Annotated in this window: 43 protein-coding genes (2 of these 43 only partly in view); 13 read left to right on the top strand and 30 right to left on the bottom strand. The window is 64.0% G+C overall.

The genetic code is table 11. From position 1 onward, the window contains the following. The 6 genes from K369_RS04115 to K369_RS04090 all read right to left on the bottom strand — a co-directional run. On the bottom strand, positions 1-4,398 hold the 5' portion of the coding sequence (locus K369_RS04115) for a non-ribosomal peptide synthetase (RefSeq protein ID WP_036288139.1). Its footprint begins 4,215 nt before the window's first position; only the first 4,398 of its 8,613 coding nucleotides appear in the window; the start codon lies at positions 4,396-4,398; its stop codon lies off the left edge, out of view. A 52-nt stretch (positions 4,399-4,450) separates the two neighbouring features. Beyond that, positions 4,451-5,344 carry a cupin-like domain-containing protein gene (locus tag K369_RS04110; RefSeq protein ID WP_051948981.1) on the bottom strand — a complete coding sequence of 298 codons (894 nt, stop codon included), beginning with the start codon at positions 5,342-5,344 and terminating at the stop codon, positions 4,451-4,453. A 120-nt stretch (positions 5,345-5,464) separates the two neighbouring features. Beyond that, positions 5,465-5,689 carry an MbtH family protein gene (locus K369_RS04105; protein WP_036288136.1) on the bottom strand — a complete coding sequence of 75 codons (225 nt, stop codon included), beginning with the start codon at positions 5,687-5,689 and terminating at the stop codon, positions 5,465-5,467. 388 nt (positions 5,690-6,077) lie between these two features. Continuing rightward, the gene (locus K369_RS04100) at positions 6,078-7,319 is read right to left on the bottom strand and encodes a PepSY domain-containing protein (RefSeq protein ID WP_036288133.1); all 1,242 of its coding nucleotides are present in this window, start codon (positions 7,317-7,319) and stop codon (positions 6,078-6,080) included. 34 nt (positions 7,320-7,353) lie between these two features. Next, complete coding sequence (locus tag K369_RS04095) at positions 7,354-9,594, bottom strand: TonB-dependent siderophore receptor (protein ID WP_036288130.1); 2,241 nt, start codon at positions 9,592-9,594, stop codon at positions 7,354-7,356. Between the two features lie 81 nt (positions 9,595-9,675). Continuing rightward, entirely contained in the window at positions 9,676-10,101 is a 426-nt protein-coding gene (locus K369_RS04090) for a hypothetical protein (protein WP_156967682.1), read from the bottom strand. A 371-nt stretch (positions 10,102-10,472) separates the two neighbouring features. Here K369_RS04090 and K369_RS04085 point away from each other — a divergent pair, with 371 nt between their 5' ends. Then, complete coding sequence (locus K369_RS04085; protein ID WP_036288229.1) at positions 10,473-11,150, top strand: response regulator transcription factor; 678 nt, start codon at positions 10,473-10,475, stop codon at positions 11,148-11,150. Further along, positions 11,147-12,520, top strand: coding sequence for a HAMP domain-containing sensor histidine kinase (locus tag K369_RS04080; protein ID WP_036288124.1), 1,374 nt, complete (start codon positions 11,147-11,149; stop codon positions 12,518-12,520). The genes K369_RS04085 and K369_RS04080 overlap by 4 nt, the downstream gene beginning before the upstream one ends. Before the next feature lie 141 nt (positions 12,521-12,661). Here K369_RS04080 and K369_RS04075 read toward each other — a convergent pair whose 3' ends face one another. Beyond that, on the bottom strand, positions 12,662-13,738 hold the full coding sequence (locus K369_RS04075; RefSeq protein WP_036288121.1) for an aminotransferase class III-fold pyridoxal phosphate-dependent enzyme: 1,077 nt from the start codon (positions 13,736-13,738) through the stop codon (positions 12,662-12,664). Positions 13,739-14,052: 314 nt separating this feature from the next. On the opposite strand from K369_RS04075, the gene K369_RS04070 reads away from it, so the two are divergent. Next, complete coding sequence (locus K369_RS04070; protein WP_051948979.1) at positions 14,053-14,682, top strand: FecR domain-containing protein; 630 nt, start codon at positions 14,053-14,055, stop codon at positions 14,680-14,682. Between the two features lie 9 nt (positions 14,683-14,691). On the opposite strand, the gene K369_RS04065 is transcribed toward K369_RS04070, so the two are convergent. Next, the gene (locus K369_RS04065; protein ID WP_036288115.1) at positions 14,692-16,629 is read right to left on the bottom strand and encodes a CHASE2 domain-containing protein; all 1,938 of its coding nucleotides are present in this window, start codon (positions 16,627-16,629) and stop codon (positions 14,692-14,694) included. A gap of 97 nt (positions 16,630-16,726) precedes the next feature. After that, positions 16,727-17,242 carry a YchJ family protein gene (locus tag K369_RS04060; protein ID WP_036288224.1) on the bottom strand — a complete coding sequence of 172 codons (516 nt, stop codon included), beginning with the start codon at positions 17,240-17,242 and terminating at the stop codon, positions 16,727-16,729. A gap of 406 nt (positions 17,243-17,648) precedes the next feature. Between K369_RS04060 and K369_RS04055 the strand changes: the two genes are divergently transcribed. The 4 genes from K369_RS04055 to K369_RS04040 all read left to right on the top strand — a co-directional run bounded on the left by K369_RS04055 (position 17,649) and on the right by K369_RS04040 (position 21,971). Continuing rightward, positions 17,649-17,858 carry a cold-shock protein gene (locus K369_RS04055; RefSeq protein WP_036288113.1) on the top strand — a complete coding sequence of 70 codons (210 nt, stop codon included), beginning with the start codon at positions 17,649-17,651 and terminating at the stop codon, positions 17,856-17,858. A gap of 31 nt (positions 17,859-17,889) precedes the next feature. Next, on the top strand, positions 17,890-18,231 hold the full coding sequence (locus K369_RS04050; RefSeq protein WP_036288111.1) for a TIGR02300 family protein: 342 nt from the start codon (positions 17,890-17,892) through the stop codon (positions 18,229-18,231). 205 nt (positions 18,232-18,436) lie between these two features. Next, positions 18,437-20,197 carry a DEAD/DEAH box helicase gene (locus tag K369_RS04045; RefSeq protein ID WP_036288108.1) on the top strand — a complete coding sequence of 587 codons (1,761 nt, stop codon included), beginning with the start codon at positions 18,437-18,439 and terminating at the stop codon, positions 20,195-20,197. Between the two features lie 262 nt (positions 20,198-20,459). Continuing rightward, entirely contained in the window at positions 20,460-21,971 is a 1,512-nt protein-coding gene (locus K369_RS04040; protein WP_036288105.1) for a diaminobutyrate--2-oxoglutarate transaminase, read from the top strand. A 58-nt stretch (positions 21,972-22,029) separates the two neighbouring features. Here K369_RS04040 and K369_RS04035 read toward each other — a convergent pair whose 3' ends face one another. From K369_RS04035 to K369_RS04025, 3 genes are read right to left on the bottom strand one after another with little or no spacing between them, the layout of a single operon-like run. Further along, positions 22,030-22,914 carry an HlyD family secretion protein gene (locus K369_RS04035; RefSeq protein WP_036288102.1) on the bottom strand — a complete coding sequence of 295 codons (885 nt, stop codon included), beginning with the start codon at positions 22,912-22,914 and terminating at the stop codon, positions 22,030-22,032. Beyond that, positions 22,911-23,120, bottom strand: coding sequence for a DUF1656 domain-containing protein (locus K369_RS04030; RefSeq protein ID WP_036288100.1), 210 nt, complete (start codon positions 23,118-23,120; stop codon positions 22,911-22,913). Before K369_RS04030 ends, K369_RS04035 begins: the two co-directional genes overlap by 4 nt. Beyond that, complete coding sequence (locus K369_RS04025; protein WP_036288098.1) at positions 23,117-25,120, bottom strand: FUSC family protein; 2,004 nt, start codon at positions 25,118-25,120, stop codon at positions 23,117-23,119. Before K369_RS04025 ends, K369_RS04030 begins: the two co-directional genes overlap by 4 nt. Positions 25,121-25,242: 122 nt before the next feature. Here K369_RS04025 and K369_RS04020 point away from each other — a divergent pair, with 122 nt between their 5' ends. After that, positions 25,243-25,893, top strand: a complete 651-nt coding sequence (locus K369_RS04020; protein WP_051948977.1) for a TetR/AcrR family transcriptional regulator — start codon at positions 25,243-25,245, stop codon at positions 25,891-25,893. Between the two features lie 319 nt (positions 25,894-26,212). Then, entirely contained in the window at positions 26,213-28,111 is a 1,899-nt protein-coding gene (locus K369_RS04010) for a methanol/ethanol family PQQ-dependent dehydrogenase (protein WP_036288218.1), read from the top strand. Positions 28,112-28,286: 175 nt separating this feature from the next. Here K369_RS04010 and K369_RS04005 read toward each other — a convergent pair whose 3' ends face one another. Further along, positions 28,287-31,550 carry an efflux RND transporter permease subunit gene (locus tag K369_RS04005; protein WP_036288094.1) on the bottom strand — a complete coding sequence of 1,088 codons (3,264 nt, stop codon included), beginning with the start codon at positions 31,548-31,550 and terminating at the stop codon, positions 28,287-28,289. Positions 31,551-32,182: 632 nt separating this feature from the next. Between K369_RS04005 and K369_RS04000 the strand changes: the two genes are divergently transcribed. Next, positions 32,183-34,504 carry an arylsulfatase gene (locus tag K369_RS04000; RefSeq protein ID WP_036288092.1) on the top strand — a complete coding sequence of 774 codons (2,322 nt, stop codon included), beginning with the start codon at positions 32,183-32,185 and terminating at the stop codon, positions 34,502-34,504. Between the two features lie 10 nt (positions 34,505-34,514). Here K369_RS04000 and K369_RS03995 read toward each other — a convergent pair whose 3' ends face one another. From K369_RS03995 to K369_RS03985, 3 genes are all read right to left on the bottom strand, one after another. Then, positions 34,515-36,446, bottom strand: coding sequence for a tetratricopeptide repeat protein (locus K369_RS03995; RefSeq protein ID WP_036288089.1), 1,932 nt, complete (start codon positions 36,444-36,446; stop codon positions 34,515-34,517). A gap of 44 nt (positions 36,447-36,490) precedes the next feature. Then, positions 36,491-38,788: an arylsulfatase gene (locus K369_RS03990; RefSeq protein ID WP_245278086.1), complete on the bottom strand. Its 2,298-nt coding sequence runs from the start codon at positions 38,786-38,788 to the stop codon at positions 36,491-36,493. 371 nt (positions 38,789-39,159) lie between these two features. After that, complete coding sequence (locus K369_RS03985; protein WP_036288084.1) at positions 39,160-40,137, bottom strand: aliphatic sulfonate ABC transporter substrate-binding protein; 978 nt, start codon at positions 40,135-40,137, stop codon at positions 39,160-39,162. Between the two features lie 550 nt (positions 40,138-40,687). Between K369_RS03985 and K369_RS03980 the strand changes: the two genes are divergently transcribed. Beyond that, positions 40,688-42,253 (top strand): rhodanese-like domain-containing protein, encoded by a 1,566-nt coding sequence (locus K369_RS03980; protein WP_036288081.1) that lies wholly within the window; start codon positions 40,688-40,690, stop codon positions 42,251-42,253. Positions 42,254-42,757: 504 nt separating this feature from the next. Here K369_RS03980 and K369_RS03970 read toward each other — a convergent pair. The 13 genes from K369_RS03970 to K369_RS03910 all read right to left on the bottom strand — a co-directional run bounded on the left by K369_RS03970 (position 42,758) and on the right by K369_RS03910 (position 52,655). Further along, the gene (locus K369_RS03970; protein ID WP_084570462.1) at positions 42,758-43,492 is read right to left on the bottom strand and encodes an energy transducer TonB; all 735 of its coding nucleotides are present in this window, start codon (positions 43,490-43,492) and stop codon (positions 42,758-42,760) included. Between the two features lie 9 nt (positions 43,493-43,501). Continuing rightward, positions 43,502-43,885, bottom strand: a complete 384-nt coding sequence (locus tag K369_RS03965; protein ID WP_036288071.1) for a biopolymer transporter ExbD — start codon at positions 43,883-43,885, stop codon at positions 43,502-43,504. Further along, positions 43,878-44,306 (bottom strand): TonB-system energizer ExbB, encoded by a 429-nt coding sequence (gene exbB / locus K369_RS03960; RefSeq protein ID WP_036288216.1) that lies wholly within the window; start codon positions 44,304-44,306, stop codon positions 43,878-43,880. Before exbB ends, K369_RS03965 begins: the two co-directional genes overlap by 8 nt. 299 nt (positions 44,307-44,605) lie before the next feature. Beyond that, on the bottom strand, positions 44,606-45,070 hold the full coding sequence (locus K369_RS26965) for a hypothetical protein (RefSeq protein ID WP_051948975.1): 465 nt from the start codon (positions 45,068-45,070) through the stop codon (positions 44,606-44,608). Continuing rightward, complete coding sequence (gspM, locus tag K369_RS03950; RefSeq protein ID WP_036288068.1) at positions 45,067-45,621, bottom strand: type II secretion system protein GspM; 555 nt, start codon at positions 45,619-45,621, stop codon at positions 45,067-45,069. The genes K369_RS26965 and gspM overlap by 4 nt, the downstream gene beginning before the upstream one ends. A 2-nt stretch (positions 45,622-45,623) precedes the next feature. Beyond that, positions 45,624-46,673, bottom strand: a complete 1,050-nt coding sequence (locus K369_RS03945; protein WP_036288065.1) for a PilN domain-containing protein — start codon at positions 46,671-46,673, stop codon at positions 45,624-45,626. Continuing rightward, positions 46,674-47,633 carry a type II secretion system protein GspK gene (locus K369_RS03940; RefSeq protein WP_036288062.1) on the bottom strand — a complete coding sequence of 320 codons (960 nt, stop codon included), beginning with the start codon at positions 47,631-47,633 and terminating at the stop codon, positions 46,674-46,676. Next, positions 47,576-48,349, bottom strand: coding sequence for a hypothetical protein (locus K369_RS03935; RefSeq protein WP_036288059.1), 774 nt, complete (start codon positions 48,347-48,349; stop codon positions 47,576-47,578). Before K369_RS03935 ends, K369_RS03940 begins: the two co-directional genes overlap by 58 nt. A 20-nt stretch (positions 48,350-48,369) precedes the next feature. Continuing rightward, a complete protein-coding gene (locus K369_RS03930) occupies positions 48,370-48,789 on the bottom strand; it encodes a prepilin-type N-terminal cleavage/methylation domain-containing protein (RefSeq protein ID WP_036288055.1) in 420 nt (139 codons plus the stop codon). Next, positions 48,779-49,210: a prepilin-type N-terminal cleavage/methylation domain-containing protein gene (locus K369_RS03925; RefSeq protein ID WP_036288211.1), complete on the bottom strand. Its 432-nt coding sequence runs from the start codon at positions 49,208-49,210 to the stop codon at positions 48,779-48,781. The genes K369_RS03930 and K369_RS03925 overlap by 11 nt, the downstream gene beginning before the upstream one ends. A 106-nt stretch (positions 49,211-49,316) precedes the next feature. Further along, complete coding sequence (gene gspG / locus K369_RS03920; protein ID WP_036288052.1) at positions 49,317-49,781, bottom strand: type II secretion system major pseudopilin GspG; 465 nt, start codon at positions 49,779-49,781, stop codon at positions 49,317-49,319. Beyond that, on the bottom strand, positions 49,778-50,980 hold the full coding sequence (locus tag K369_RS03915) for a type II secretion system F family protein (protein WP_036288049.1): 1,203 nt from the start codon (positions 50,978-50,980) through the stop codon (positions 49,778-49,780). The genes gspG and K369_RS03915 overlap by 4 nt, the downstream gene beginning before the upstream one ends. Before the next feature lie 4 nt (positions 50,981-50,984). After that, the gene (locus K369_RS03910) at positions 50,985-52,655 is read right to left on the bottom strand and encodes a GspE/PulE family protein (RefSeq protein WP_036288046.1); all 1,671 of its coding nucleotides are present in this window, start codon (positions 52,653-52,655) and stop codon (positions 50,985-50,987) included. Positions 52,656-52,915: 260 nt separating this feature from the next. On the opposite strand from K369_RS03910, the gene gspD reads away from it, so the two are divergent. Together gspD and K369_RS28135 are read left to right on the top strand one after the other, a co-directional pair. Further along, positions 52,916-55,201, top strand: a complete 2,286-nt coding sequence (gene gspD / locus K369_RS03905) for a type II secretion system secretin GspD (RefSeq protein ID WP_245278085.1) — start codon at positions 52,916-52,918, stop codon at positions 55,199-55,201. Positions 55,202-55,227: 26 nt separating this feature from the next. Further along, complete coding sequence (locus K369_RS28135; protein WP_371033287.1) at positions 55,228-55,404, top strand: integrase core domain-containing protein; 177 nt, start codon at positions 55,228-55,230, stop codon at positions 55,402-55,404. A gap of 70 nt (positions 55,405-55,474) precedes the next feature. Here K369_RS28135 and K369_RS03900 read toward each other — a convergent pair whose 3' ends face one another. Next, positions 55,475-57,671, bottom strand: the 3' portion of a protein-coding gene (locus K369_RS03900) for a glycosyltransferase family 41 protein (protein WP_084570459.1). The gene runs 56 nt beyond the window's last position; the window shows 2,197 of its 2,253 coding nt (coding positions 57-2,253); the start codon falls outside the window, past its right edge; it ends in the stop codon at positions 55,475-55,477.

The raw sequence follows: 57,671 nt of genomic DNA, 5'->3' as shown, positions 1-57,671 counted from the left end.
GTGAAGCTCCGCCGTCGTGGCGGCATGAAAGCGCTGCGCCGACGCAGCGGGAAGCTCCTCGCCGCTGCATATCACCCGCCGCAGCGAGCCGAGCGTCGCCATGTCGACGACGCTCGAGAAGGCCCGCAGCATCGACGGCACGAAATGCAGCGTCGTGACGCTATGGCGTTGGATGAGCTCCGCCAAGCGCGCAGGCTCGCGATGATCGTCCGGCGCCGCCAGCGCGAGGCGCGCGCCGGCCTGCAGCGGCCAGAAAAGCTCCCATGCCGAGACGTCGAAGCCGAACGGCGTCTTCTGCAGGACCGTATCCTCTGCCGTCAGGCCATAGCGCTTCTGCATCCAATCGATGCGATTGACCACGCCGCGATGCGGCGCGGCGACGCCCTTGGGCTTTCCTGTGGAGCCAGAGGTGTAGATGACATAGGCGAGATTCTGCGGCGTGGCGCGGCGGCCGAGCGCTTCGGCGTTCTCGTCCGCGAGCTGCTCCTGTTCCGCGTCCAGCTGCAGAAGCGGCGTCCCCGCCGGAAGACGCTCCGCCAGACGCTCCTGCGTCAGCACGAGGCGCGGAGAGGCGTCGGCGATCATGTAGGCGAGACGCTCGGATGGATAGTCCGGATCGAGCGGCAGATAGGCGCCGCCCGCTTTCAAAACGCCGAGCAGTCCCACCACCATCTCCAGCGAACGCTCGACGCACAGACCCACGATCGTCTCCGGCCCGACGCCGAGTCCGACGAGATGGCGCGCCAGCCGGTTGGCCCGCGCGTTCAATTCGGCATAGGTGAGAGCATCGTCGCCGAAGATCGCCGCCACAGCGTCCGGCGTGCGCTGCGCCTGCGCCTCGAACAGCTCGTGAACGCACAAGTCGCGCGGAAATTCCGCCGAGGTGTCGTTCCAATCGAATATCAGCTCACCGCGTTCCGTCTCTTCCAAAATGGGAAGATCGCCGATGGGCGCGTGCGGATTGTCCAGAACGCCGTCGAGCAGCAATCGGTAGCGGCGCGCCAGGCGCTCGATGGTGGACGCGGAGAACAGCTGCGTCTTGAACTGAAACGACAGCAGCAGCTCTTCATCGACCTCGGCCGCCATCACCGCGAGGTCGAACATCTCCACGCGCTCACGCAGCCTCGACGATCTCGCTGTGCGCTCACAGAAAGAAAACGCAGGGCCATCCTCGCCGAGCGCGAGAGCGGCGAATTCCGCCGGCGCCTCCGATTGCGCCTGTTGCAGAACGAACCAGCTCTGATAGATCGGCCATTGGTTGTCACGGCGTTGGGGCTGAAGGCGCTCGACAATCAGCGGAAATGGGAATTGCTGATGCTCGAGCGCGCCCCTCACCGTTGCGTGCGTCGCGCGCAACAGGCTTTCGAAGCTGTCTTGCGGCGGCGCCCGCACGCGCAGCGCGACGGGATTGACGCAATTTCCGACGAGACCGATCGTCTCCAGGCCCAACCGGCCGCTCGTGGGCGCTCCGACGACGAGATCGGACTGCCCGGTCACGCGTTGAAGAAGCGCAAAATAGACGGCGAGCAGCAGCGAAAAAAGACTCACGCCCTCGCGCTTGGCCAGCTCTTTCAGCCTATGGGTCGTCTCGCGATCGAGCCGCAGCGGCGCCGATCCTCCGGCATAATCGGGAACGGAGGGGCGCGGAAAATCCGTCGGCAGTTCGAGCGCGGGCAGTGGGCCGGCGAGCTGATCGCTCCAATAGCTCCAATCTCGCTCCGCGGCAGGGGAAGCGAGATAATTTGCTTCACGCCGAGTGAATTCGGCGTAGTCCCCGCTCGCGGGCGGCGCAAAGCCGTCTCCCGCCTCCGGCGCGAGATAGGCCCCGTCGAGCTGCGAGACCAGAAGCAGCAATGACCACAAATCGACAGCGATGTGATGTGCGACGAATAAGAGGGTCGAGCGGCCATCGCCTCGGCTGTGGAGGACGATCCGAAACGGAGCTTGCGCTTCGAGATCGAACGGACGCCGGGCTTCCTGCGACAGCGCGCCTTCCAGCTCCGCCGCCGTCCAGTCCGTCGCATCCTCGCGGCGCAACCAATCCGTCAACTCTTCGAGGGGAAGCGCTTGCTGCGTGACGCCGTCCGAGTCGGAGCGATAGACGGTGCGAAGCTGAGCATGACGCTCGACGACCGACGACAGCGCCCGATGGAAGCGAGCAAAATCCAACGGCCCATCGATTTCGAGCGCGAGATGCAGATTATAGACATTGCTCGCAGCGTCGAGCCGATGAACGGTCCAGATCGCGTGCTGGCTGTGCGACAGAGCGCGCGGGTCCTGCGCCGGAGCGACCTCGCGTGCGGATGGAGCGTCGTCGTCGGTGAGCCGAGCGAGCGCTTCAGCGGTCTCCGCAAAGCTCGCATCCGAGAGCAGAACGCCAATCGGCGTTTCGATCCCGAGCACGGAATCGAGCGAATGCTTGACTTCGATCGCCCGCAGCGACGAGAGCCCGCTTCGCGAAAGCAAGGTCGAGGGGCTGAAATCGCTTTCCGGCGCCCGCAGCGATCGCGCCACTCTGGAGATGAGAAAACGTGTGAGAAGCGCAGCTTTTTGCGCCGGCGCCAGATAGGAGAGCGCCTCGCGCAGGAAGGCGTCGGCCCGCTCCGCTCGCTCTGTTTCGGCGGCGGGCGACGGCGCGGCGGAATGCGCGCGCGCCAAGGTCCGCAGTTCTCCGGACAGATAGCGTTGTCGGCACTCCGCTCGCCGAAGCTTGCCGCTCGACGTTTTCGGAACCGAGCCGGGCTGCACGAGAACGATATCCGTCGGCTCGACATCGATCTCATTGACGACGCAAGCGCGAATTTTCCGAAACAGCGCCTCGCCGGCGCTAGTTTCCAATGAGCCTAGGTATGAGCGATCCGGCTCCGCCACGACAATGAGAGCTTCTCGATCGTCGATGGTCACGGAGAAGGCCGCGGTGCAGCCGCGCCGCAATCCGTCGATCTGTTCGTCGATCACGCATTCGATGTCCTGCGGATGAAAATTGCGGCCGGCGACAATGATGAGATCCTTCAGGCGGCCGGCGACGAAAATCTCTCCCTGCTCCCGGAAACCGAGATCGCCCGTCCGCAGATAGGCGCGCCCATCGCCTTCGGCGATCTTCGCCTGGAAGACGCGCGCCGTATCGTCCGGCCTGTTCCAATAGCCCAGCGCGACGCCCGGCCCTGCGACCCATATTTCGCCGATTTCGCCAGGGGCGCAGATGCTCGTCGATTCGGGATCGACGATCTGAACGTCATAGCCCGGCCAGCCGTGGCCACAGCCGACGACAGCCGTGGATTTGGCGCCCTGCGACGGAGCGACGCGACGCGCCTCCAATGCCTGCCGATCCACATCGACGATGGGAAGAGGCCGGTCGCGCGTCGGGGCCGTCACCACCAGCGTCGCCTCCGCGAGGCCGTAACAGGGATAGAAGCTGTCACGCCGAAAGCCGGAGCTGGCGAAGCCCCGAGCGAAGCGATCGAGCGTCGATGCGCGCACCGGCTCGGCGCCGCTGAAGGCGATGCGCCAATGACTCAAATCGAGGTCGCGCTTCTCCTCCTCCTTGATCTTGCGCACACAGAGATCGAAGGCGAAATTCGGACCGCCGCTCGTATGCGCCCGATAGATGGAGATCGCCTTCAGCCAGCGCAGCGGCTTTTCGAGGAACGCCATGGGCGACATCAAATAGGCGGTGGCGCCGATATAGAGCGGCTGCAGAATATTCCCGATCAATCCCATATCGTGATAGAGCGGCAGCCATCCGACGAGGTCTGAGCGCTCGTCATGGCCGAAGCTCTCTTTGATGAGCGCTTGGTTGCTGAGCAGATTGGCGTGCGTGACCATCACGCCGCGGGGATCGCCGGTCGAGCCCGACGTATATTGCAGGAAAGCGATCTGGTCCGGCTCGGGCGCATGAGCGCGCCACGCTTCCGCCTGCTCGGAAGAGATCACGTCGGTCGCCGTCCAAGGACAAGGAATTCGCGCCAATTGCTCGCCGGCCTCGTTCTCGAACCGTTGGCGCAGCGCCTCCGTCGTCAAGATCGCGGCGGGTCGCGCGTCGCGGAATATCGATTGCAGCCTTTGCAAATGCCGGCCGGATGGCGGGTAGGCGGGGACAGCGATAACGCCTGCGTAAAGGCAGCCGAAAAAGGCCTCGATATAGTCCAGGCCCGGCGGATAGAGCAGCAGCGCGCGCGCGCCGGTCAGTCCCAGCGTCGTCAAATGCGTCGCGATCGCCCGCGCTCTTCGATCGAGATCCGCATAGCTGAGGCGCGCGCCCTCTCTCTCGCCATCGTCGAGAAAGACATAGCCCGGCTTCGTCGCCTGCTCGGCGGCGCGGATACGCAATAGATCGACGAGATTGCGGGCCGCGAGAGGAAGCTCCGCCTTTTGGACGCCATCGAGAACGATCGACATTTTTCGTCGCTTCCTTTGCACTTTCCTGACCGGGACGCGGAGCGCCGATCGGTCACGACACGTAGCTGAGATAGGATTTGTAAAAGGGCATGACGCGCTTCGACGGGACGCCCGCCCACATGCCGAAAGCGATCAGCGCATTGTAGTAGACATTCTGGAGAGGCATGCCGCGCATAACGGCGAGCAAGCCATTCAGAGCGCTGCCTTTCGTGTGCCAATCGACGTTGAAGGACAGAGCGCAGTCGAGGCTTCTGACATGATGCAGCGTGCCGGGCGGCATGTAGAGCAGATCGCCGGGACCGACCACGATCTCGACGCCACGCGCCTCGCGGTAGAGCGGATAGCGCTCGTGATCGGGATTTTCCACGTCTACTCTGCACCAGCGCCAATTGTAGGGGTAGCAGCGCTGCAGATCGTCGTGAGAAAATAGCGTGAAGCGCTTCCTGCCCGAGACTTGAAAGAACAAATTGTGAGTGAGCAGACAGTCGAAATGCAGCGGCGTGAGGCTGGCCGACGGCCCGAGAAACATCTGGGCGAATTTGGGCCAATCGGCGCCGTACCAGGACGGAAAATAGCTTTGAGGAAAGGCCGCGAGATCGGCGCTCGCGTCACGAAACACGCTGGTCAAAGGAATGTCGTGCAGATAGAGCGGCCTCTGGCCGACCGGCTCGCCCGCCGCACGGCGCTTTTCATAGAGCTCCAAGCCGTCCAGATAATCGGCCAATGGCATATGAGAGATTTTGACCCCGGAAGCAGTCCATTCCTTCAGCGGCGTCTTCGAGCCGCCGGCGTGCCGACGAAGATAATCGAAGGTCCAGTCGGAGAGGGCCGCGCATTTTTTCAAGGCGCCGCGCACGACCACCGGCCGCGCGGGACGAATGTAGAATTTCGCAAAATCGTCAGGCGACAGACGGTCCAGCTCTGCGACGCGGTAGGCCTTCGACATTCCCGCTCCTACTCTCTGATCTTTTGCGGCCGCAGTCCGCACGCGCATTTCGCGCGTCGTCGCGAGGCGATCTCGCCCAGCGCCGGCAACAACATCCCGACGATCGGCGACAGGACAGGCTCAGGACGCTTCCGACTGAGCTTCCGCCATTTGCCGGCGCAAGCTCAAAGGACGCATATCCGTCCATGCCTCTTTGATGTAGGCGAGACACTCTGCTTTCGGGCCGGTTTTGCCGACAGCGCGCCAGCCGGCGGGAACAGGCTTGTAATCGGGCCATATCGAATATTGTTCTTCGTGATTGATCACGACCGTGTAGGTCGTGCGATCCTCGTCGTCCCGATCCATGAGCAAGCTCCTCTCGATCCGAATTGTCGTTCGCCCGCAACGTTCACAATGAGCTGCGCACGACGCGGCCGAAATATTCCACGAACAGAATTGGCTCCGACGACATCGCGCCTCTCTGTCGCAGTCTTGCAGAGGGCTGCAACCGCATTCGGTTCGTTCACTGAGCTAGACGGATCGGCGTCGCAAAACATGCCAACGAAATTTCGGAAATTGCTTTTCGGACGCGCGGACTTCATCGCCGACCAACGTCGCTCGCCGAAAGCGTCGGTCGCCGTGCAGTGGACCAGAAGAAAGCGCGCAACGAGCGCGCGCAGCGGCGCCCGCTATTCGCCCGTCATCCGAGCGATAGCGATCGCAGAGCCTGCCGATGCGGAGCTCGCGAGGCTCGTTATTCCGAGGATCGGAGCGCAGCCGATTTCGGCGCCTCGGCCGAGTCGCGTTGCGCATGAAGGCAGCGGGCTCTTCGCTTTTTCCACCAGATGTAGACGCCCGTCGCCGACAGAGCCGTGAGCGCGAGGCCGAGCGCACAGACAAAGAGCCTGTAGGGCATGCCGAAAACACGCGCCATGTGAAGCGCGTAGAGCCAGCTCTCGATCGTGTTGCCGATATGCTCGCCCGTGGGCTGCGACGCCTCGATCAAATGGCCATCGTCGCCGTCGAACATCACCGACGTCGCGCCGCCTTTGGACGATCGCTCGAAGAGATCGCGGCTGCCGCGGACCTCATAGATATAGGCGTTCGCCTCTTCCAGATAGGAGAGCGCCAAGGCGTTGCCGAATGTAAAGCCGCGCAGAGCGGATTGCTCGGCGATGAGCCGCTCGCCGGCTTCCTGCGCCGCACGCCAGTCGAGCGCCGGCGGCCGATAGGCGCGTTTCGGCAAGGCGAGATAGAGGTCGATCGACGAGCGGAAATCGAACAGTGTCCGCATCACCGGCTCGTAGACGAAGGGCCGCAAATTCATCATCACGCTCGACCAGGCGAAGACGAACAGCGCCGCCCATAGCCACAGGCCGCCCGCGCGGTGGAGATCGAAGCTCAGGCGGTAGAAGCCGGCGTTGCGCTTGACGAGCCATGCCGGCTTCCAGCGCCGCAGAAAGGATTTCGTCGTCGGCGGAAAGGTCAGATAGAAGGCCACGAAGCAATCGACCGTCCAGATTGTCGCCACGATTCCCAATATCAGCTGGCCGACGACGCCGAGCATGAGGCGCCAGTGGAGATCGTAGATGAAGGGCATCAGATTGACGAGGCCTTCGGAGAGATCGGCGCGCCTACGTCGGCCGAGTTCCGCGCCGGTCCATGGATCCAGGAAGAATTCCGTGAAGCCGAGATCATACGGCGCCTGCGTCTCAGAACTCTGCCGCGGCGCGAAGGAGATCGAGACTTGATCGGGCTCCGCGTAGGTGACGGAGATCACGCGGCCCTGCGGGACTTGCGCCTCGGCGCGTGACGCCAGAGCCGCGAGTTCGAGCGGCGCCGCATCGGTTCGCGGCGTGGCGAAGAGCTGGGGCGCGAAGACGCGCTCCAGCTCCGTGTTGAAGGCGAGCAGGCTGCCGGTCAGGCCGACGACGACGAGAAACGCCGCCATGGCGAGTCCGGCCCAGCGATGCAGAAAGACGAAAAAGCCGCGCAAGGCCTCCCTCCTCTCCAGAGCCGGACGCCGCTCGTCACCACTGAAAATTCACTGAACCGATAAAGGTGCGCGGCGCGGCGTAATAGGCGGATTGAACGCGATCGCTATATTCGAAATACCGTCGGTCGGTCAGATTCTTGATGTTCAGTTGAAACTTGACTTTGTGCCCTTCGATCACCGTGCGATAGGCGCCCATCGCATCCAGCTTGACATAGCCTGGGAGCTTCCATGTGTTGGCGTCGGTACCCCAGCGATCGTCCGTGGCGTAGACGCCGCCTCCGAACTCCCAACCCTCCTGCACGCCCGGCGCCGTATCCCATTTCGCCCAGATATTTCCGACATGTGGCGCGACGCTGTTGAAGCGCTTGCCGGCGTTGCCATTGCCGAGGTCGTCGACGATCTTCGCGGAATCGAACGTATAGCTGGCGATCACGCTCAGATTCTCGGTTAGATTTCCAGCCAGGTCGACCTCGATTCCGCGACTGGCGACCGTGCCTGCGGCGCGGCTGAAGCTGGGGTTGACGGGATCCGGCTCCAGAACGTTTTTCTTGGTGATATCGAACAAGGAAACGCTCGTCGTCACCCTCCCATCGAGCCAGAGCTTCTTGATCCCCGCCTCCCATTGCAGGGCTTCTTCTGGCGGGTATATGGTTCCGTCGCTCGACACACCGTTATTCGAGCCGAACGACCGGACATAGCTGCCGAATATCGACGTGTCGTCGGCGAGCTTGAACAGGACGCCGACGCGAGGCGACAGCTTCGGCTTATCGGCGAAATGATCCAGCGGATAGGCGGTGCAAGCGGGGAAGCAGGGCGCATCCGCCTCTCCATAGACGCGCGAATAATTGACCTCGGCTTTGTCCCAACGGCCGCCGAGCAGAACGTGAATGCGATCGTCCCAGAACGAAATCTGGTCCTGAGCATAGACGCCGAAGTCTCGCTCGCGGGATCGAAACAACGCATTTCCCCGTCCCGTATCGGCGAGATAATGCAAATAGCCGTTCAAATTGCCATAGGTCGGCGCATAGACGTTGAGCGGCAAGGTCGGGGTCCCGGCGGCGTCGATGCCAAATGAATCGTCTTGGTAGGAATACCAGTCGACTCCGATCAAGGTTTTGTGCTTGATCGGTCCCGTCAGTATTTCGCCAGTCAAATCGAGATTTGTCGCGACGATGCGTCGCTGATACTGGTAATTGCTGAAATTCCTCGCGACATTGACGCCGTCGAACCCGCCATAGGCGAAGAAGCCGGTCTGATTTTCGTCATTCGTGACAAAATGGAAGCGATTGGTGATCTTCCATTTGTCGTCGAATTTGTAGGTCCAGTCGTAGCCCACGACGGTTCGGTGCACGACATAGGGAAAGTCGCTCCAAAGGGCCGGATCGCCGATCGAGAAGCGCCTCGACAGATTCAGCGGACGATCGTTGAAGCCCGGAATGACCACGGGGCGACCATTGTCGTCGAAAAGCGTGTTGACGGGAATTTTGCCGAGCCCGTCCGGCTGCGCCTGCTTCTTCTGATAGTGCTCGACCTGGGTGTTGAACTCGAAGTTCTGAGTTGGCCTGAACGTCAGAAAGAGCGCCGCCGCGCCATTGTCTCGATGTTCGAAATCGGTGAAAGAGTCGCCGTGATCATATGCGCCCATGACGCGATAGAGCAGAGTTTTTTCGTCATTCGCCGGGCCGGTTATATCCACGGTGGTGCGCGACAATCCCCAGCTGCCGAACCTCGTCTCCGCCTCCGCCTTGAACTCCTCCTGGGGACGCTTGGTCACCACATTGACGAAGCCGCCGGGCTCGAGGCGCCCATAGAGCACGGAAGCCGGCCCTTTGACGATTTCGACCCGATCGGTGAAAGCGATCTCCTCCCCGCCGATGAGGTTTTGGAGCTTCAGGCCGTTGCGCCAAGTCGCGGACCTGAAGCCGCGAATGAGATAGCTGTCATAGTAAGTGCCCGGCGAGGCTTGCACGCCGCTGACATTCTTGACGGCCTCCATGGTGTTCAGCGCCTGCTCGTCGACGATCACCTCATGCGGGATGATCTGCACCGCCACCGGCGTGTCGAGCAGAGGCGCATCGGTCTTGGTGGCGCTGACGGCGGAAGACCGAGCATAGCCGGTCTCCTTCGCCGCGGGTCCCAAGGCGTCGCGGACGGGAGACGGCTTGGATTCCCCGGCGACATCGATCGTGGGGAGCGCCTCCTGCGCGAGCGCGGCGACGGACGGAAGCATGAGGACCAATGCGGAAACGCCCCGCAAGAGGATCGAGTCTTTCATAGCTGAATTTCTCCTGGCGCGACGACATTGGCCGCGCGAAAGCCGAGAGGAAGGAAGATGCGGCGGCGCCGCTGCTCGGGCTCAGGAGAAAAGGGGCGGCGCGCGGGGCGACCAGGAACTCGCCCAGCCGCTCGGCCGGCCGCTGCGCTTGTCGACCGGGGGCCTAACGCCGCCGCGCGGCGCGTCGAAAGCCGGCGACCCGGCGAGAGAGGCGTGGAGGAGGTCGAACGCCGGCGGCGGCGCATCGCAGTTGCGGTCGCAGGCGCCAAAGAGCAGACAACAGGGCGGCTCATCGTGGCCGGGGGCGCGCCGATGAGCGTCCGACTTCTGCGCGACGCAAGCGACGGAAAGCGTCGATGCGCCGAGCTCCGGCGTCGTCGAATGCGGCGACCTGCCGCCGCCGATCGCGGCGAAGGCCTGGAGGGCGAAACAGAGCGCCGCCAAGCTCATGAAAAGCCAACGGAGCCTTTTCGCCAATCCCTTCGTGTGAGTTTCAGCCGCCGTCATGGCGCCGAGCCTCCGCATCTCGATTTGTCGCCGCCGATCGAGTCTACGCCGATCGATTCCGTGAAAATACGGACCGATCCTCCCCTTAGTCTCACATATCGAGAGGCGGCGCCAAAGATTGGCTCACTGTATCATCCGAGCAACAGAGCGGCGGCCGACCGACGGCGCCCGCCATTGATTTATCGTAAAGTATCCGTCAGATCGACGCGGCTTCGGCCTCGGCGTCCCGGGCCGGCCGCGAGCTGCAGCGTGACCTGATCCGATCGGCTATGCTCACGCTATATAGATACTCTGCTCGGGAGCAAATTCGGATGATCGCGAGATCAGAAGGCGCTCTTCGAGAAAATTTTCCCTATAAGAAGGGTGAGATCATGCGTATTCTCCTCGTCGAGGACGAGCCGGAGATGGGGCGACTGGTCGCCTCGCTCGTCGCGGAAGCCCAATTCATCGTCGATCGCAGCGGCTCGCTCGAGGAGACGATCGAAGCCGCGACGAGGGCCGACTATGGTCTTATTCTTCTCGACCGGCGCCTGCCCGACGGCGACGGTCTGTCGATCGTCGCCGATTTGCGCAGGCTGCGGCCCGGCGTGCGGATCATAATGTTGACGGCGCTGGACTCGCTGGACGACACGATTTGCGGGCTCGACGCGGGGGCGGACGACTATCTCGCCAAGCCGTTCCGCGGCCCGGAGCTGATGGCGCGGATCCGGGCCTGCCTGAGGCGTCCTGGAGCCGAGCCGCAGCCTTCGCTCGCCGTCGCCAATCTCGCCCTGGACCTCGCCAGTCGCGAGGTGACGATCGGCGGCCGACCCGTCGGCTTGCATCGGCGCGAGCTCGCGCTGCTCGAAGCGCTGATGCGGCGCGCCGATCGTGTCATAGCGCGTGAAGCCTTGCTGGATGAGGTTTACGGCCTCGACGCCGAAATCCAGCCGCATACGCTCGACACGCTCGTCTGGCGATTGCGCAAGCGGCTCGAATCCTTCGGCGCCGGCGTCACGATTCATCTCGCGCGCGGCATCGGCTATATGCTGACGGAAGCCGCGCGATGAGCGGAGGCCCTTCGCTGGCGTTGCGGGCGGCCGCCTATCTCTTGGCCGCGCAGCTCGTCGCGGTCGGCGCGGGATGGATCTGCGCGCTCGTTCTCGGCCTCTTCGGGCTGGAGGATTTTGCGACCTCGCTCGATGAGATCGCCTATCCACGCACGCGCGAGCTGATCATGGCGTCTATCGAACGCGGCGCAGACGGGGCGCTGCGAGTCGAGCCCACACAGGCGCTGCTCGCCGAATTGGCGCATAATCCGAAGCTGAAATATGCGGTGTTCGAGCCGCTCGAGATGCGGCCCGCCCGCGGCTCTTCGCCCGAGCTCGTGACGGCATTGACGAGCCTTCGCGCTCTACATCCGAGCTGGGTTCATTTCTCGCTGGACCCGGATCGGCGCGGCCGACCGACCGGTTATCTCCAATCGCGAGAGACGCCCTACGGCCCCGTGTCGATCGGCGTCCACGGCTTCGCATTTCGTTGGCCGGACATATTTGTATCGATGTTCTACGACGCCAAATGGATGAGCGCCTATTTCGGCCCCGCCATGCTCTTTTCCATTTTGACGAGCTGGTTCGCCGTGCGCCGCGGGCTCGCCCCGCTGCGCGACATCGCCGCCGAGGCCGCGCGGATCGACATGGACACGCTCGAGCAACGTCTTCCCGCCGCAACGACGCCCGCGGAAGTCCGGCCGCTGGTCGTCGCCTTCAATCAGGCGCTGGAGCGTCTCGACGCCGGAGCCGCGCGGCTGCGCCGTTTCACCGCCAACGCCGCTCATGAATTGCGCACCCCTGTCGCGATTTTGACCGCGCGCCTCGACGCTCCGAAGCAGCCGAGCTTTCTCCTCGATCTGCAAGGCGACGCGCACCGCATTCGCAATATCGTCGAGCAATTGCTGGCGACGACCCGCCTGTCGGACAGCCCTGCCCGCTCGACAGAAGAGGTCGATCTCGTGGCCTCGAGCCGGCGCGTCGCCGCCGATGCGCTGCTGCTCGCCGTTCAGAATGGTCGCCAGATCGAATTCGATGCTCCCAATTCCGCTGTCTTTGTCAGCGGAAATCGCGCGGCCCTCGAGTCCGTTCTCTCCAATCTCGTCGACAATGCGCTACGCGCCGAGCCCGAAGGCGGATCTGTGATCGTCCGTGTCGGCGCCGACGCCATGGTCGAGGTCATCGACCATGGCGAAGGAATCGCGGAAGCGGATCGCGAGCTCATTTTCGAGCCGTTCTGGCGCAAGAGCGAGACGCCGCCAGGAACGGGTCTCGGCCTGACGATCGCGAGAGAGCTGATGACGCGCCTCGGCGGCCAAATCATCGTCGGCGACACCGAAGGCGGAGGAGCGACGTTCAAGCTCTCTTTTCGGCGGCTGCCGCAAGAGTGAGATGCGGCAAATCGCACGTCCGAGATATCGATGAAGGCCTCGCGCCTCGATACGTTCGATAGCGACGCGCGATCCTTTGATTTCCGTCGCGCCGATCATCGCTCCGCATCATCGCAATGCCCGGCGTGATCGCGTCGGCTCTCATTGCGTCTCCCGCGCGCAGACCGCGTCGATGATGGAGACTGCCGCGTCGATTTCGCCTTCCTCGACCGTCAGCGGAGGAAATAGGCCGAGGAACGATCCCATGGCGCGGGTGAGGAGCCCGCGCTCGGCCAGCAACGCGCGCATCGGCTCCGCCTCTCCCGGACACGCCAGGCCCTGCATCAGGCCGATGCCGCTCAGCGCCGTGAACGCCCCGCGGCGCTTGTAGAACAGCTCCGTGAGCCGGTCTTCGAGACGCCAGCCTCGATTCTGCACGCGTTCCAGAAAGCCGGGAGCCGCCAGCATATCCATAAGAGCGCGCCCGCTCACGAGCGTCGACCGATCGACGAGAGGCGGGTGGCCCGGCGCTCCACGCGCCAATCTCTGGGTGACAACCAGCGCCGCCAGCGGCGACGCCTTCGCCGGCCGATGGAGGGCGACCATCACATCCGGGGTCACGCCGGTCCATTCATGCGCCCACAGCATGCCCGAGCGCCCGAAGCCGCAAGAACTTTCGTCGTAAGCGAGGACGAGCCCATATTCGTCCGCGGTCTCGCGCAGTCGCGCGAGCTGCCCTCCCGGAACGATTTCGAAACCGGATTTCGTCCTCACCGGAGCGATCAGCATTCCAGCCGTCCGACTGTCGATTTCCGTGGCCAATGCGCCCGGATCGTCGGTTTGGAGCAGCACGACATCGCCATCGGCTTCCAAGCCGGGGGGCAAGCCCGCCGCTCCGTCCGAGGCTCCGACGCAGACGATGAGCCGGCGTCGCTTTGGGCGGCCGACGATCCGATGGTGACGCCGCATCGTCTCGACTGCGTAGCGCCATGCCTCCGCCTCGGACTGAAACAAGAAGACGCGATCGCCAAAAGACAGTGGCGTGATCTGAGCGCAGAGCGCGTCGGAGAGCTCGGCCGCCTCCTGAGCCTCTTCCGATAGCTCCGCCGATCCAGCGAAATCGTCCGGCGAGGCGCCGGAAAAGTCGAGCGGAGTCGCCGCCGCAGGCCCGTCGCTGGCGAGGACAGGCTCGATTTGCTCGTTTGGCTCGTTGGCCGGATCTGACGATGCGCCTGACATGTTCCGCTGTTCGAGAGGCAAGGCTGCGCGTTTGCGAGGCGTCGCGCCCGGCTCCAGTCGTGATTCCGCAAGCAAGGATGGAGCCACAGGCCCCGTCGCCGTCCGGCCGGGCCGTGAAGCCCGACTGCCGCCGCTTCTCGCTCGCTTCGCAAAATGATTGTCGCGAGCCCCTTTGGACCGAGCGAGAAGAAGACCGTCTTTCGGGCTGGCGATCTCATCGCGCGAGCGCCGCCGCCTTTCCCCAGAGGACGGTCTCCAATGGGCTTGCGCCGCCGGCGTCGCCGCACCAAAGTGCGGCGAAAGGAAGCTGCGTCATGTCCAACCGTCACTTTGCTATCCTCGCCGCGGCCCTCGCCACGATCGGCTCCCTCGGGATCGCGCACGCGGAGCCGGTCGGCTCTGTGGTCGCGGCGCGCGGGGAGGCCGCGCTGGAGCGGGCCGATGGGCGTTCGCCGGCGGAGGCGGGCGCGGCCGTCCTGCTGAACGATCGCGCCACCACCGGCGAGGCGTCGCGGCTCGATCTCAAGCTCGGCGCGGCGACGCGCCTGCGGCTCGGCGCCAATGCGGTGCTGAAAGTCGACAAATTCGTCGGGAAATTATCCGCCCGGACCACTCTGGAAGAGGGGGCCGTGCTGATCGACCGCGCCAACGGGGCCGAAAAAAGCTTCGACCTCGAGACGCCCTACGGGCTTTTGTCGGCGCGCGGCACGGTGTTTTTCGCCGGCCCCAGCCGAGGGGTTTTCGGCGTTTTCGTCCAGAAAGGCGCCGTCGACGTCGTCACCCGGTCGGGCTCCGTGCGGCTGACGGCGGGAGAAGGCGTCGATTTCCCGCCGCCTCGCGTGGTCTTCCTTCCCGGTCTGCTCGACGCTGAGCCCTCGGAGCCGAGCCCGGTGACGAAATGGGGGGCGAAGCGCATCGAGGAGGCGCTGGAGTCCGTCCGCTGACGCGGCGCGTCACTCCCCGGCGAGCGTGAAGATCATCGTGTCCTCTGGCAGGCCTTTGAGCCGCAGCATGCCGAGCGGCGCCAAATCGCGCCGCGCCGCCGCCGCCGCGCCCGGTCCGATGCAGATTTGCGAATCGAACTGCTTGTTCGCCTGCTCCAGCCGCGCCGCGACGATCACCGCGTCGCCATAGGCGGTGTAGTTCAATCGGCGCGCGCCGCCGACATCGCCGACGATCGCCGGCCCCGTCTCGACGCCGACGCGCGTGCGCCCGAAGCCGGCCTGCGCCGCCAGCGGCTCTTTGCGGAAGCTCTCCGAAAATTCGACGATCGCCGCGGCGCAGTCGATGGCGGCGTCGACATGATCGGCGCGCTCCAGCGGCACGTTGAAAAAGGCGTGAATGGCGTCGCCGGCCACGCCGTCCACCATGCCGCCATGATCGGTGACGATGCGCTCCAGCCCGCCGAGATAGACGTCGAGCAGAGCGATGAGGTCGCGGGGCGCGAGGCGTTGCGTCATGGGGGTGAAATTTTCGATATCGGTGAAGAGCGCCGTGACGATGCGCATCTCGCCCTCGCGCCGCAGACGCTCGGGATGGGCGATGATCTCGCGCACGACGTCGACAGAAAGATATTGCTCGAATTTGCGCGAGATGAACGCCTTCATCTGGCGCGTGCGGGCGAAGGCCGCCGCCGCGGCCATATTGCCGGAGAGCAGGACGATGAGCGGAGGTCCGGCGGGATCGAGGACGATATTCTGAAAGATAAGCGCCGTCGCGGCGACGACGATCCAGAGCGCCGACAGAGCCGACTGCAGGGCGAAGGCCGTCATGGGGCCGACCCGCGCGGCGACGGCGGCAGCGGCGGCGGCGAGGACGAGGGCCGCGCCGACTTCCATCGCGACCGCGTGCTTCGGGCGCAACGGAGCTATTCCGGCGAGGAGCTGCTCCGCCGCTTCGGCGTGGATCTGCACGCTGGGGGTCAGCGGGCCGAGCGGGGTCGGACGCAGCGCTCCCGCCTGCGGCGCGCTGGCGCCGATGATGACCAATTGTCCCGCGAACCGCTCGGGCGCGAGGCGCCCTTCGAGAAGGTCGGCGGCCGAGATCGTGCGCTGCGCCCAATGGGCGGGATGGGACCAGCGCAGGCGCAGCGCGCCGCCCTCGCCCAAAGGCGCGCGGCGCGCCCCGATCTCGAGCCGACCGCCTTCGACAGAGAGCATGGCGACATTTTCGGCGACGCGGGTCGCCTCCAGCGCGAGGCCGGGAACGAGCCGATCGCCGACGGAGAACAGCAGCGGCGCTCGGCGCACCACCCCGCCCTCCTCGCCGAACAGCGACGATACGCCGAGACCCAGAGCCTCGGCCGCGAGCGGCTCGTGCGGAGCGATTACGCCGGAGATGGGACGCGCATATTTCAGGCTGGACGGCTCTTGGACCTCCACGAAATTGAACGCGGCCGGCGGCGCCGCGCCGCCCGCCAGCGCCGCCAGAATTGTCTGGCCGCGCTCGAGCGTCTCGCCGAATTCGTGATCTGGATCCGGCGCCTGCGCGAGAATCGGCGCGAGCTCGGCGCGCAATTTCGGATCGGACACGCCCTCGATATGAGCGCGCAGGGAATGCCGATCGGATCTGTCGAAGAAAATGTCGAAAGCGAGCGCCGCGGGACGTCCGTCGAGAATGCGCGCCGCGAGCCGCGCCATGTCGTCGCGCGGAAGCGGCCAGCCGCCGGCGCGGGCGACGCTCGCCGAGTCGATATCGACGACCAGCACGCCGGCGCGCCCTGTCTCGCGCGGGGCGACCCGCTGTAGCGCGTCGATCGCGCGCTCGCGCAGCACGCTCGCGAATCCGTGGAGATCCCTGGCCGAGAGAGCTGCGAAGATCAGAGCGCCGACGCCGCCGACGACGGCCGGCGCCGTGAGAAGGCGTTTGAGCTGGCGTCGCCGGTCGATCATGCGATGCGGGCCTTTGGCGCCGGCCGAGGAGAGAGCGCGCGCCGACGCCTTGTGCTACAGCGCTGGCGCTAGGGTCAATCCGGCGCGCGGCGCGATCTCAGGCCGCCGCTCCGCAGCATTTTTTGTATTTTTTGCCCGATCCGCAAGAACAAGGGTCATTGCGTCCCGGCCTCGGCTGCCGGACGACCGGCGCGCTCTTGCGGCCCTCGCCCTCGACGAAATACCAGCGCTGATCGGCTTCGTCGAAGCGAAACAGGGATTTCTCCCGATGCGTGAGACGCAGGCCTTCCGAAATATAATGCGCGGTGAATTCCACATGGCCGGTGGCGTCGCCGGGCTGGCCCGCCTCCGTCGCTTCTATATCGAGGCCGAGCCATTGCGATTTTTTCGACCAATCGGTGGCCGCCGCGCGGTGGAAGCTGGCCCGACGCTCGGGCGCGAGAGTAGTCTCCAGATAATCGATGCGGCCGAGAACATAGGCCGTGTAGCGCGAGCGCATCAGCGCCTCGGCGGTCGGCGCGGGCGTCGCCCCTTCGACATGAGGACCGCAGCAAGCGGAGAGAGACGCCGGCTCGGCGTCCTGGGCGCGGCAGGGACAGGGCTGATCGGTCATTCGGGACGGCTCATTCTTTTGCTCGGGCGCGGTCCGATCGACGGAGCGCGCGTCCATGAGAGAACGCTGCCGATTGGATCGAAAAGCGCTCCAGAAGGGGAATCTTCGAGCAGTAAGCAGCCTGTGTCCCGAGGTTCAACTGTTTTTTTCAGCGCCGGAATTCGCATGTCGCGGAATAATATGCGCCGATCGCATCCGGCGGCGACGCCAGCACGCTACCACCACCAAACCCGTCTGTTGCATTTTCGCCCCGACGCCCTATATCTCGTAAATCGAGTTTCGGCCGAACGAACGAGCTTTCCCGCCTTTTGGCGCGTCGGCGTGCGACTTTCCTCCCAGAGCTTCGATCTCATGCGACCGCGAGACCGCGGCCGCCAGACTTCCTCTCGAGGGATAAGGAAAACGCATGCAAACCGGCATTGTGAAGTGGTTCGACTCGCAGAAGGGCTTCGGCTTCATCCAGCCGGACTCCGGCAGCGCGGATGTTTTCGTCCACATCAGCGCGGTGGAGCGCGCAGGGCTTCGCGGCCTCGCGGAAAGCCAGAAGATTTCTTACGAGACCGTCATCGACAAGCGCAGCGGCAAATCTTCGGCCGACCAGCTGCAGGTCGCCTGAAGCCCGAATTCTCGACCAAGAGGAGAAGGCCGTGGCGAAAGCCGAACTTGGCGCAAAGCGCCGATGCCTGAGCTGTGGCGCCGCGTTTTTCGATCTCAATCGCGAGCCGATCACCTGTCCGAAATGCGCGGCGATCTTCCAAGTCGTGGAGCTGCCGCGCTCGCTTCCGCGGAGGGCTCCGTATCGCTCCATGGCCGGCGACGCGCGCATCGGCGACCAGCCTTCGAGCGACGCCATCTCATCGACTGAGACGGAAGCCGAGGAGGAAACGGAGACCGAGGAAGAGGTGGACGAAGACGCGGAAGCCGACGACAGCGTCCCGCCGCCGATCGACGACGACGACAAGATCGAGGAGATCGACGACCTCCTCTAGAACGCTATTCTCCGTTAGAACGCTATTCTCCGTCCGATCGGAAGCGCCATCTAGCGGGACGCGCGCGAAGCAAATAATATTGCTTCGACCGAAGCTCGCTTCGGCGGCCCCGACCTTCCAACGAGCCGATGGCTCGACGAGACCCGTTCGAGCGCGTATCTCTCGCTTACTCTCCGCATCGCCCACTCGCCAGGCAAGCTCACCCGTGACCTTCCCGAACGCCCGCGCCCCGCTCGCCAAAGCCTTGGCGGAGCGCAATTACAATTCGCCCACGCCGGTTCAAGCGGCGGTGCTGTCCGCCGAAGCGCAAGACGGAGACATTCTCGTTTCCGCTCAGACCGGATCGGGAAAGACGGTCGCCTATGGCTTGGCCATCGCCTCGACGCTTCTCGGCGCGGCGGATCGCCTGCCGGAGCCGCGCGCGCCCCTCGCGCTCGTCGTCGCGCCGACGCGCGAACTCGCCTTGCAGGTAGAGCGCGAGCTGGGCTGGCTCTACGAGCATGCGGGGGCGCAAATCGTCGCTTGCGTCGGCGGCATGGATGCGCGCCTCGAGCGCCGCAAATTGACCGAGGGCGCCCATATAGTGGTGGGAACGCCCGGGCGTTTGCGCGATCACATAGAGCGCGGCGGGCTGGACACGACCCACATCGTCGCGGCCATTCTCGACGAAGCCGACGAGATGCTCGATCTGGGCTTTCGCGAGGATCTTGAGTTCATTCTCGAGGCGACGCCGCAGGATCGGCGCACGCTGCTCTTCTCCGCCACAATGCCCAAGGGCATTGCGGCTCTGGCCAAGCGTTATCAGCGCGACGCGCGGCGGATCGACGTGGCGCGCGGGGAGCGCGGTCACGGCGACATCGACTATCGCGCGGTTCGCGTCGCGCCGAAGGAGACGGAACTCGCGACCGTCAATCTCTTGCGCTATTTCGAGGCGCCGACGGCGATCGTGTTCTGCAACACGCGCGAATCTGTTCGTCATCTGCACGCAACTCTGCTCGAGCGTGGATTTGCGGCCGTGCTGCTGTCGGGCGAGCTCGGCCAGCACGAGCGCAATCACTCCATGCAGGCGCTTCGCGACGGGCGGGCGCGCGTCTGCATCGCCACCGACGTCGCGGCGCGCGGCATCGACTTGCCCAATCTCGATCTCGTCATTCACGCCGATCTGCCGCATGATGCGGAAGCGCTGCAGCACCGCAGCGGTCGCACCGGGCGCGCCGGGCGCAAGGGCGTCAGCGCGCTGCTGATTCCCTCGGCGAGACGCCAGCGCGCCGAGCGGCTGCTGCGCGACGCCGGCGTTCACGCATTTTGGAGCGGACCGCCCTCCGCCGAGGAGATCGACGAGCTCGATCGCAAGCGCATGATGCGCGATCCGCTGCTGGCGGAGCCACCGAGCGAGGAGGATTTCGAGGCGGCGAAGCTGCTTCTCGCGGAGCGATCGCCCGAGCTGCTCGGCGCCATGCTCGTTCGGCTCTACCGTGCGCGGCTTCCCGCGACCGAGGCCGTCTTCGACCCCGGGCAGGAGCCGGAGCGTCGGGAGCCCCGCGAGTCTCGGGAGCCCCGGGAGTCTCGGGATCGAGAGCCCCGCCCCTCCCGGGCGGCAGGCGCGCGGCCCGCCAAGGAGCCGCGTCCGTCCCGCCTGCCCGGCGGCGCGGTCTGGTTTCGTCTCGACATCGGCCGAGCGAAGAACGCCGATCCGAAATGGCTGCTGCCCATGCTCTGTCGCAAGGGAAATCTTACGCGGCAAGACATTGGCGCGATCCAGATCTTCGAGCATGAGACGCAGGTCGAGATCGCCGAGCCGGCGGCCGCGCAATTCGTCGTCGACATGCGCCGGCCGGGCGGCGACAATATCCGCGTGGAACGTCTCGACGGCTATTCCGAGCCGAGACACGTCAAGCCGCCGCGCAGAGACGCCCCGCCGAAGCACAAGCAGAAGCCGCGGCGGGAAAAGCAGCCGCGGGGCTGACGGCTTCGGCGTCTTTGCTCTGACAGTGCGCCACATGTCGACGCCCGTCCATCGATAGCCGCCGCACCCACGGCGCAAATATTGTCGTGACATTCGTCGCCGCGCAGCGGCCGCAGGCTGCTCATCGTCGGCGCTCCCCCAGGGCGACGCGCGCGCAGAAAATTTGTTTGGCGCCTTCGTCCAGCCTCGCACGTCTTTGTCAGCAGGAATGCGTACGCCGACGGAATGGTCCGTCGTCGCGGGGGCGCCGATGGGGTGCACGATGTCCAAATCGTCAGATGCGTTTGCGAGCAGCCGCGCGCCGTCGACCGCGCCGACCGACCCGGAATTTTCGAATGCGAGCGTGCAGCTCGTCGATCGCCCTTCGGACGGCGAATTCCCGAGTTCCGGCGCCGAGGACCTCCATGCCGCATATCCGCTCTACAGCGCGTTCGGCAATCGCTATCTCGCGCGCCAGGCCGATATCGAATCCAATGCGAGGACCTATCCGCGAAGCCTGCCGATCGCCCTCAGAGCTGGCCGCGGCGTCATCGTGGAGGATACGGAAGGACGTGAATACATCGACTGTCTCGCGGGAGCGGGCGCCTTGGCTCTCGGCCACAATCATCCGGTTGTCGTCGAATCCATCCGCGCGACCTTGGCGGAGGAGGCGCCGTTCCAGACGCTCGATCTGCCGACGCCGCTGAAGGATCGGTTCATCCGCGAGCTGTTCGACAGTCTTCCGCCGACATTCGCGGAAGACTTCAAAATACAATTTTGCGGCCCCTCCGGCGCGGATGCGATCGAGGCGGCTCTCAAGCTCGTCAAGACCGCGACCGGGCGGCGCGGCGTCGCATCGTTCCAGGGCGCCTATCATGGAATGACCCATGCGACCCTCGGCGTCACCGGCGAACCGACTCCGCGAAGATCCGTCGGCGGTCTCGGCGGCGAGGTCCAATTTCTTCCCTACCCTTCCGATTATCGCTGTCCCTTCGGACTCGGCGGGGAGGCCGGCTCGGACATTGGCGCGCGCTATATCGAGAATCTCTTCGAGGATCCGAACAGCGGCGTGCTGCCGCCCGCCGGCATGATACTCGAGGTCGTTCAAGGAGAGGGCGGCGTAAATCCGGCGCCGGACGACTGGCTGCGCAAGATTCGCGACATCACCAAGCGCCGCGGCATTCCTCTCATTCTCGACGAGGTGCAAACAGGTCTCGGGCGCACCGGACGCATGTATGCATGCGAGCATGCCGGCGTGACTCCGGATGTGCTCGTGCTGTCGAAAGCGATCGGCGGCGGCCTTCCGCTATCGGTCGTCGTCTATCATCGCGATCTGGATATATGGAAGGCCGGCGCGCATGCCGGGACGTTTCGCGGCAATCAGCTCGCCTTCGCATCGGGCGCCGCGACGATCCGCCATATCATGCGCGAAAGGCTCGACCTCAATGCGGAGACGATGGGCGCGCGTCTTCGGCGCGGACTGGCGTCGATCGCCGAAGACGCATCCTGCATCGCCGACATTCGCGGACGAGGCCTCATGGTCGGCGTGGAGATCGTCGACGACCGCGCGCCGGATGGAGCGACGCGGCCGGCGGCTCCGGAGACGGCGCGAAAAATCCAATATGAGTGTCTGCGTCGAGGTCTCATTCTCGAGCTCGGCGGCCGCTTCGCGTCGGTTGTGCGCCTCCTGCCGCCCCTCATCGTCAGCGACAGCGACATAGGCGCCATTCTCGACAGATTCGAAGCGGCGTTGAAAGCCGTCGAACGAGGCTACACTTCCGCTGCGAGTCGCTGAATGCGCGTGCGGAACAATTCGGCTCGACGCAACGGGTGGTCGTCGTCGAGCGGCGGCGTCATGGCTTCTTCGCGCCGATGACGACAGTCGCCGTGCGGCCGGCGATCATGGCCACGTCGCCGGCCGTCGGATCGAGCGCGATGCGGACAGGTATGCGCTGCGCGAGCCGCACCCAGCTGAACGTCGGATTGACATTCGGCAGCATCGTCGTTCCGGCGCTACGCTCGCGATCCTCTATGCCGCCCGCTATTCCTTCGACGCGGCCGTAAATCGTCTTCGTCTCGCCCATCAAATGAATCTCGGCGCGGTCGCCGACGTGAATCATCGGCAGCTTCGTCTCCTCGAAATAGCCGTCGACATATAGGCTCTCGGCGTCGATCAGCGCCGCGACGCCCTTGCCCGCCGTCACATAGGCGCCGGGCCTCAGGTCGAAATTCGTCAAAGGCCCGCTGACGGACGCGCGCACCTCCGATCGATCGAGGTTCAATCTGGCGACATCGCGGTCGGCCGCCGCCTGCCGCAACGCCGCTTGGGCCTGGGCCTGCGCGGAGATCGCCGCATCGAGCTGCTGCTTGGAGACCGCGATCGTCTTCGTCGCCTCGAGAGCGCGATAGCGCGCGAGATCCTTCGTCGCGACGTCGAGCGCGGCGGCGCGTCCCTCGAGAATCGCCTCGGCCTGTCGCAGCGCGAGAACGAAGCGCTCCCGATCGATGCGGAACAGCGCCTCGCCCTTGTGAACGAATTGATCTTCGTGAACGAGCACCTCGCTGACCAGCCCCGACACATCGGCGGCGACGGCGACGACGTCGGCGCGCACGCGCCCGTCCCTGGTCCAGGGCTCCGCCTCGTAATATTCCCAAAGGCGCCAGATGACGAAAGCCGCCGCCAGGGCGAGCGCCAATGTCGTCGCGATGCGAAGGAAGGAGAGCAGCTTTGTTTTCACAGACGTTCCGGGGACAAGAGAAGAACGCAAGCGCCGAGCAGACAGACGAACATGGCGAAATTGAACAAGGCCGGGTGCCAGACGAAGCGGTAGAAGCCGATGGTTGCGAGCGCTCGCGCGATCACGACCTCCAGAACGAAAGCGGCGAGCGCGAAGGCGAGCAGCGACGATACGAACACGCCGAAGATGCTGATTTCTGCAGTCATGCGACTTTCGCCTCCAACAAGGACTGGTCGGGTGGGGGCGCCGCGGCGAAGAGACAACGCCGCAGGCCGACCAGAGCGAGCAGCAGGCGCGCGTCGCCGGCGTTTCGCGCCGTCGCCATTGCGCGATCGATCGCATGCAGAGCGGCCCGAGACGGCGCCGGCGCCCCGATCTGGAAAGAGCGGGAGAGATGCTTCAACAATGCGTCGATCCGTCTTCGGCGAGAGCCGACCAGCGTGTTTCGCGATCGGCGCGCATCGAGAATATTCAGCCCGGTTCTCAAATCGCGCAGCGCATCCGGCAGTTTGCCTTCGACCGCATGGGCGATGGGCGCGAGCAGAAACAGACGATCGAGCATCAAGCCCATGAGGCGCACATCGTTTCCCGCGCGCGGGTCGGCCGCCTGAACGAGCGCGTCCCGATTGGCGCGCGCATAGCGGCGCGCGCGCAATTGCGCGCCGGCGCGGCGGATCAAGGCCGTCGTGACCGCGGTCAGCGCCATGCCGGCGGACATTGCGAGACTCGTATTCACGAAATTCTCGGCGTCCGCGGAATAGAGCTCCTGCACGGCCATGGCGGTCGGCGTGACGATGGCCAGCGGCAGGCCGATGCGAAAGGTCTGCGGCGAGGCGATGAGCAAGCCGAAGGCGAGGTAGACAGGCGCGAGCGCCAGCGCCAGCGTCTCGAAATTGTGAATGTGCGGCAAGATGACGAAGAGGTAGACGCCGGCGATCGTCGTGGCGAGGATCGTCCATTTGGCGAAGCCGGCGATCGACGGAGTGGGATCGTCCTGAGATGCGTAGAGGCTTCCGACGATCGCTCCCATCATGGCGGCGATCGAGCCCTCCGGCCACGCCGTGGCGATCCAGAATAGGCAGCAGGCGAAAATCGCGCAGGCGAGCGCGAAGGCCGCATGCAGCGCTGCGCCATGGTCGAGATGACGGACGCGCGCGATGCGCGATTCGACCGCGAGGCGCAAGGGCGCTGGCCGAGACGATCCGTGGGCGAGGGCTTTCGTCAGCTCCCCGCAGTCGAACAAAATATCGAGCAGCTCGGCGATGCGGAGGCAGAGGCTCGCCTCGATGAGCGCGCGCCAGTCGGCGTCAGCGCTCACGACGGCAGCCGCTTCGAGGTCGCGCCGAAGCTCGGCAGCCTCCTTCTCCGTATCGATGGATTCGGCGGCCGCGATCAGGGCGCGCGCGCGCTCGACGAGTGCGCCAACGCGTTCCGAGGCGCCGCCGAGATCGGCGAGCGCGGCGAGGCGATCCGAGATCGCCGACAGAACGGGAAACAGCATGAGCATGCGTGGCGCGATGCGACGGATGCTGTCGAGCGATCGGCGTTCGACCGCAGCATCGAAGGAGAGATGGGCGGCGAGCGTCTCGATCTCCGCCACATCGGTCACGAGGCGTAGCCAATGCGCGTCGTTCGGCGCGCTTGTTTGCGGATCGAGCGCGTCGCTGGCGGCGTCGCGTCCGTGCCGCAGCGAGATATCGAGCCTTTCGGCGACGACGGGACCGACGGAGCGCGGGAAGACGAGGCTCGACACGAGCGAAGCGCAAGCGATGCCGACGAGGATCTCTTCGGTTCGCGACAGAGCGAGATCGAAGACCGTCGCCGGCGCGTCGACGGCCGGAAATCCGACGATCGCCGCCGTATAGCCGGCGAGCATGAAAACATAGCCGCGCGGCGTGCGGTCGAGCAGCGCGAGATAGAGGCAAAATCCCGACCAGATCGACATTGCGAGCGCCAGCACGAGCGGGGCGTCGACCAGATTGGGAACCATCAGAACCGCGCCCGCCGCGCCGATCAATGTGCCCGCAGCCCGATAGACGGCCTTCGACATCGTCGCGCCGGCGAGCGGCTGCGAGGCGATATAGACCGACGCCAACGCCCAATAGGGCCGCGGCAGATCGAGCCAGAAGCTGACGGCTAAGGCCAGCATGGCGGCGATGAATGTCTTGACCGAGAACAGCCAATGGCTCGAGCCAAAAAATGGCATGAAGGGGTTCCGGATGCGTCGGCGACCGCAGCGAAGCGCTTGCGTCTTGCCGGGCTTTCTATAAAAATGACCACATGGTCATTTTATGTCAAGCCATGATATGGCGGAGAGACACGAGAAGAATGGCGAAGCGACCGACAAAGCCCACGAAGAGCGTGGAGCCGCGGCGGGCCGGTAGAGGGCCGAGCCCGGAGAAGACCGCGCAGACGCGCCGCGTCATCATCGACGCGGCGCTCGGGGAGTTTCTCGAGAATGGTTACGCCGACACGACGATGGACGGCGTCGCAAGACGCGCGGGCGTCGCCAAGGGCACGTCCTATCGATACTTTCCGGCCAAGGAGGCGCTGTTCGAAGCGGTGGTGCGGGAGAAGATCGCAGGAGCGCTGATCGACGCCGACCCCGCCAATCGCCGACCCGACGAGCCGGTGTCGACATTCATACGGCGCACCATGCTCGTGTCGATACGCGAGATCGAGCGCAATGGCCGCGCCGCCATCGCGCGGCTCGTGCTCGTCGAGGGCGCGCGATTTCCCGAGATGACGGAGATCTATCGACGCGTGATGTTCGAGCCGCTCTTGAATCAGATCCGCGCTCTGGCCGCGACCGCGCGCGCGCGAGGAGAGCTGCGCCGGCCCGAGCTCGAGGACTATCCTCATCTGCTCATCGCGCCGATCTGGTTCGCGATCATTCACAATGGTCTGCTCGATCGCGCCCACCCTCTCGACATCGGCGATCTGTTCGAAGCGCATCTCGATCTCGTTTTCGACGCGTGAAGCGGCGCGACGTCGCGCGCCTGTCTGTCGGCCATTCTTCTCATTTTGAAATTTTCACGCGTCGAGCAGAGGCTGTCCTGCGGCTCGATCGTCCGACGACGGCCGCAGCTGTCGCAAATTTGCGACAATCGGAAGCGCGTCGCTCTTTCGTGATCTGGCGCGCCACGCCCATTCGATGAATATCGATCCTCGAGCGGCGTCGCATGCGGCCGCTGCATGAGCGCGCGGCGGGCGGCGAACGGCTTCCCGGGCTCGGCGCCGTCCGTCGCGCATGAAGCGCAAGCGAGAAAAAACCGGCTGCGGAGGAAATGAAATGCAGATGACGAAACTTCGACTGTCGATGTCGGTTGGCGTGCTCGCGCTCGCGGCGAGCGGCGCCTTTGCGGACACATTGCTCGACCTGCAAAAGGACCCGCGCCAATGGGTGTCGCCGACAGGCGATTACGCCAATCTTCGGCATTCGGCGTTGAAGCAGATCACCACGGCGAATGTGCACAAGCTCGCAGTCGACTGGCAATTCTCGACGGGCGTCTTGCGCGGACACGAGGGCGCTCCGCTGGTCATTCACAATGTGACGATTCCCGGCGTCGTCGAGAAGGACGGCAAGACGACGAAAGCAGCCTATGTCACCGACGTGATGTATCTGCACACGCCGTTTCCCAACAATGTCTATGCGCTCGATCTGAGAGATCCCGATCACAAGGTGCTCTGGAAATACGCGCCGCAGCAGGACGCCTCGGTCGTTCCTGTGATGTGCTGCGACACGGTCAATCGCGGCCTCGCCTATGGCGACGGCAAGATCTTCCTCGCTCAAGCCGACACGACTCTTGTCGCGCTCGACGCCGCGACGGGCGCGTCTTCCGGCGACGGCAAGGACAAGCCGATCTGGTCCGTCAAATTCGGCGATCCGTCGAAGGGGGAGACCTCCACGGCGGCGCCGCATGTGTTCAAGGACAAGGTGCTCGTCGGCAACGCCGGCGGCGAATATGGCGTGCGTGGCCATATCTCCGCCTATGATGTGAAGACCGGCGCGCTATTGTGGCGCGGCTATTCCACCGGGCCGGACGAAGACACATTGATCGACCCCGAGAAGACGACGCATCTCGGCAAGCCGGTCGGCAAGGACTCCGGGGTCAACACTTGGCAAGGCGATCAGTGGAAGCTCGGCGGCGGCACGACATGGGGCTGGTACAGCTACGACCCCGAGCTCAATCTCGTCTATTATGGCTCCGGCAATCCCTCGACATGGAATCCGATTCAGCGCCCTGGCGACAATCGCTGGTCCATGACTTTGTGGGCGCGCGATCTCGACACGGGCAAGGCGCGATGGGTCTATCAGACGACGCCGCACGACCAATGGGATTATGACGCGGTCAACGAGCTGCTGCTCGTCGATCAGGAGATCGAGGGAAAGAAGCGCAAGACCGCCGTTCATTTCGATCGCAACGGCTTCGGCTACACGCTCGATCGCGTCAGTGGCGAATTGCTCGTCGCCGCGAAATTCGATCCCGCCGTCAATTGGGCCACGAAGATCGATCTCGACAAAACGTCCAAGACCTATGGCCGTCCGATTCTCGACGAGCGCTTCTCGACCGAGGCGCATGGCGAGGACGAGACGACGCGCGGCGCCTGTCCGACGACGCTCGGCTCCAAGGACGAGCAGCCCGCGAGCTATGACCCGAACACGGGCCTCTTCCTCGTGCCGACCAATCACGTCTGCATGGATTTCGAGCCGTTCCGGGTCAGCTATTCGGCCGGACAGCCCTATGTCGGCGCCACAGTCGAAATGTTCCCCGCCGATCGCGACAAGGGCGAGACGCATACGGGCAATTTCATCGCCTGGGACGCCAAGACCGGCAAGATCGTGTGGGCGAACAAGGAGCAATTCTCGGTCTGGTCGGGCGCGGTCACGACGGATGGCGGCGTGACTTTCTACGGCACGCTCGAGGGCTATCTGAAGGCCGTCGACACAAAGACGGGCAAGGAGCTGTTCCGACGCAAGACGCCTTCCGGCATCATCGGCAATGTCATCACCTATGAGGTCGGCGGAAAGCAATATGTCGCTGTGCTTTCGGGCGTCGGCGGCTGGGCGGGAATCGGCCTCGCGGCGGGATTGACGAAGAGCAGCGACGGTCTCGGCGCCGTGGGCAATTATCGTAGCCTGTCGAACTATACGGCGCTCGGCGGCGTGCTCACCGTGTTCGCCCTGCCGGAATGAGCGCATGCGCGCGGCGCGCCGTCTGGAGGGCGCGCCGCGTGGTTGTGTGCAGCGGCTCATCGGGACGGCCGATTGATGAGCATCGCATTGTCCGTTCGCCCCAATGGGGTATATCGCGTGGGCAAGCACGTCGACGATGAGCCCTACGAGACTTCGACATAATTTCCATAGAGGCTCAGTTGCGGAATCGGACGTCACAACAGTCCGACGCGCGGCTCGATCGCCTCTTGCCGCTCGGGAATCTCCAAAACCGGATCTTAGACCGCCAGTTCTGCAGCCGATCGATATAAAGATAAATCACTGGCGTCGTGTAGAGCGTCAAAAATTGGCTCATGATCAAACCGCCTATGACCGCGATGCCGAGCGGCCTGCGTATCTCCGATCCCTCGCCGGTTCCGAACGCCAGAGGAACGGCGCTCGAGAGCGCGACGATCGTCGTCATAAGGATAGGGCGAAACCGATAAACGCAGGCTTGCCGGATCGCTTCCGCCGCCTCGAGCGCGTTGCGACGCTTCGCGTCGATGGCGAAATCGATGAGCATGATCGCGTTTTTCATCACGATTCCGATCAGCAACAATACTCCGATCATCGCGACGATGCTCAAGTCCGTCTTACAGACGATGAGAGCCAGGAGAGCGCCCACGCCCGCGGATGGAACCGTCGACAAAATCGTGATCGGGTGAAAAAAGCTCTCGTAGAGAATCCCGAGCACGATATAGACCGTCATGAGCGCCGCCGCGATCAGCACAGGCTGATTGGCGAGCGCGTCCTGATAGCTCGCCGCAGCGCCCGCGAAAACGCCGTGAATCGTCGCGGGCGCTCCGATCGCCGCCATGGTTTCGTCGATTGCTCGCGTCGCGTCGCTGAGCGACCTCCCCTCCGTGAGATTGAAAGAGATGGTGATGGCGGCGAAATTACCTTGATGGTTGACCTGGAGCGGCGTTTTTCCCGCATCCAGGCGACTGAAGGCGGGCAGAGGCACCATTGTTTCGGCGCCCGAACTTATCGCATTGCCGGCTGCGGCGTTGTTGCGAACCGAATAGGCTTGCGTCTGTGGGGCGAGCGGCGTCCCTTTGACTGACGATGAAGCATTGGAGGCGTTCTGTCTCGCGCTGATATAGAGATCGTCGATAGAGACCATGGACGCGCGGTATTGCGGCGCAACCTCCATCACGACATGATATTGATTGAGGGGCTCGTAAATGGTCGAGACCTGCCTTTGACCGAATGCGTCATAGAGCGTGTTGTCGATCTGCGCCGAAGTGAGGTTGAAGCGTGATGCTGTCGGCCGGTCGACGCGGACGCTGGTCTGCAGTCCCTTGTCTTGCTGATCCGAGCTCACATCCTGCAATACGGGATTGCGCCGTAGCGCCTCCGTCACTCGAGGCGCCCAGGATTGGAGCTCCTCGAGATTGTCGGACTGGAGAGTATATTGATAGAGAGCGTTGCTCGGGCGTCCCCCGATGCGGACATCCTGCGTAGATTGAAGATACAGCGCGGCTCCGCTGAGCTTGGCGAGCTTCGGGCGTAACCGCGTGAGGATTTCGTCGGCGGAGACGCCGCGCTCCCGAAGCGGCTTCAAAGTGACCTGCATGTCCGCGACATTCACGGAGCCGCTCGGACCAAAGGAGCTCCCCCCTATCGTGCCCGCGACCGTTTGTATGGCCGGATCGCTCTTCAGCAGGGCGATAGCCTGCTCCAGCTTCGCCTTCATCACCGCAAAGGAAACGCTCTGGTCGGCGACAAGGGCGCCGCTCATGCGCCCGGTGTCCTGCGTCGGAAAAAAACCTTTCGGAATGATCGCCAATAGGTGGAAGTTGAGCCCGATCGCGGCGAAAAGCGTGAGCGTCGTCAGGCGCGGGTGTCGAAGCGCGATTTCGAGCGATTTTTCATATCCGCGCTGCAGAGCCAAAAGAGCCCGCTCGCTGGCGCGAAGGATCCAAAGCGAGGACTTTGGGGGATGCTCGCGCATGATCTGCGCGCATAGCATGGGCGTCGCGGTGATCGAGAGCGCGAGAGAGATGAGAATCGCGACCGACAGCGTGACTGCGAATTCGTGTAGCATGCGGCCGACGAATCCGCCCATGAACAACACCGGAATGAACACGGCGACCAGCGACAGGCTCATGGACAGCACGGTGGGGACGACTTCTCGACTTCCGTCGATCACCGCGCGTCGTCGTGAGGCTCCTGCCTCTAAATGGCGCACGACATTTTCGACGACGACGATGGCGTCGTCGACGACGAAGCCCGTGGCGATCGTCAACGCCATGAGGGAGAGATTGTCGAGGGTGTAGTCCAATAAATACATCGCCCCGAACGAGCCGATCAGGGACACGATCACCGATATGCCGGGAATGATGGTCGAACGCCAATCGCGTAAGAACAGGAACACGATCAGGATCACGAGCGCGACAGCAATGACGAGACTTTGCTCGACCTCATGCAGCGAGGTGCGTATCGTCAATGTCCGATCCCGCATGACGCGCATCTCGGCTCCGGCGGGCAATGCGGCGTTGAGCGCGGGCAGCATAGCTCTGATCCGATCGACGATCTCTATGTTGTTCGCTCCTGGGGCTCGGGAGACATTTACTTGAATTCCCGGCACGTCGTCGATGAGGCCGAAGCTGCGCGAATCCTCGACCGAATCGACCACTTCGGCCAGGTCGTGCAGCCTGATCGTGGCCCCGTTCCGATATGCGATCACGAGATTCTCATAATCGCCGGCTCGGCGCTGCTGATCATTGCAATAGATTTGCAAGCGCCGCTCATCGATCGTCAGCGCGCCTTTGGGAGCATTGTAATTCGTCGCTGCGAGGGCGGCGCGCACATCTTCCAGGGAAATGCCGAATTTGAAGAGCGCACGCGGATCGAGCTCCACGCGAACGGCCGGCAGAGCGCCTCCGCTCACCGAAACCTGGCTCACGCCCGGCGCCTGGGAGAGCTTCTGCTGCAATATGTTGGACGCGGCGTCGAAGAGCTGACCCTGGGTTAGCGTGCTCGAGGTGAGCGAGAGGGTGAGGACCGGCACGTCCGCCGGGCCAGTGGCGCGCGTGGTCGGGTTGTTGCGCAATGATGTCGGCAGATCCGCGCGTGCGGCGGCGATCGCCGCTTGTATGTCGCGCTGAGCGCCGTTGATGTCTCGGTCGAGATCGAATTGCAGCGAAATTCGCGTCGCGCCGAGAGAGCTCGTCGACGTCATTTCATTGACGCTGGCGATCTTGCCGAGACGTTTTTCGAGCGGTGTCGCGACGGATGCCGCCATGGTCTGCGGACTGGCGCCCGGCATGGAGGCGACGACGGTGATCATCGGATAGTCGATTTGAGGAACCGGCGCCACGGGCAGCAGAAAAAAGGCGACCGCTCCGATCATGGTCAAACCAGCCATCAGCAGCGTGGTCGCGACGGGCCGCGCGACCGCTGTTTCCAGCAAGCTCATGGATCGCGGGCTCCCGCTTCGTCACCTGCGCTTGTGAGCGCGGAGCTTTTCGATAGACATTTTGGCGGCCCGCCGGCGCGCGGCCCATCAGGCCACGTAGCGAACATCATAACGGCGCCGACGCCCGTTTCGCGGCTCACGGCGATCGTTTCGGATAGGGCGACGCCGGGCGCGAGATCGACCGACAGGTTCCTGGCCGCAGCCATCATGAGGAGCGTCGGATGCAGGACGAAAGAGGCGCGCGGCGCTTCACAGACTCTCCCTTCGATCGTTTGTCGCTGCGACGGCATCCGAATGTGGGATGTCGCTCATGGCGTCCGGACGGTTGCCGTTCGGGCCGCAATGGCGCTACCCTACATATAACTATCCTACTTGTATACTAGGGTTATGAGGTGCGCCGGACAACCGCGATCCGCCCCGTCCGGGCATGTTTCATCATGCTAGAGGCGTCCGCTGTCGCCGATGCCGCGCTGGGGAGAAGGAGAATATGCCGGCCTCCGATCGATGGACCTTGCGTGCATAATGCCGCAATATTAGTAGGAAGAAGAATTGCTGTAGCGTCTGATAGGCGCGACGCAATGGCGCCGGCCCTCACTGGACGCCGTCCAGCTCATCGCATCGGTAGAATCTCTATGCGTCATGCTTCGCTCTTCGCGGCTCCAGTCGTCTTCGCTCTGTCGCTCGGCGTCCAGGCCGAGGAAGTCCTGCCCAAGCCAGAAGCGGCTCCCGCCGTGATCGCCGATCCGTCGCGCGACGCCACGCCGCCGGCCTGGCCGGCGCCGGTCGTGGCGGCACGCGGCGCGCCCAATGTCGTGCTGGTGCTATTGGACGACGCCGGCTTCGGCGCCACATCCACTTTCGGCGGCCCGGCGAAAACGCCGGAGCTGGACCGGCTGGCGGCGCGGGGCCTCAAATACAACGCTTTCCATGTCAGCGCTCTATGCTCGCCGACGCGCGCCGCGCTCCTGTCGGGCCGCACCGATCATCAGATCGGCTTCGGCTCCGTGGCCGATGGCGCGACGGGCTATCCGGGCTACAATGCGCATTGGCCGAGGAGCGCCGCGAGCCTCGCCCGCGTCTTGCGTGACAATGGCTACAGCACAGCGGCCTTCGGCAAATGGCACAACACGCCCTATGACGAAATCTCGCCTGTCGGTCCCTTCGATCGCTGGCCGACGGGATTGGGTTTCGAATATTTCTACGGGTTTCTGGCCGGCTATGACAGCCAATATGCGCCGCGACTCTATCGCAACACGACGCCGGCCGATCCGCCCCGCGCCGGCGAGCCGGGCTATCATCTCACCACCGATCTCGTCGACGACGCCGTCAAATGGGTCCATGCCCATGAGGCGGTCGCGCCCGCCAAGCCTTTCCTGCTCTATTTCGCGCCCGGCGCCACCCATTGGCCGCATCAGGTTCCCAAAGAATGGATCGCCAAATATAGCGGCGCCTTCGACCAGGGCTGGGACAAATTGCGCGAGGAGACTTTCGCGCGACAGAAGGCTCTCGGCGTCATTCCCGCCAATGCGGAACTCACTCCGCGTCCCGCCGAGCTGCCGCCCTGGGATGCGCTCTCAGGAGACGAAAAAAAGCTGTTCGCCCGGCAGATGGAGGTTTACGCCGCCTTCATGGAGCAGACCGATTTCGAGATCGGCCGTCTGCTGAAGAGCCTGGAGAAGGATGGGATCGCCGACAATACGCTGGTGCTCTACATCGCCGGCGACAATGGCGGGTCGGGCGAAGGCGGCGTCGATGGCCGCGACGTCATCGCGGTCGATGGCGCGGCCCCTTCGCCCGCGGATCGGCTGAAGCGCGCCGACGAACTGGGCGAGGAGATTTTCGACAATCATTACGCCGCCGCCTGGGCCTGGGCGAGCTCGACGCCCTTCCAATGGACGAAGCAGGTCGCCTCGCATCTCGGCGGAACGCGCGATCCGCTCATCGTCTCCTGGCCCGCGAAGATCAAGGCGCGCGGCGAATTGCGCACGCAATTCCAGCACATTACCGATATCGCGCCGACCATCTACGAGCTGGCGGGCATAACGGCGCCCGACAAAGTGGACGGCGTTGCGCAAACGCCGCTCGAAGGCAAGAGTTTCGCTGCGAGCTTCTACGACGCGAAGGCGCCGAGCAGCCATGGGCGGCAGGTGTTCGAGACCTCCGGCAATCGCGCCATCTACCAAGAAGGCTGGTGGGCCGGCGCGCGCCATGTCGCGCCCTGGTCGGCGACGCGCGGCGCCGATCTGGCGATCGGCCAACACCCTTGGGAGCTCTACGATCTGCGCGCGGATTTCTCGCAGGCGCATGATCTGGCTGCGGAAAAGCCAGAGAAAGTGAAGGAGCTGGCTGCGCTGTTCGACAGCGAGGCCGAGCGCACGCAAATCTACCCATTGCTGCCGGCGCGCGGCATTCTGCCTTCACCTGCCGATGGCCGCAATGTGTTCGATTATCGCCCTGGCGCCGACCATATTCCGCAGCGCATCGGGCCGAAGCTCAACCGGCGCGCCCATTCGATCGTCGCCGATGTGACCCTGCCCGCCCAGCCGGAAGGCGTGATTTTCGCCGATGGCGGCGATTACGGCGGCTTCTCGATCTATGTGAAGGACGGCAAGCTCGTCTATCTCGCCAAGGCCTGGGGCAATGTCGCCGGAAAAATCGTCTCGGCTGCGAAGCTTCCAGTCGGCGCGGCGCGGATCGGCGTGGAATTCGTCCCAGACGCCGCCAAGCCGCCGCCAGTCCGCACCTCCTTCGAGCCGCGCGTGGTCTTCGCCGGAAAGATCATCCTGAGCGTCAATGGCGCGAAGGTGGCGGAAGGGCGGATCGAAAATCTCCAGCTCTCCTACAATGAGACGCTCGACGTCGGCCTCGATTCCGGCGCGCCTGTCAGCCCGGATTACGCCGCGCCCTTCGCCTTCAACGGCCAGATCGACAAAGTTCATGTGGAGCTGAAATAGCCGCTCGGGATCAGCGCGCCAGCAAACGGCTCAATTCCGCGAAGCGGGAGTCCGTGGGCCAGAGCCGCGCCGCCGCCTCGACCTGCGCCCTCGCCTCCGCGAGGCGCTTCTGCCGCACGAGCCACAAGGCCAGCGAATAATGCGCGTCGGCGTCGGTCGGCGCCGCGGCGAGCGCTTTGCGCAGCGGCGTCTCGGCCTCGACGTCGCGACCGGTGGCGCGCAAGAGATCGGCGAGGTTCAGCCATGCCGGCGCATAATTCGGGTCGAGCTTCGATGCGCGCTCGAATTCTCGTTCCGCCTCCCGCGTCTCGCCGCGCTCGGCCGCCAAGGCGCCGAGATTGAGATGGCTTTCCGGACGATCTTCCGCGAGCCTCTCGGCCGCGCGCCATTCTTCGAGCGCCGGATGATCGGTGAATGGGGTCAGCCGCGCCGCTTCGATGCGGATCGCCCGCACGGGATCGTCGCGCAAAGGTCCGGCGAGCTTTTCGCGGAGCGCTTCGTCATAGGGCGCGAGGCCCCGCAGAGCGCCGAGGCGCAGCAAAGGCGAGGTCGAGCGGAGCGCCGGGATTAGGCTCTGCAGAGCGCCGGCGCCGGGACGCTCGGCGGCCGCGGCGAGGCGTGTGGCCCGGCTGATTTCGGAGACCGCTTCCTCCGGCGCTTGCCGCGTCGCGCCCCAGTCCCGCAATTTGGTCGCCGCCCAATCGGCGCTCTTGTCGGAATGGCAAGCGTTGCAGGCGTTGGGCGCGCCGAGCTTCGCGCTCTCCGACGGGCGGGGAATGCGAAAGGAATGATCATGACGAATGTGAATCTGCATATAGGCCCGCTGCGGCATATGGCAGGCGACGCATCGCGCGGCGGGCGAGTTCTCGGCGTGATGATGATGCCGCGGCCGGTCGAACGCCTTTTCCGAATGACATTGGCCGCAGAGCGCGTTGCCCTCGGCGCGCAGCCCGGCGCCATGCGGCTCGTGGCAATCGACGCAGGTCACGCCCGCGCCATGCATGCGGCTCTGCAGGAACGAGCCCCATTCGAAGACTTCGTCCTTGATCTGGCCGTCGTCGAAATAGAGCCCCGGCTCCAACAGCTCGGGCATGAAAGCACCGAGAAACGCCTCGCCGGGCCGCGCTCGCGCGATCGGCCGCCGGCGGGAGTGGCATGGCGCGCAAATCTCTTCTGAGGGGTTTTTCCGAACGTCGCCTTTCCACCGGCGAATGCCGCGCTCGTCGAAATCGCCCCAAAGGCCTGCGGCTTCCTCCCGAGAGACGATCAGGCGGTCGCTGGCCGCGCCCTCGCCCTTTCTCGCCCGCTCGACATGGCGCGAGCCGGGGCCGTGGCAGGCCTCGCAGGAGACATTCTCCTCCTGCCAGCGCGTGTCATAGCTGTCGGTTTCGAAACGGTAGTTTTTGACCACGCCGGTCGAGTGGCAATCAGCGCACATGAAATTCCAATTTTGCGCCCGCGCGGTCCAATGCAGCGGATCGCCGGGCGCGATGCGCTCGCCCGGATAAAGATCGAACCATCTCTGGCCGCCCTCGGACTGCGGCCGGGAATCCCAGGCCGTCGAAAACGCCTGCAGACGCCCCCCGGGCAGGGTCAGGAGGTATTGCTGTATGGGCGCGACGCCGAATGTCGCGGCGACAGCAAACTCCTGTTCCTCGCCGACCGAGCCTTCGGCGCGAATAAAAAAATCTTTTCCACGCCGGAAAAATCGAGGATCGGCCCCAGAGAAATTGCCGAGAACCGTTTCGGTCGTCGGCGCCTCCATGCTCCTCGCGTGATGAGACCGGCTCCAGGCTTCGGTCTGCGTCGCATGGCAGCCGGCGCAGACTTTTGCGCCGACAAATTCGGGCTCCACATTCGGCTGCGCGCGCAACGCTGTGAGCAGGAGAACAAGCGAGCCCGCAGCGACGGCGCCCAGCACGAAACGAAGAATTCCCTTCATGCGGCGATCATAAGCGTTCCACGCGCATCGAGGGGAGCGCCGCCTTATTTTTTCAGATCGATCTCCACTTTTTCCACTCTGCCGGCGAAGGCGAAGGGCGAGTCGTAATCGGAAGAAACCGGAGAGCCGAGGTCTTTGCCTATGTCCAATGTCTCCGTGCCGATGCTGCGAAAGCCGCCGAACAGGCTGAGGTGGCTGCTCGCGACTTCTTCGCCATTGACGGTCAACCGGCCCACGCCCGGCCGCGCCTTGGCGACGAGCGCCGAGGACAAGAGGCCCTTGGCGGCTTCGGTCAGCGAAAAATCGACGTCGAATTCATAGACGATCGTAACCCGGCCGCGCGGCAGAGGCTTGGACGCGACGAGCTTTTCCAGCGTCTGGCCGAACAGATTGTTCTGGTAGCTCGGCCTGCCGTCCTTCACATAGAGAGAGTAGCCGCCGTGGCGGCCGCCCTCGGCGATGATCACCCCTTCAGCCTTGCCGTCGTCATTGTCGATCACGGCGGTGATCTTGTGGCTGCGCGCGCCGATCTCGGGCAGGACTCGGGTCGGAAGGCGCTCGACCCCGTCATAAAACACGAAATGGCTCTTGCCCGATGCAGGCGACGGGAATTTGTCCGGTTCGGGTATCGGCACGAGCGGATAGACGGCGTTGCGGCGCGCCTCGCGATCGAACTCCGCCTTCAGCTCGGCGAGCTTTTCTGGATTTTGCTCGGCGAGGTCGCGAGCCTCGGAGAAATCCTCGTCGACGTGATAGAGTTCCCATCTGTCGTTCTCGAAACCGCCGCGAAACAGCCGAGGCAGATTGGTGAAAGCTTCCCATGGCGCATAGCGGCGCGCGCCGGCGACCCAGCCGTCCTTGTAGATCGCCCGATTGCCGAAAATCTCGAAATATTGCTCGCGATGCGCGCTCTTGGCCGAAGGGTCGGCGAAGCTCGGCAGCAAGCTCACGCCTTCCAGGGGCAATTGCGCGACGCCGTCGACTTTTTCCGGAAAGGTGACGCCCGCCGCCGCGTAAATGGTCGGCGCAATGTCGTTGACATGGCCGAATTGGCTGCGGATCGCCTGCGTCTCGCGGAGATGGCCAGGCCAGGACACGACGAGAGGGTTGCGCGTGCCGCCGAAATGCGAGGCGATCTGCTTCATCCATTGGAAGGGCGTGGTGGTCGCCCAGGACCAGCCGGCGGCGTAGTGATTGTCGAAGAGCGGGCTTCCGAGATCGGACAAGTGCTGCGATTGGAAGGCGACCTCGGTGTTCGAGCCCTGCAATGTGCCGAGATTGCTGTCCGAGCCGTTCAAGCCGCCTTCGGCGCTCCCGCCATTGTCGCCGACGATATAGAGAATCAAAGTATCTGCGGCGCGGCCTTCGTCGTCGAGCGCCTTCAACAGCCGGCCGACTTCGTGATCGGTATGCGAAAGGAAGGCGGAATAGACTTCCATCTGATGCGCGAAAAGCCGCCTTTGATCGGCGGTGAGCGACTCCCAGGCGGGCAGCCCCTCGGGCCGCGCCGTCAATTTTGCATTGGCGGGAATGACGCCGAGCGCCTTCTGACGAGCGAAATTCTCCTCACGCAGCCTGTCCCAACCCTGGTCGAATCGGCCCTTGTATTTGTCGATCCATTCTTTCGGAACATGATGCGGCGCGTGGGTCGCGCCGGTCGCGAAATAGAGAAAGAAAGGCTTTTCTGGCGCGACCGCTTCGTGATTGTGCAACCATTTGACCGCGTCGTCGACGAGATCGCTGGTGAGATGATAGCCTTGCTCGGGCTTTTTCGTCGGCTCGACTGCGACCGTGTTGCGGTAGAGCTGCGGCTCCCATTGGCTGGTTTCGCCGGCCTGGAAGCCATAGAAATATTCGAAGCCGAATCCCGTCGGCCAATGGTCGAAGGGACCGACCGGCGAAATCTCCCAGAGCGGCGTGTTGTGCCACTTCCCGAATGCCGCGGTGCTGTACCCATTGAGGCGCAACACTCTGGCGATCGAGGCGCTCTCATTTTTCCAAATGGAATTATAGGCGGGATAGCCGGTTGCGACGTCGGCGAGATTGCCGAAGCCCACCTGATGCTGGTTGCGGCCGGTGAGCAGCGAGGCGCGCGTCGGCGAGCAGAGCGCGGTGGTGTGGAACTGGTTGTAACGCAGGCCTCGCGCTGCGAGCCTGTCCAGCTCGGGCGTCTGCGCCGCGCCGCCGAATGTGGAGGAAGCGGAAAAGCCGACGTCGTCGAGCAGGATCAAAATGACGTTCGGCGCGCCTTTCGCCGCAAGGACGGGCGCGGGGAAAGCGGGAGTCGATTTTTCGCGCGTATCGGCGACGACGCCGGAGAAGGCCGGTTCCGGATGCGGCAAGACGTCCGCGTGAGCGTTCTCTAGCGCGAAGGCCAGGCCGAACACGAAGCAGGCGAGGGAGCGGACCGGTCGGCGCACAACAACCTCATTAATTACATCATAATAGTAGTATTAATGGCTCGTGGCGTCATGTCAATCCTCGAGCTCTTCGGGAAAATTCGCGCGCGGAAGACCTGATCGGATCAGGACATTTGCCTTGCTGCGCCGAGCGCGCGCGAGGATGATTTTCCGATCGGCGGCGAAGTCACGGTGAATGGCTGTCGCGCGCCGAGAGCGGCAAGGAGGTCATCGCCGGAAGCACGGTGACGCCTCGCGACGGATGTGATTCTTCGCCAGAAGTCGGTGATGCGGCGCAAGCGCGCGTATCGAATTCAACGGGCGCCTTTCCACACATCGTTGCCGCGCACGTCCAATTTTCGGGGAAGAAGCTGGGCTTCGGTGAAAGCGTCGGAAATTCTCTGCTGCTCGGCGAGCGCTTCTTCGTCCACCAGCGCCACGGCATAGCTGCGGCGACTATTGGCGAGCTCTATGGTCGGCGCGTCGAGTCCGACGAGGGGGGCCAAACGTTCCGCTGCGTCCTTTGGTTGCGTCTTGATCCACTCTCCGGCTTTACGGAGCTCGTCGACGACGATCTTCAAAACATCGGGTCGACTCGACGCATACTTCGTCGACGCCAGATAGAAACGCCGGTAGCTCACGCCGACGGCGGCGCCGTCCGCAAGCACTTTGACGTCGACGCTCTTCTGCAGCGCCGCCAAAAAAGGATCCCATATCGCCCACGCGTCTATCGCGCCTCTTTCGAAAGCAACTCGCCCGTCGGCGGGCTGAAGATAGACGATATCTGTCTCTTTGAGCTTTACGCCGGCCTTCTCCAAGGTCTGCAGAGTCAGGTAGTGGACGCCTGCGGCTTTGGCGAAGCCGATCTTCTTACCCTTGAGGTCGGCGAGCGTCTTGATCGGCGAGTCCTTGCGCACGACGATCGCCTGACCGGTCGGCGACGGTTTTTCCTGCGCGAGATAGGTCAGCTTGGCGTTGGCCGCCTGGGCGAAGAGCGGCACAGGCTCGGCGACGTCCGCCGACAAATCGATGCTGCCGACATTGACGCCTTCTAGAAGCGGCAGGCCGGAGCTGAATTCATGCCAGGCGACCTTCACGCCCAATGGAGCCAGCGCCTTCTCGAGCGCGCCCTGCCCTTTGAGAAGAATGAGAAGCGTCGAGGACTTCTGATAGCCGATGCGCAGAACGTCCTCGGCGGCGGAGGCCTCATGCCTTCCTATCGATGCGAGAAGCAATATCGCGACCATCGCCATGACTCTGACGGCCACGGATTTCCAAATTCTTCTCGTCATGACCGCCTCGCTCCGATCGTTTCGGCGACAAGCCCCCCCCGCGCCTCGGACCCTAGCGCAATCAGCCTATATTTCCTAGTGAGTAGATCGCTTATTGTGAAGCGTCATCGCGACTTCGCGTCCCTCGATCAATACAGCTCGACGAGCATCGTCCCGTCGAATGCGCGAGGGTCAATGGGCCAGCCGATCGTCGCGGGCGTCGTCGTATTGCCCGGCGCCCAGGCGACGAAGGGGCGGTTGTCGAACAAATTCTTCACCCATACCGACAAGGCATGAGCGAATTGAGCGCTTTGCTCACGCCGCCGGTGTCGAAGAATCCCTGCCCGGTCCGATTCTCATGTCGCGCCCCTATCAATATATAAACGCGATCAAAAATTAGTGAATAGACCTGTGGCGCCGACGCGGTCAAGCTATGCCATGACCGCTTGCGCGCGCTGCAAAATCGATGGATAGAAGGCGTGATGATGTCGGGCGAAGACGTCTCGAGAGGTCGCGCTCTCGTCGACGTCGCATCATATGAACCTACCGAAAAGATCGGGAGTTAGAGGCTATGGTCGAGCAGATTTCCGCGCATGCGCTGAGGGCGCTCTGGCGCGCGCGCGACGAGGTCGCCGTGTTCGACGCGCGCGAGGAAGGGCCTTATGCGCGTGCGCACCCTTTCTTCGCCGTCTCGCTGCCCTTCTCCGAAGTCGAGGTCAGAGCCTATGACCTCGCCCCGCGTCTCTCGGCGAAAATCGTCGTCTATGACGATGGCGAAGGATTTGCGGAACAGGCTGCGCGCCGTTTCTCGAGCCTAGGCTATTCGGATGTGGCGCTGCTCGAGGGCGGCCTCTCGGCCTATCAAAAGGTCGGCGAGCTGTTCCGCGACGTCAATGTCGTGTCGAAAGCCTTTGGCGAGCTCGTCGAATCCATTCGCCACACGCCGTCGCTCTCCGCGCGCGAGGTCGAGGGCCTCATTCGCGCGGGCGCCGACGCCGTCGTGCTCGACGCGCGCCGCTTCGAGGAATATCACACGATGAGCATTCCGAACGCGGTCAGCGTGCCGGGCGCAGAACTCGCCTTGCGCGTCTTCGACATAGCGCCGTCTCCGAACACGCTCGTCATCGTCAATTGCGCCGGACGCACGCGCTCGATCATCGGGACGCAGAGCCTCATCGACGCCGCTATTCCCAATCGCGTCGCCGCGCTGCGCAATGGCACGATCGGCTGGACTCTCGATGGGCTGGCGCTCGACCGTGGACAGACGCGACGCTTTCCTCCGCTCGGGAAGGAGCAGCACGAGCGCGCGCTCGCCGGAACGCGCGCCCGCGCCGCGCGTCTCGGCGTCGCGACGCTCGACGCCGAGGCCTACGAGGCCGCGCTCGCCACGAGAGACAGACGCACTCTCTATCTGCTCGACGTGCGCTCGCCGGAAGAATATGCCGCGGGCCATGCGCCCGGGTTTCGTTCCGCTCCGGGCGGACAGCTCGTGCAGGCGACCGATGAGTGGGTGGCTGTGCGCGGCGCGAAGATCATTCTCTATGACGATCTCGAAGCGCGCGCGCTGTCGACGGCTTCATGGCTGACGCAACTCGGCTGGGAGACCGCCGTTCTCTCGCCGCAAGCGGCCGCGGCGACCGAGCGAGGCGCATCGCCGCGCCGACGCCCGCCGATTGTCGCGGCGCCGGGCGCGACGATCTCGCCAGAGGAGCTCGTCTCCGGGCGCGATAATTTCACGATCGTCGATCTATCCCGCGGCCCCGTCTATCGCGCCAGTCATATCGCCGGAGCCTATTGGGCGGCGCTCGCGCATCTCGAGCGCGATCTCGCGACGCTGCCGCGCGATAAGCGGATCGCGCTCGTCTCTCCCGACGGCGAGACCGCGCTCGACAATCTCGCGCGCGCGCAGATCGTCGCGGCCCGCGGCGCGGTCGCGCTCGCCGGTGGAACGCAGGCTTTCGGCGCCCTGACCTCCGAGAATGCGCGATGGCTCAGCGAGCCGGACGACAGCTATAAGCGTCCCTATGAAGGCGTCGACAATTCGCAGGACGCGATGCAGGCTTATATCGATTGGGAGCTGCAGCTCGTCGCGCAGCTCGCCAATGACGGCGTCGCGAATTTCCATGTGGTGAGATAGCGCAAACGGTGACGGGCTCCGCTCGGCGTTCTGCGGCTGGCTGCAAGGCCGCTTGAGAACAGTGCTATCTGCAATTGTCGGCGGCGGTCGCCGAAAGGACGATCGAGAGACTTTACATCGTCTTTGGTTTGCAGGGCGCAGGAAAAATCCTTTTGGATCCAGACGTCGTCGAAACGCATCGTTCGAGAATCGGCAGCCGTATTCGATGCGGCGCTGCCTGCTGCTCGGCATCGAGCGCGCGCAACTGCTCGAGGCGCCGACGTTTCAGGAAGGCTTCTCGGAAATTTATCGCATCGATCCGCGAGGCGACATCCTGTCCCACGCTCGGACTCGCGAACGTAGAATGGGAGAAGTTCGAGGGTCGCCGTCGACATGACAGGACGACGCATTCAAATTTAAGACAGCAGGTCGTTTTGCGCATTCAGAATTTTTTGCGAAGCGCCAATACGGCGTCGATCTTGTCGTTGGACATCGTCCCGCCCTCGTGTTCGGCGCCTCGACGGCTCAACGCTCGGGGCCGAAGACGACGTCGATCGCGAAAGTGATCGGCCGCGGCGGCGGACCGAAGGGCGCGCTCGCGCGAACAGTCTGCATCGCGGCCGCGTCGAGCCGCGGCTGGCCGCTGCTCGACGCCACATTCACGCTGTCGGAGCGAATCTGCCCGCTCTCCAAAATGAAGAACGACACCTTCGTCACGCCGCGCCAGGCGGCGCGCCGCCCTTCCTCCGGATAGACGAGCCGCCCGTGAATCTTCTTGGACACCAGCCTGCCATAGGCCCGAAGCAGCGTCTCCTCCGGCAGCTCGCGATGCGCGATCGTGCGGGCGATCTGCTGGTCCTCCGCGCCATTCACCTGCGTCGAGCCGGCGGGCTTCGGCTTCGCCGGCGCGATCGCCGAGACCGCGATCGAAGCAGGCTGAAGCGGCGCGCCATCGTCTTCGATCGGCTTCTGCTCGGAAGGCGAGGTCGGCTGCGCCTGGACGGCGTTCTGGGCGGCCTGCTGCGTCTGGCCGGCCGTGTCCTGCTGGAGCTTTTCATCGGCCTGCTCGTCCGAGACGAGGCCGTCCATCTCGAAGACGAGCGTCGATCGATCATCCTCGTCCGGCTCGACGCGGGAGAGAAGATACGGCAGCGACAGGAGCGCGTGCAGAACGAGCGACGCCGAGAGGCCATGATAAATCGTGAAGCGGGTTCGTCGCCTGCCGTCGTTCGCCGCAATGGCGGCCGCCTGCAAACTCATCGCAATTCCTCATTTTCCGCCGGCCTTGGTCTGCACGGCGATCTTGGTGAAATTCGACTTCTTCAGAATGTCGGCGACGTCGATAAAGCTCTGAAGGGCGACGGCGCGGTCGGCGCGAATAAGAAAGCCCGTCTCCGGCGGCAGGCCCGTGAGCCGGCCCGGCAGCTCCTCCTTCGTCGTGGCCTGACCGTCGAAGTAAATTCGCCCATCGGCGGCGAGCTCGATCGTCCTGTCCTTCTGCTTCTCCGCCTTCGCCTGCGTGGCCTGCGGCAGCGAAACGGGAATACGACCCGTCGCGACGAAATTCGCCGTCGTCAGCACCATTGTGAGCAGCACGAGCATCACATCGACGAGCGGAATGACGTTGAGCGTCTCGAAAGGCTTCTCATCCATGGGCGATCTCCCATTTCAGGATCAGCACCTTCGTCTTGCGCAGAAGAGCGTTGTAGGAAACCACCGACACGAGGGCGACGATGAGCCCGACTGCCGTCGCTTTCAGGGCGAGCGCGAGGCCGGCCATGATCTTGCCAGCGTCAGCCGACGCGTCGAGGCCCATATTGTAGAAAGTGAGCATGATGCCGAGCACCGTGCCGAGCAGGCCTATATAGGGCGCGTTAGAGGCGACGGAGGCGATCACGACGAGCCGCTCGGTCAATTCCAGCTCGAGCGCCTTGACATTGGCGAAGCTGCCGATGTCGATCGAGCGATAGAAAAACAGGCGCTCCAATGCGACAGCGACGACGACGACGCTGAGCGCGGCCAAGAGGCCGATGACGCCGAAATCGATCGCCGTCGAAAGCCATTCCATCTGCATGATGCGGGTCTCCTCAGCCGACGACACGCCCCTTCGATGCCGGCAGACGCTATGCTTTCCGCCGCGGTCGGAAAAATCGCCTTCCGAGCGAACGACGCCGCGCAATTTACACAAATTACATCACGCAGGACTGACTTCGCGTCAACTGGAAAGATCGGGCGCCAACGCAGCTTTATCGGTCGCCTTGCTGAAATTTTCGCCAAATTGTCTTGGAGTATTCGCAAGACATGCCGCTGGAGGCGTCTCGACGAGCCGGCAGGCGCATGCGAACGTCGTGCCGCCGCCCGCCCATCTTTTTTTCAGTTCTTGGCGGACGACGCCGCCTCCGAGTTTTGCTGACGCACTTTGGATGCGAACATGGATACGACACTGGTGCGCGTGTCTCGGCCGATGACAATTCGCTGCGGCCAGATCTCCACCACCGTCCAACTTTCGACCTGTTCGCCTTGCCGCAGAATGCGAATTTTGGCCGTCGGACTCGTGCGCACGAAAGCGCGTGGGCCTTGGTCGTCGGCCAAGACGCCGACCAGCGTCAAAGGAGGCGGGTCCGGTGGAGGCGGCGGCGGCGCCTCGCGATGCACAACGGCAGGGGGCGACGGAGGCGGACGCCGCGTCGCCGAGAAAAGCGGCCGCCGTAGCGTCTCCGCGAAATTCTTCAGTTCGAGATGTGCGACCGGATTGAGCTTGGCGCGCTCCTCGATCTGCTGGGAGCTCGCGACGCCACACACCGAAACAAGAAGGATTATGGATAGCTTTTTCTTCATGTGCGAATTCTGCGCCAGAGGGCTCTCAGATCCAATGTGACGCGCAAATGCGGCTGGTCCGCTGCGTCTCGAGCGCCGCGTTGCGGCGAAACGACGAATGCGTCGACGAACACATAGGGAGTCCCTGTCTCCAGCTCGTACAGCATCGCCTGCAAAGCCGAAAGCTCCATGTCGAACATTACCCTCAGTCGCACGACGTCGGGGACGTCGTCGCGCGTCGCCGGCCGCGTCGTGGAAGACGCGACGCTGGCGCGTCGCGCGGTGACGAGCCGTGTGACGTGAGCCTGCAACAGGGCGCTCGCCTGCCCTTCGGTCGGCGCCGCTAGAAAGGCCGCCTCCGGCGCGATCGCAGCGTGCGTCCCGCCCGGCCCGCCTCGGCGCTGCGCCGTCTCCGCCTGTGCAAGTATGGCGCGTCGCTGGGCGGCCTCTTCCGCGGCGTCGTTCCATGCGCAAATCGAGACGGTCGCCGCCGCGCTGCAAAGGAGAAAGAGCAGCGCGAGCCCGCCGAGCGCGAGGCTCTGTTCGCGATCGAGCTCGAAGTCGATGGACACGCTCACTTTCCTTTCTTCGTCGCGCCCGCGGCGAGATTGGCCTCTATGCCGAAGCGAAACAGCCTGCCGTCGGAGGCGCGCGTCGTCGAGGCGGAGAAGCGCGCATCGAAGAAGCGACCGGTTTTCTCGAGGGCGTCGATGAGCGGCGGCGCGTCGGCGGCGAGTCCCGAAATGCGCAGCTTGCCTGCCTCCACGGAAAGGCTTTCCAGATAGGCGTCGTCGGGAATGGCGCGCGACAATGCGTCGACGAGCGCGACGACGGGCGTCGACGCCTCTTTCCATATCCAGGCGCGCTCCGGCGGTTGCAATGCCTGGATTGCGCCCGGATTTTTGGCGGCGTCGGCGCGTTTTTGGAGCGCGTGCGTGCGAGCGGTGAGCGCTTGCGTCTCCTCCTGAAGCGCGTTCGTGACGATCGAGCCCGCCACGACGATCAGCACGCAAATCGCGACGTAGGCGGCGGCGCCGCCGATGAAAAGGCGCAAACGCCGACGCGAGGCCGCGTCGCCTTGCGACGCTCTGCTCGACCAGAAGGCGACAGGCTCCTCCCCGGCGTCGGGAGCGCTCTCGACTCGATCGACATTGAGACCCATTTCGGCGAGCTCGGCCCGCGCGGCGTCGACATCGGCTTGCCGTGCGATCAGCACCCGCACCGCCAGTCGGCTCGAATCCGCCTGCGGCGTCGCCACATGGCTGTGGAGAATCTGGCCGACCGGCCAAGGCGAGAGACGATCGAGCTGGTTGGTGATGACGCCAGCGAGAAATTCACGCGCTTGCGCCGGCAGCCCCAGGGTACGCGTGATCGTCTTGTCGCGCGGCCATTCGAGCACGAGGAAGCCATCGCTCGCGCGTCGCAGAACCTCGTCCGGCGGCCTTTGGCCCACCGTCACGGCGGCGACGAGCGGCGCGTCGGGACCAGCGCCGGCGCGAATCAAAACTTGTCCGTCGGAGCGCGTGACGCGCAACATATTGCGATTGCGTCGCATTTCGGCGACTTGCAAGACGAGGCCACATAGGACATCCGTCCAGCGGACGAGAAGACCGAAGCGCGGCATTCATTCTCTCCGGGAATAGGTTTCGGCATAGGCCGTCGCCCGAGGCGATTGCCGAAAAGCAAGAATGCGAAAGGGCTCCCTGTCGTTCGGAAGCACGACGATGATCGCCTCGGCCTCCGAGGAAAAGCCGTCGGCGAGCGCGACTGCGATTTCCAGCCGAGCGACGCTGCGGCCCGCGGGCTTGGCGTAGCGTGCCGAGGGACCGAGAATTCGTTCGCTCTCCCCCGCTTCGAGCCGTCCTGTCGCGCGCGCCTCCAGCAGCCGCTCGACGCGCGCCTCGGTCATCTGCGGCAGCAAGCGCAACACTTCAGCGGAGGCCGTCGTGGCATTCACCGTCTCCTCGCCGAAGACAGTGACGAAAGGCGCGATGAGGGTCGCATATTCGGCGGGCACTGTGGGGATTTGCGCCAACTGATCGACGTTGGAGAATGTCCGCTCGAAATGGCGTGGCTGGGTAGTCTCGGGTTTTTGCGCCGGCTTCGGCGCCTCGGACGCATCGGCCGGATCCCGCCAGCGCACGATGGCGCGCGCGACCGTCTCGGCATCCTCTGCGGCAAGACCGACGAACAGAGACGCGAGCGTCTCGACCGGCGCCTTGTTGATGTCGATCCGGCCGAGCTCGTCGCTCATCCGGACGCGCCCCTCCCCGCTTCGCAGGGAAAAGCGCGTCTCCACCGGAAGCAGAGGCCTGCCGCCATATTTGAGCAGCAGATCGGCCCCGACCTCGACGCCCGCGCCGATCAGCGCCTCGGCCTGAACGCGGTCGCGATCGATCGCCAGCAGTCCCGCGAAGCTGCGCAAGCTCGTCGAGGCCGCCATTGCGAGCGCCGAGAGCAGCGCGATCATCCACAGAACGGCGACGAGGACGACGCCCCTGCGCGATCGAAGACGGCGAGCGGTCTTCACGTCGGCGTTCGCCGCGGCGGCGCCTCCGGCTCTCTCCTCCTGGCGGGAAGACATTTCGAATCCGCGTTCGCGCAGGCGGCCGGCGCGTCGGCGCGCAGAACGAACTCCGCTCCCGGAAAGAGCCGTTCTCCCGTGTCCTTGTCCCGCAGATCGAGGCGAACGAGGCGCGGCAGTTCCGTCTCGCCGCGCCAGTCGACGCTCCAGCTCGTAGCCCCTTGCTCGAAGCGCCCATAGGCGAAGGATATGTCGAAACGCCCCTCGAGCAGAACGACGAGGTCTTGCGCCGGCCCGTCGTCGAGGCCCACGCGCGGCCCGAGCCACGGCGTGCGCCGCCGGACGAGACGCGCGCCGTCTTCGCCCACGGACTCGACCAAAAGCGTGACGATCTCCTCCCGCGCCGCCCGCACGCCGACCGCGCTCGATGTCACGAAGACGAGCCTTTCGGCGGCGCCATCGAAGGCGACCGGAGCCGGCGGCTCCTCCCGAGTCTTGCCCGGCGCGGCGCCGGGCGCAGGGGCGCTGCGCGTCGCCGCTCCGGTCGGCTTCAACGTCGCATAGCTCGCCGCGCCGAAATCGCGGGCGAGACGCTCCATGGCGAGGGCGAAACGTTCGGCGTCATCGACGCCGCGCGCCCCATGGTCGAAATGAAAGACGACGTGGTGGGTCAGCGTGGCCGCGCCGACGATGATCGACGTGGTCACCGCGAGCGCGGCCAGAGTCTCGACGAGAGTGAAACCTCCGCGTCGTCCTTTGTCCGCACGAGCTTCCAAGGCCTTCCTCCCGAATACGCCTAATGAACGAGCGCGAGGCGGATCGTTTCCGCCGCGACCGACTGATCGCCCCAGGCGACGCGCGCCTCGACGCGGTAGGCCGACCATTTGCGTGCATCGGCTCCGTCTTTGTCCTTCGCCGCCGACGCTTCTTCGAACACGGGCGCCTCGAGAGAGATCGGCTCGACGGTGACGCGCCAGCGAAAGCCGCCGGTTTCACCTTCCCGCGCATCGAGCGACCCGGTGCGATCGAAAGGCGCCGCGATGAGCGAGCGCAGCAGCGCATCGGCGGCGACGCGCCCCTTGCCTTTGGCGAGCGCGCCGCGCGCGTGGAAAAGCTGCGGGCCGAGCGCGGCGGCGAAGGCCGCCAGAACGGCGAGCGCCGCCAACGCCTCGATGAGGGTGAAGCCCGCCCGGCGTGAGGCTCGGTCATGGCGCATCGACCGAGACCTTTCCGCTGAACCAGTCGACGCGCACGTCATAGCGCGCGCCCTCCCTTACAAAAGAGAGAATGGAGCCGGTGGAGGCGCCGTCCGGCTCGAAGCGCGCCACCGCTCGCAAAGCGCCATTCGATCCATCCGCGGCGAGGAGATCGAGCGAGATATCCTGCGGCACGGCGACCCTGCCCCCGCTCTCGCCGACCAGCAGGCGCGCCGAGACGTCGAGCGCGACGTGGCGCGGGCGGCCGCTCAACATGGCTCCGAGCCGCTCGCGCCTGAGCAGCGCAGCCGCTTCGAGCGCGACCGCCTTCAATTTCGAGCGGCCGGAGCCGAAGGTCCATGCGAGGACGAGACCAGAGACGAGAGCGACGATCATCATCACGGCCATGGTCTCCACGAGAGTGAAGCCCGCGCGATCTATCCGAGGCCGAGGCCTTCCGGAACTCGCCCGTCCACTTCGAGACGACGGCTTCGCGACCGTTTCGGTGCGAGCACGAGAATCCCTGCCTTCCGCGCGATCCTGGCGATCAGCGCTCGACATTGGAAATATCCGCCGCCGCGCCGACGCCGCCTTCCTGTCCGTCCGAACCGAGCGAAATGATTTCGTAAGGCGGCGCATGATCGATGGGGAAGCGGTAGATATAGGGCTTTCCCCAGGGGTCGTTGGGCAGCCGGCCACCTTTCACATAGGGACCGCTCCAAATGTCGACGCCGCTCGGGCGTTCCACCAGCGCGGCGAGCCCCTCGGAGGAGGAAGGATAGCGGCCCGCATCTATGAAGAAGAGGTCGAGGGCCGAGGCGAAGCTCTCGATTTGCAGATGCGCCGTCTTCACGCGCGATTCGCCCAAATAGTTCAGCACACGCGGGCCGACGAGGCCGACGATCAGGCCGATGATGGTGAGGACCACCAACATTTCCACCAGCGTGTAACCGGCCCTCCCGCCGCGTGAGGGACGACGGCGGCCGGGACTCGGCGGGAGGGCGCTTGTCATTTGGCGAGGTCCGTTATGCTGAGGAGGGCGCTCATGATCGAGACGACGAGGGCGCCGACGAGGACGCTGACGACGATGATGGCGGACGGACCGATCGCCCCCATGAGCCGATCGAGGCCGGCGCCGAGCCGTTGCTCGTAGAATTGGGTCGCATGCGCGGCGATCGCGGGCAGGTCTCCGGTCTCTTCCCCGATACGCAGCATGCGCACGGCGAGCGGCGGCAGCAGCCCCGTCTCGGCGAGAGCGTCGGCGAAGCGGCGCCCGCTGCGCACCTGCTCGTGAATCCTGTCGATCGCCGCGACGGCCCGCGGCTCGACGACGACGTCGCGAAGGATCTTCAGCGTCGCCGGCAAAGGCACGCCATTGCCGAGAAGGAGCCCCAGAGCGCCGATGACGCGCGTCGTGCGCCAGTCCTGCATGGGACCCGCGACACCCGGAATGCGCGCGATTGCGGAGATGAGCGCCGCGCGCGCCTCCGGCCTCGAGAAGACGTAAAAGAGAAAGAGCGCGATGGCCGCGCAGGCCGCGAGAAAGGGATAGAGATTGGCGTGCAGCCAGGCGGACACAGCCAGAACGAAGGCGATTCCACCATTGAGGCGATCGCCGAGGTCGTGAAACACGGGCTCGAATTGCGGTACGACATACAGAAGAAAGAAGAAGAGAACCAGTAGCGCCGCCCCTATGAGAAACAAGGGATAGCGGATGGCCGAGCCGACCCGTTCCGAAAGGGCTTCGCGCCGCACGCGATCCTCGACAATGGCGCCGAGCACGGCTTGCAGCTTGCCGGACGCTTCGCCCGCGCGGGCCATGGCGACATAGGCCGGATCGACGATGTCGGGGCGCCGCTCCAGCGCTTCTGAGAAACTGTCGCCCGAGGAGATCATCGAACGCAACCCGGTCGCAAAGCGCTGAATCGGCTTGCTCGCATCCTCCGCGAGCGTCTGCAACGCCGCGTCCAGCGTGAGGCCGGCGCCGGCGAGCAGCGCCAATTGCCGAAGAAGGATCGTCACGTCGCGCGCCGGCGGCCGAGCGCCGCCGGCTCCCCCGCCGATGACCGATTTCGAAGCCATCTCCGCATCTATCGGCAGATGGCCGAGATATTCGATGCGGCGCAGCACCTCTTCGCGCGTCGCCGCTTCGACCTCGCCGGAGACCATGTCTCCCGTCTGCGTCACTGCGCGATAGCGAAACTGGGGCATGATTTCACAAGCTCATGGTAACGCGGAAAATCTCGTCGATTGTCGTGAGGCCAGAGCGGCATTTGGCGGCTCCGTCGTCCGTCATCGACGTCATGCCTTCACGCTTCGCGACCTTTTCTAATTCATGCGCGTCCACCTTCGGCCCGATGGCCTCGCGAAGCGCGGCGGAAGCTTCGATGACCTCGAAGACGCCTTTGCGTCCGCGAAAGCCGGTGAAATTGCACCATTCGCACCCCTTGGGGCGATACAAAGTCTCGCCTTTCGCGAAGCCGAGCGAGGCGTAGCGCGCATCTGCCGCGAGATCGTCGCAGGTCAGTTCATGGGATTGTTTGCAGTCCTGGCACAAAATGCGGACGAGCCGCTGGCCGACGACGGCCCGAACGCAGGAAGCGAGCAGAAAACTCTCGACGCCCATATCGATAAGGCGCGTGATCGCGCCCGCGGCCGTATTCGTGTGCAAAGTCGTCAGCACGAGATGACCGGTGAGCGCCGCATGGACGCCTATATGGGCGGTTTCCGCATCACGCATCTCGCCGACCATGATCACGTCCGGGTCCTGGCGCAGAAAAGAGCGTAGCGCCGCTGCGAAAGTGAGGCCGATGCCCGGATGGACCTGCATCTGGTTGACGCCGGGAATTTGATATTCGACCGGATCCTCGACGGTCAGAATCTTTCGTGTCGGCTCGTTGATTTCGGAGAGCGAAGCGGCGAGCGTCGTCGTCTTTCCCGAGCCGGTCGGCCCGGTGACGATGATCATGCCGAAAGGCGCTTGCAGCGTGCGCCGTAAAATTCCGCCGTCGCGCTCCGACAGGCCGAGCTCATCGAGGGCGACCACCCCTGCCCCTTTGCGCAGCAGACGCACCACAGCTCCCTCGCTGTAGAGATTGGGAGAGGTCGCGACGCGCAGATCGATTTCCGCGCCTCCGATGGTAATGCGCGCCCGCCCGTCCTGGGGAAGTCGCCGCTCGGTGATGTTCAGCCCGGCCATGATCTTGAGGCGTGAGAGCAGGCCCTTGGCCATGCTGGCCGGCGGCGCAGGCGCCGGCTTCAACAGGCCGTCGACGCGAATTCGCACATGCAAGGCCCCCGCGAAAGGCTCGATGTGAAGGTCGGTCGCACGCTGCTCGACCGCGAGACGAAGCAGATCGTCGAGCGCTCGCACGACGGGCGCTCCGCGCGCGAGATCGCGGAGATCGTCGAGGTCGTCGGAAGCGGCTTCGGCATGTGCCGCCTGCGGGTGTTCCGAATTCGCCTGCTCCTGTACGGAGCCGAGCGCGGCCTCTATCTCTTCCGCCGTCGCGACGGCGAAGCGCGCGCGCCGCCCGAGAGCCGTCTCCACCGCGGAACGCATTTCCTCGTCGAGCGGAGCAGCGATGGCGAGCACCAGCTCATCGTCGTCCATAAAGGGAAACAGGCGCCCGTCCTTGAGAAAACGCGGCGACAGCGCGGCGCCGCCAAACGTCAAGCCGGCGAGTCCGCCGCGCGCGATGCGCTTGCAGGAATAGAATTCAGCGAGCTCGTCGGCGAAGGCGGAGGCCGACAGTTTTGTCGCGCTCACCCAATCGAATTCGGCCGCCGCTTCGCCGCCATTGGCGCGCAATGCGCGCTCCAACGCGTTCGCTTCACTCAGTCCGCCTTTGCGGGCGAGATATTCAAAAAACGCCTCGCGAGACATCGATCACACATCGGTCGAGGAACGTGGCAATCTTGCTTTCATGAGCAATGCTATTTATATAGCGTATGAGCCGATATGCAAGCGAATTGGAGGCGTGAATCTTGCACACAGTATTTGTTACCTCGCAAACCGCATGGCTTCGCGCTAATATGTAAATGGTTTATATATATTGAAGTATCGGAGTGCGTGGAGTGGCTTGTGATTTTTGGCATCCGACGTGTCGGCGGTCCGCGGGCCTGCCGATCAGATGGACGCTCCTTGTGGCGTTCGCGAATGCGCTACTGGGATGCTCGTCATCCGCGCAATTGCTGGGGATCGGCCCCGGCGACAGCGTCGATGCTGCACGAAGCAAAGATTTCTCGGCCTATTTTCCGACGACGAACACGGGCGGATCGAGCCTCGACAAGCGAGCCGGGCAGCCCATTCTCTTTCCCGGCGCGCCGGATGGTCCACCGAAGCGCTCGCTCGGCGACGAGGCGCCGGCCGCGCCCGGCGTGACATCGCGCGGCGGGGACATCGAGATCAATTTCGAGCAGGCAGACATTCAAGTCGTCGCCAAAGCTCTGCTCAGCGAGGCGCTCGGGCTGGATTTCACGATCGATCCGCGTGTTCATGGCGTGATCACGGTTGTCTCCGCCGGCCCGATCCCGCGTAAGGATGTGTTACCCACCTTCGAGAACCTGATACGCATGTCGAATGCCGCCGTCGTTCACGAAGGCCGACTTGTCCGGATCGTTCCCCTGCCGGAGGCGAATGGCGCAAATGCGCCGACGATCGGCTCCGTTCAAGCGGGTTATGGCGTAACCATTATTCCGCTCCGCTACACTTCTGCGGCGATGCTTGCCAAGATAGCCGACAATTACCTCGTGCGCCCCGGCGCAATCCGCGTGGACGCCGCCCGCAACTCAATTCTGGCCCAAGGCACCTCGAGTGAACGCCGCGCCGTTGTCGAAATGATCTCCGGCTTCGACGTCGAGTGGCTGCGCAATCGATCCGTCGGCATCTATCCGCTGAAATCCGCCTCTCCCGACAGCATTATTCGCGAGCTCGACCGTATATTCGATTTGGGCGAAAACGGCTCAGGCGCTGGAACGATCGCGTTTCAGCCTATGGCGCGGATGAATGCGGTGCTCATCGTGACCCGTAGCTCGAATCTTCTCCAACGTGCGACGCTATGGATACGTCGGCTCGATCAATCCAATCAGAGCGGCTCGACGGTGCGCGTTTATCAGCTCGTCAATGGCAACGCGTTGCGGATCGCGAAAATTTTAAACGAGATTTTCGTCGGCAAAGGCGCCGGATCGGCGACGGATTCGTCGGCGAGCCAGCTCGCGCCCGGAACGAGCGTCGCGCAATCCAAGCTCGATCAGCTCTCGACCGGCAGCAGCTTCTCGGGAAACGGAAGCGCTTCGGCGAGCGGCGCCCAAAATGGCGCGAATGGCCAGCAGAGCGCCGCCGCGGCGGGCGCCGGCAGCCAGATCGCGGCGGCGTTCGGCAATTTCGCCGAGCAGAAGAACGCCGAAAACGAGGCGAAACGCGATGGCGGCGGCTCCTCAGGATCGCTGCCAAAAGGCGTTTTCCAAAATGTGCGCATCACGGCCGACAGCGCCAACAATTCCATAGTCGTCTACTCCAGCCAGGACGACTATCTGGTCATCGAACGATCTTTGCGGGCGCTCGACAAGCCGCAGATGCAGGTGTCGATCGAGGCGACGGTTGCGGAAGTGACGCTGAACGACGATTTGCAATATGGCGTACAATATTATCTCGGAAACTCTTCGAGAGCCAACGGATCGCTGACCAATGCGACGACCGCCGCGGCGACGACGACCTCGTCGTCTAATTCGTCCTCCACAACGGACGTCATCTCGAATCTCGCCCTCCAGCGCGTGCTGCCGGGCTTCAATTTGCTGCTGGGACCGGAGGCGCAGCCTCATGTCGTGCTGAACGCGTTGGCGACGCTGACCAGCGTCAAAGTGCTGTCCTCGCCGTCACTCGTCGTTGAAGACAATCAGCCGGCGCTGTTGCAGGTCGGCCAAGAAGTGCCGATCTCGACCGGATCGGCGACTGTGCTGTCCACGTCCAACACGGTCGTCAATACGATTCAGATGCGGGACACCGGCGTCATTCTGAAAGTCTGGCCACATGTCCACGCCAATGGCGTCGTGCAGCTCGAAGTCGAACAGGAGATTTCCAATCCGGTGAACTCGAGCCTCACTCCGACGATCTCGCAGCGGCGCGTGCATTCGACGGTCTCGGTGGCGAGCGGGCAGACGGTGCTGCTCGGCGGTCTCATCAGCGAGCAGGAGAATAATACCAAGGATGGAATTCCGGGCCTTCGGCATCTCACTTATCTCGGCGATCTGTTCGGCAGCACGACCCGCAACAAGGATCGCTCGGAAATCATCATCTTTATCAAACCGCGCATAATTCGCGATTCGCTAGACGCGCAAGGAGCCGCAGAGGAGTTTCGTTCGCGCCTCGATATGATGCGGAGCGCGCCTATTGTCGTGACGGGCGCCGATACGAAACGCGTTCGTAAGTAACGGCGGCCCGACGCGCCCTTCGGCGCTTGTGCGGCATCGCTTCGATCGCGGCGACTGCCGGGTGTTTCGAACGACACTTCATCATGCCGGGCAAGCCGATGCAGAACCGTTTCTGTGGAAGCTTCGACGGCGCCATGCGGGATGAGCGGCTCGACGACACATTGATCTTCGGCTCGACCCCACGAGAGAGAATCGCTCTCTAGCTCCCGCGACCAACTCCACCGATTGCCTGTTGTTCACCCCAAAAGCGTCGGGCGCACCAAATGCTGGGGCTCAACTCGCGGCCGGATGGAAGTTCTGAGGGGAGTCATTGGCGCTTCGATCCATGGACTGTCGCAAAGAGCACCACTGTCTCCAGAGGCTCGACAAGGCATTGTCTAGATTGCGGGCGAACCGCACCGGATCGTTCAACGGCGAAGCGGCGACTTTGTCGCGCAGTTCGGCTCGCAATGCGGCGAGCTCATGGGGCCGTTGGGTCCAACTGACGGCCAGGTCCACATACTCTTCCTCCGAGCTCGTGCAAAAGCCGGCAAGGCCCGCCGCCGCAAGATGAGTTGCCGAATGCCGACCGGCGAATGTCTCGCCGACCAGCGTCACGGTGGGGACCCCCATCCACATTGCTTCGAGCGTCGTGACACCCCCGGAATAGGGAAAGGGATCGAGGGCAAAATCGACGTTCTGCGCATAGTATTTGAGCAGCTTGGCCTGTTCCGTCTCCCCGACGAGATCGACGCGGTCGCGCGAAACGCCGCCGCTTTGAAGCGTGCGATAAACTGCCTCTCTCGTCGCAGATTCGTTCAATCCGCCATAGACCATCAGGATGCGGCTCTCGGGAACTCTCTCCAAAATCCTCGACCATACGCGTCCTACCGCCGCATTGAGCTTTGCAGGACGATTGAAGCAGCCGAAGGTGAAAGCCCCCTTCTCGAAATATGGGAGCGGACCCGCCGCAGGCGCACGAGCCGGCGGGTGATAGCAGACGTAGCAGTCGGGAAGCCTAACGACCGGCTCTGCGTAAAATTCGTCATGGGCCAAGGGAACCTCGATCGGATCCGCGATGATTCCATCAAAGGCGTCCAAGCCGATCGTGCCGACATAGCCTGCCCAGCTCAGCTGCACCGGCGCCGCCCGCCTAGCGAAAATGGAAAGGCGGTTGCCGGCCGTGTGTCCCGAAAGATCGAACAATATGTCGATCTCGTGTTCCGCGATCAATGCGACGAACGCCTCGTCGTCGAGATCCGATACATCTCTCCACGATTGTGCAATCGCTTTATAACGGCCGCTGAATTTGTCGTCCGCGAACTTGCGGTCGGTCTTGTAGCAAAAAATCTCGTAGCCGAGCTTCGCCAGCTCCTCGAAAGCGCGCAGCGTCAAGAATGTGACGGCATGCCCTCTCATGTCCGCCGAGACGAGCCCTATTCGCAGCTTGCGATCGACCGCTGGAGAATTTGTAAAGGACGTACGCTCCTTCGGCGTCTTTGGTCGATCGAGAGCCGCCCACGTCCGATGTGCCGCAAGCAATTCGGCTTTGGTGACGCCCGGCTTGTGCTGCAAGGCGAATAGCAGAGAGCTCGCTATAGAGGCGTCGCCCGGACTGAGCGCGCCAGCCCTCCGAAAATTGGCCACCGCCTCCTCGGTCCGCCCTTGGCTGAGATAGCCATGGCCGCGCGCGACATAGGCTTCCGCAAAATTCGGGTCGATCTCGATTGCGCGCTCTACAAATGTCAACCCATCCTCATAACGGCGATTAACGATGAGAAAATGGCCGAACACGAATTGAGCCAAAGCCACGTCTGGAGCGATGCGAGCCGCCATTTCGAAAATTTGACCGGCCTCCAAGTCGCGAGCGTTCTTGTGGAAGTAATGTCCCACATCGAGCATTGCCGCATGATTCTTGGTTGTCACGGCCGCGGCCGCCCGCAGATCAATCATAGACTTTTCGTTTTCTCCACCCATCGCATGAGCGAGACTCCGCAGGATATACGCATCTCCATAGGAGGGATTGATCCTGATCGCTCGCGACAAGGCCTCGATCGCATCTATGCGGCGCTTTTCACCGAGCAGAGCAAGGCCGAGATTATATTGAGCAAAAGGTATTTTCGGCTTGTAGCGTAGCGCTGTCTCGAAGCAGAGGATCCCGTCCTTCCTGCGTCCCATTCTGGCGAGGCATGTGCCGAGGTCCACGAGCGACGCCGCGTCTCCGGGCAATATGGCGAGTTCCCGCCTATACGCCTCCATCGCCTCGGGAAGACGTCCGAGCTGTGATAGCGCACCGCCCAGGGCGTAGTTGAAATTTGGCTGATCCGGAGCGCAACGGATCGCCTCGCCGAATTCACGAAGGGCGAGCTCCCATTCGTTCGCTTTCGCGTGTCGAAGACCACGAGAGTGATGTTTGTGGCCGAGACGCAGGAGATTTTCAGGAGTCGCCGTTCCTATGAATACGGGCAGGCCGCTTCGGGCCTCCTTTGAA

Source organism: Methylosinus sp. PW1 (genome assembly GCF_000745215.1).
Taxonomy (GTDB): domain Bacteria; phylum Pseudomonadota; class Alphaproteobacteria; order Rhizobiales; family Beijerinckiaceae; genus Methylosinus.
Note: the sequence above shows the minus strand (reverse complement) of the source record. Positions and strands in the feature narration are given on the sequence as shown.

Excerpts from the sequence above, each read along its gene's own strand:
- K369_RS04110 (WP_051948981.1), bottom strand. The coding sequence starts at position 5,344 with ATGTCGAAGGCCTACCGCGTCGCAGAGCTGGACCGTCTGTCGCCTGAC.
- K369_RS04105 (WP_036288136.1), bottom strand. The coding sequence starts at position 5,689 with ATGGATCGGGACGACGAGGATCGCACGACCTACACGGTCGTGATCAAT.
- K369_RS04095 (WP_036288130.1), bottom strand. The coding sequence starts at position 9,594 with ATGAAAGACTCGATCCTCTTGCGGGGCGTTTCCGCATTGGTCCTCATG.
- K369_RS04090 (WP_156967682.1), bottom strand. The coding sequence starts at position 10,101 with ATGACGGCGGCTGAAACTCACACGAAGGGATTGGCGAAAAGGCTCCGT.
- K369_RS04085 (WP_036288229.1), top strand. The coding sequence starts at position 10,473 with ATGCGTATTCTCCTCGTCGAGGACGAGCCGGAGATGGGGCGACTGGTC.
- K369_RS04080 (WP_036288124.1), top strand. The coding sequence starts at position 11,147 with ATGAGCGGAGGCCCTTCGCTGGCGTTGCGGGCGGCCGCCTATCTCTTG.
- K369_RS04075 (WP_036288121.1), bottom strand. The coding sequence starts at position 13,738 with ATGTCAGGCGCATCGTCAGATCCGGCCAACGAGCCAAACGAGCAAATC.
- K369_RS04070 (WP_051948979.1), top strand. The coding sequence starts at position 14,053 with ATGTCCAACCGTCACTTTGCTATCCTCGCCGCGGCCCTCGCCACGATC.
- K369_RS04065 (WP_036288115.1), bottom strand. The coding sequence starts at position 16,629 with ATGATCGACCGGCGACGCCAGCTCAAACGCCTTCTCACGGCGCCGGCC.
- K369_RS04060 (WP_036288224.1), bottom strand. The coding sequence starts at position 17,242 with ATGACCGATCAGCCCTGTCCCTGCCGCGCCCAGGACGCCGAGCCGGCG.
- K369_RS04055 (WP_036288113.1), top strand. The coding sequence starts at position 17,649 with ATGCAAACCGGCATTGTGAAGTGGTTCGACTCGCAGAAGGGCTTCGGC.
- K369_RS04040 (WP_036288105.1), top strand. The coding sequence starts at position 20,460 with ATGTCCAAATCGTCAGATGCGTTTGCGAGCAGCCGCGCGCCGTCGACC.
- K369_RS04030 (WP_036288100.1), bottom strand. The coding sequence starts at position 23,120 with ATGACTGCAGAAATCAGCATCTTCGGCGTGTTCGTATCGTCGCTGCTC.
- K369_RS04025 (WP_036288098.1), bottom strand. The coding sequence starts at position 25,120 with ATGCCATTTTTTGGCTCGAGCCATTGGCTGTTCTCGGTCAAGACATTC.
- K369_RS04020 (WP_051948977.1), top strand. The coding sequence starts at position 25,243 with ATGGCGAAGCGACCGACAAAGCCCACGAAGAGCGTGGAGCCGCGGCGG.
- K369_RS04010 (WP_036288218.1), top strand. The coding sequence starts at position 26,213 with ATGACGAAACTTCGACTGTCGATGTCGGTTGGCGTGCTCGCGCTCGCG.
- K369_RS04005 (WP_036288094.1), bottom strand. The coding sequence starts at position 31,550 with ATGAGCTTGCTGGAAACAGCGGTCGCGCGGCCCGTCGCGACCACGCTG.
- K369_RS04000 (WP_036288092.1), top strand. The coding sequence starts at position 32,183 with ATGCGTCATGCTTCGCTCTTCGCGGCTCCAGTCGTCTTCGCTCTGTCG.
- K369_RS03995 (WP_036288089.1), bottom strand. The coding sequence starts at position 36,446 with ATGAAGGGAATTCTTCGTTTCGTGCTGGGCGCCGTCGCTGCGGGCTCG.
- K369_RS03985 (WP_036288084.1), bottom strand. The coding sequence starts at position 40,137 with ATGACGAGAAGAATTTGGAAATCCGTGGCCGTCAGAGTCATGGCGATG.
- K369_RS03980 (WP_036288081.1), top strand. The coding sequence starts at position 40,688 with ATGGTCGAGCAGATTTCCGCGCATGCGCTGAGGGCGCTCTGGCGCGCG.
- K369_RS03970 (WP_084570462.1), bottom strand. The coding sequence starts at position 43,492 with ATGAGTTTGCAGGCGGCCGCCATTGCGGCGAACGACGGCAGGCGACGA.
- K369_RS03965 (WP_036288071.1), bottom strand. The coding sequence starts at position 43,885 with ATGGATGAGAAGCCTTTCGAGACGCTCAACGTCATTCCGCTCGTCGAT.
- exbB (WP_036288216.1), bottom strand. The coding sequence starts at position 44,306 with ATGCAGATGGAATGGCTTTCGACGGCGATCGATTTCGGCGTCATCGGC.
- K369_RS26965 (WP_051948975.1), bottom strand. The coding sequence starts at position 45,070 with ATGAAGAAAAAGCTATCCATAATCCTTCTTGTTTCGGTGTGTGGCGTC.
- K369_RS03945 (WP_036288065.1), bottom strand. The coding sequence starts at position 46,673 with ATGCCGCGCTTCGGTCTTCTCGTCCGCTGGACGGATGTCCTATGTGGC.
- K369_RS03940 (WP_036288062.1), bottom strand. The coding sequence starts at position 47,633 with ATGTCTTCCCGCCAGGAGGAGAGAGCCGGAGGCGCCGCCGCGGCGAAC.
- K369_RS03930 (WP_036288055.1), bottom strand. The coding sequence starts at position 48,789 with ATGCGCCATGACCGAGCCTCACGCCGGGCGGGCTTCACCCTCATCGAG.
- gspG (WP_036288052.1), bottom strand. The coding sequence starts at position 49,781 with ATGACAAGCGCCCTCCCGCCGAGTCCCGGCCGCCGTCGTCCCTCACGC.
- K369_RS03915 (WP_036288049.1), bottom strand. The coding sequence starts at position 50,980 with ATGCCCCAGTTTCGCTATCGCGCAGTGACGCAGACGGGAGACATGGTC.
- K369_RS03910 (WP_036288046.1), bottom strand. The coding sequence starts at position 52,655 with ATGTCTCGCGAGGCGTTTTTTGAATATCTCGCCCGCAAAGGCGGACTG.